At 72.8% G+C, this 54878-nt stretch carries 57 protein-coding genes and 1 tRNA gene; 25 read left to right on the top strand and 33 right to left on the bottom strand.

Annotated features, from left to right (window positions below; genetic code table 11):
• Nucleotides 1–123: 123 nt before the first annotated feature.
• Nucleotides 124–702: a dCTP deaminase gene (dcd, locus tag LPA42_RS13250; RefSeq protein ID WP_077935426.1), complete on the bottom strand. Its 579-nt coding sequence runs from the start codon at nucleotides 700–702 to the stop codon at nucleotides 124–126.
• Between the two features lie 126 nt (nucleotides 703–828).
• Here dcd and LPA42_RS13245 point away from each other — a divergent pair, with 126 nt between their 5' ends.
• Nucleotides 829–1437: a pyridoxamine 5'-phosphate oxidase family protein gene (locus LPA42_RS13245; RefSeq protein WP_077935427.1), complete on the top strand. Its 609-nt coding sequence runs from the start codon at nucleotides 829–831 to the stop codon at nucleotides 1435–1437.
• 71 nt (nucleotides 1438–1508) lie between these two features.
• On the opposite strand, the gene LPA42_RS13240 is transcribed toward LPA42_RS13245, so the two are convergent.
• Nucleotides 1509–2492: a zinc metalloprotease gene (locus LPA42_RS13240; RefSeq protein WP_077935428.1), complete on the bottom strand. Its 984-nt coding sequence runs from the start codon at nucleotides 2490–2492 to the stop codon at nucleotides 1509–1511.
• A gap of 242 nt (nucleotides 2493–2734) precedes the next feature.
• Between LPA42_RS13240 and LPA42_RS13235 the strand changes: the two genes are divergently transcribed.
• Together LPA42_RS13235 and LPA42_RS13230 are read left to right on the top strand one after the other, a co-directional pair.
• A tRNA-Gly gene (locus tag LPA42_RS13235) sits at nucleotides 2735–2808 on the top strand.
• Nucleotides 2809–2923: 115 nt separating this feature from the next.
• Complete coding sequence (locus LPA42_RS13230; RefSeq protein WP_077935448.1) at nucleotides 2924–3172, top strand: e9imm peptide; 249 nt, start codon at nucleotides 2924–2926, stop codon at nucleotides 3170–3172.
• Between the two features lie 2 nt (nucleotides 3173–3174).
• Here the strand turns inward: LPA42_RS13230 and LPA42_RS13225 are convergent, their stop codons facing one another.
• The 8 genes from LPA42_RS13225 to LPA42_RS13190 form a co-directional block, all read right to left on the bottom strand.
• The gene (locus tag LPA42_RS13225; protein WP_077935429.1) at nucleotides 3175–4362 is read right to left on the bottom strand and encodes a tyrosine-type recombinase/integrase; all 1188 of its coding nucleotides are present in this window, start codon (nucleotides 4360–4362) and stop codon (nucleotides 3175–3177) included.
• Nucleotides 4362–4532: an excisionase family DNA-binding protein gene (locus LPA42_RS13220; protein WP_228986585.1), complete on the bottom strand. Its 171-nt coding sequence runs from the start codon at nucleotides 4530–4532 to the stop codon at nucleotides 4362–4364. The genes LPA42_RS13225 and LPA42_RS13220 overlap by 1 nt, the downstream gene beginning before the upstream one ends.
• Nucleotides 4525–6387, bottom strand: a complete 1863-nt coding sequence (locus LPA42_RS13215) for a replication initiator (protein WP_228986584.1) — start codon at nucleotides 6385–6387, stop codon at nucleotides 4525–4527. Before LPA42_RS13215 ends, LPA42_RS13220 begins: the two co-directional genes overlap by 8 nt.
• The gene (locus LPA42_RS13210; RefSeq protein WP_077935431.1) at nucleotides 6384–6956 is read right to left on the bottom strand and encodes a DUF2637 domain-containing protein; all 573 of its coding nucleotides are present in this window, start codon (nucleotides 6954–6956) and stop codon (nucleotides 6384–6386) included. Before LPA42_RS13210 ends, LPA42_RS13215 begins: the two co-directional genes overlap by 4 nt.
• Nucleotides 6953–7144, bottom strand: coding sequence for a hypothetical protein (locus LPA42_RS13205; RefSeq protein WP_074474741.1), 192 nt, complete (start codon nucleotides 7142–7144; stop codon nucleotides 6953–6955). Before LPA42_RS13205 ends, LPA42_RS13210 begins: the two co-directional genes overlap by 4 nt.
• Nucleotides 7145–7149: 5 nt before the next feature.
• Nucleotides 7150–7404, bottom strand: coding sequence for a hypothetical protein (locus tag LPA42_RS13200; protein ID WP_077935432.1), 255 nt, complete (start codon nucleotides 7402–7404; stop codon nucleotides 7150–7152).
• Complete coding sequence (locus tag LPA42_RS13195) at nucleotides 7401–9020, bottom strand: FtsK/SpoIIIE domain-containing protein (RefSeq protein ID WP_198956400.1); 1620 nt, start codon at nucleotides 9018–9020, stop codon at nucleotides 7401–7403. The genes LPA42_RS13200 and LPA42_RS13195 overlap by 4 nt, the downstream gene beginning before the upstream one ends.
• Before the next feature lie 276 nt (nucleotides 9021–9296).
• A complete protein-coding gene (locus tag LPA42_RS13190) occupies nucleotides 9297–9698 on the bottom strand; it encodes a transcriptional regulator (protein WP_077935433.1) in 402 nt (133 codons plus the stop codon).
• Nucleotides 9699–10131: 433 nt separating this feature from the next.
• Here LPA42_RS13190 and LPA42_RS13185 point away from each other — a divergent pair, with 433 nt between their 5' ends.
• Together LPA42_RS13185 and LPA42_RS13180 are read left to right on the top strand one after the other, a co-directional pair.
• Complete coding sequence (locus tag LPA42_RS13185; RefSeq protein ID WP_158229357.1) at nucleotides 10132–10281, top strand: transposase; 150 nt, start codon at nucleotides 10132–10134, stop codon at nucleotides 10279–10281.
• A 924-nt stretch (nucleotides 10282–11205) separates the two neighbouring features.
• Nucleotides 11206–11649, top strand: a complete 444-nt coding sequence (locus LPA42_RS13180; protein ID WP_077935435.1) for a hypothetical protein — start codon at nucleotides 11206–11208, stop codon at nucleotides 11647–11649.
• Here the strand turns inward: LPA42_RS13180 and LPA42_RS13175 are convergent.
• From LPA42_RS13175 to LPA42_RS13160, 4 genes are all read right to left on the bottom strand, one after another.
• A complete protein-coding gene (locus tag LPA42_RS13175) occupies nucleotides 11639–12421 on the bottom strand; it encodes a glycosyltransferase (RefSeq protein ID WP_228986583.1) in 783 nt (260 codons plus the stop codon). The two genes, LPA42_RS13180 and LPA42_RS13175, sit on opposite strands and share 11 nt — an antisense overlap.
• Nucleotides 12409–13221, bottom strand: coding sequence for a GntR family transcriptional regulator (locus LPA42_RS13170; RefSeq protein ID WP_228986582.1), 813 nt, complete (start codon nucleotides 13219–13221; stop codon nucleotides 12409–12411). The genes LPA42_RS13175 and LPA42_RS13170 overlap by 13 nt, the downstream gene beginning before the upstream one ends.
• A gap of 158 nt (nucleotides 13222–13379) precedes the next feature.
• Nucleotides 13380–13577 carry a precorrin-4 C11-methyltransferase gene (locus LPA42_RS13165; protein ID WP_228986581.1) on the bottom strand — a complete coding sequence of 66 codons (198 nt, stop codon included), beginning with the start codon at nucleotides 13575–13577 and terminating at the stop codon, nucleotides 13380–13382.
• A gap of 139 nt (nucleotides 13578–13716) precedes the next feature.
• Nucleotides 13717–14334: a hypothetical protein gene (locus LPA42_RS13160; protein WP_228986580.1), complete on the bottom strand. Its 618-nt coding sequence runs from the start codon at nucleotides 14332–14334 to the stop codon at nucleotides 13717–13719.
• 260 nt (nucleotides 14335–14594) lie between these two features.
• Between LPA42_RS13160 and LPA42_RS34425 the strand changes: the two genes are divergently transcribed.
• Nucleotides 14595–14996 carry a GntR family transcriptional regulator gene (locus LPA42_RS34425; protein ID WP_158229358.1) on the top strand — a complete coding sequence of 134 codons (402 nt, stop codon included), beginning with the start codon at nucleotides 14595–14597 and terminating at the stop codon, nucleotides 14994–14996.
• 129 nt (nucleotides 14997–15125) lie between these two features.
• Here LPA42_RS34425 and LPA42_RS13150 read toward each other — a convergent pair whose 3' ends face one another.
• Nucleotides 15126–16208 carry an ImmA/IrrE family metallo-endopeptidase gene (locus LPA42_RS13150; protein WP_255378710.1) on the bottom strand — a complete coding sequence of 361 codons (1083 nt, stop codon included), beginning with the start codon at nucleotides 16206–16208 and terminating at the stop codon, nucleotides 15126–15128.
• 48 nt (nucleotides 16209–16256) lie between these two features.
• On the bottom strand, nucleotides 16257–16949 hold the full coding sequence (locus LPA42_RS13145) for a hypothetical protein (RefSeq protein WP_144082501.1): 693 nt from the start codon (nucleotides 16947–16949) through the stop codon (nucleotides 16257–16259).
• Between the two features lie 513 nt (nucleotides 16950–17462).
• On the opposite strand from LPA42_RS13145, the gene LPA42_RS13140 reads away from it, so the two are divergent.
• Both LPA42_RS13140 and LPA42_RS13135 read left to right on the top strand, forming a co-directional pair.
• Entirely contained in the window at nucleotides 17463–17783 is a 321-nt protein-coding gene (locus LPA42_RS13140) for a hypothetical protein (protein WP_077935442.1), read from the top strand.
• Between the two features lie 255 nt (nucleotides 17784–18038).
• Nucleotides 18039–18290, top strand: a complete 252-nt coding sequence (locus LPA42_RS13135) for an e9imm peptide (RefSeq protein WP_077935451.1) — start codon at nucleotides 18039–18041, stop codon at nucleotides 18288–18290.
• Nucleotides 18291–18393: 103 nt separating this feature from the next.
• On the opposite strand, the gene LPA42_RS13130 is transcribed toward LPA42_RS13135, so the two are convergent.
• Together LPA42_RS13130 and LPA42_RS13125 are read right to left on the bottom strand one after the other, a co-directional pair.
• Nucleotides 18394–19038, bottom strand: coding sequence for an SAM-dependent methyltransferase (locus LPA42_RS13130; RefSeq protein WP_077935443.1), 645 nt, complete (start codon nucleotides 19036–19038; stop codon nucleotides 18394–18396).
• A 76-nt stretch (nucleotides 19039–19114) separates the two neighbouring features.
• Nucleotides 19115–19474: a DoxX family protein gene (locus LPA42_RS13125; protein ID WP_077935444.1), complete on the bottom strand. Its 360-nt coding sequence runs from the start codon at nucleotides 19472–19474 to the stop codon at nucleotides 19115–19117.
• 140 nt (nucleotides 19475–19614) lie between these two features.
• On the opposite strand from LPA42_RS13125, the gene LPA42_RS13120 reads away from it, so the two are divergent.
• The gene (locus tag LPA42_RS13120; protein WP_077935445.1) at nucleotides 19615–20526 is read left to right on the top strand and encodes an LLM class flavin-dependent oxidoreductase; all 912 of its coding nucleotides are present in this window, start codon (nucleotides 19615–19617) and stop codon (nucleotides 20524–20526) included.
• A gap of 65 nt (nucleotides 20527–20591) precedes the next feature.
• Here the strand turns inward: LPA42_RS13120 and LPA42_RS13115 are convergent, their stop codons facing one another.
• A complete protein-coding gene (locus tag LPA42_RS13115; RefSeq protein WP_077935446.1) occupies nucleotides 20592–20993 on the bottom strand; it encodes an ASCH domain-containing protein in 402 nt (133 codons plus the stop codon).
• Nucleotides 20994–21195: 202 nt separating this feature from the next.
• Between LPA42_RS13115 and LPA42_RS13110 the strand changes: the two genes are divergently transcribed.
• Entirely contained in the window at nucleotides 21196–21729 is a 534-nt protein-coding gene (locus tag LPA42_RS13110; protein ID WP_077935447.1) for an alpha/beta fold hydrolase, read from the top strand.
• 71 nt (nucleotides 21730–21800) lie between these two features.
• On the opposite strand, the gene LPA42_RS13105 is transcribed toward LPA42_RS13110, so the two are convergent.
• Together LPA42_RS13105 and LPA42_RS13100 are read right to left on the bottom strand one after the other, a co-directional pair.
• On the bottom strand, nucleotides 21801–22871 hold the full coding sequence (locus LPA42_RS13105) for a questin oxidase family protein (protein ID WP_228986579.1): 1071 nt from the start codon (nucleotides 22869–22871) through the stop codon (nucleotides 21801–21803).
• A 34-nt stretch (nucleotides 22872–22905) separates the two neighbouring features.
• Nucleotides 22906–23466, bottom strand: coding sequence for a phosphoribosyltransferase family protein (locus tag LPA42_RS13100; RefSeq protein ID WP_077935457.1), 561 nt, complete (start codon nucleotides 23464–23466; stop codon nucleotides 22906–22908).
• 230 nt (nucleotides 23467–23696) lie between these two features.
• On the opposite strand from LPA42_RS13100, the gene LPA42_RS13095 reads away from it, so the two are divergent.
• From LPA42_RS13095 to LPA42_RS13080, 4 genes are all read left to right on the top strand, one after another.
• Nucleotides 23697–24341 carry a septal ring lytic transglycosylase RlpA family protein gene (locus LPA42_RS13095; protein ID WP_077935452.1) on the top strand — a complete coding sequence of 215 codons (645 nt, stop codon included), beginning with the start codon at nucleotides 23697–23699 and terminating at the stop codon, nucleotides 24339–24341.
• Between the two features lie 121 nt (nucleotides 24342–24462).
• On the top strand, nucleotides 24463–25590 hold the full coding sequence (locus tag LPA42_RS13090) for a PP2C family protein-serine/threonine phosphatase (protein ID WP_077935453.1): 1128 nt from the start codon (nucleotides 24463–24465) through the stop codon (nucleotides 25588–25590).
• Between the two features lie 192 nt (nucleotides 25591–25782).
• Nucleotides 25783–27639 (top strand): acyl-CoA dehydrogenase, encoded by a 1857-nt coding sequence (locus LPA42_RS13085; protein ID WP_077935454.1) that lies wholly within the window; start codon nucleotides 25783–25785, stop codon nucleotides 27637–27639.
• A 272-nt stretch (nucleotides 27640–27911) separates the two neighbouring features.
• Nucleotides 27912–28181: a DUF6458 family protein gene (locus LPA42_RS13080; RefSeq protein WP_043961115.1), complete on the top strand. Its 270-nt coding sequence runs from the start codon at nucleotides 27912–27914 to the stop codon at nucleotides 28179–28181.
• A 220-nt stretch (nucleotides 28182–28401) separates the two neighbouring features.
• Here the strand turns inward: LPA42_RS13080 and LPA42_RS13075 are convergent, their stop codons facing one another.
• Nucleotides 28402–28932 (bottom strand): histidine phosphatase family protein, encoded by a 531-nt coding sequence (locus LPA42_RS13075; RefSeq protein ID WP_077935455.1) that lies wholly within the window; start codon nucleotides 28930–28932, stop codon nucleotides 28402–28404.
• A 115-nt stretch (nucleotides 28933–29047) separates the two neighbouring features.
• Between LPA42_RS13075 and LPA42_RS13070 the strand changes: the two genes are divergently transcribed.
• A complete protein-coding gene (locus tag LPA42_RS13070) occupies nucleotides 29048–29335 on the top strand; it encodes a DUF6458 family protein (protein WP_077935456.1) in 288 nt (95 codons plus the stop codon).
• A gap of 115 nt (nucleotides 29336–29450) precedes the next feature.
• On the opposite strand, the gene LPA42_RS13065 is transcribed toward LPA42_RS13070, so the two are convergent.
• Nucleotides 29451–30128 carry a hemolysin III family protein gene (locus tag LPA42_RS13065; protein WP_043961118.1) on the bottom strand — a complete coding sequence of 226 codons (678 nt, stop codon included), beginning with the start codon at nucleotides 30126–30128 and terminating at the stop codon, nucleotides 29451–29453.
• Between the two features lie 106 nt (nucleotides 30129–30234).
• Here LPA42_RS13065 and LPA42_RS13060 point away from each other — a divergent pair, with 106 nt between their 5' ends.
• The 3 genes from LPA42_RS13060 to LPA42_RS13050 are packed head-to-tail and all read left to right on the top strand — an operon-like array spanning nucleotide 30235 to nucleotide 32595.
• Nucleotides 30235–30882, top strand: coding sequence for an allophanate hydrolase subunit 1 (locus LPA42_RS13060; protein WP_228986578.1), 648 nt, complete (start codon nucleotides 30235–30237; stop codon nucleotides 30880–30882).
• Nucleotides 30879–31862 (top strand): biotin-dependent carboxyltransferase family protein, encoded by a 984-nt coding sequence (locus LPA42_RS13055; RefSeq protein WP_228986577.1) that lies wholly within the window; start codon nucleotides 30879–30881, stop codon nucleotides 31860–31862. The genes LPA42_RS13060 and LPA42_RS13055 overlap by 4 nt, the downstream gene beginning before the upstream one ends.
• Complete coding sequence (locus tag LPA42_RS13050; protein WP_077935458.1) at nucleotides 31846–32595, top strand: LamB/YcsF family protein; 750 nt, start codon at nucleotides 31846–31848, stop codon at nucleotides 32593–32595. Before LPA42_RS13055 ends, LPA42_RS13050 begins: the two co-directional genes overlap by 17 nt.
• Before the next feature lie 148 nt (nucleotides 32596–32743).
• Here the strand turns inward: LPA42_RS13050 and LPA42_RS13045 are convergent, their stop codons facing one another.
• From LPA42_RS13045 to pdhA, 6 genes are all read right to left on the bottom strand, one after another.
• Nucleotides 32744–34576 (bottom strand): NHL domain-containing thioredoxin family protein, encoded by a 1833-nt coding sequence (locus LPA42_RS13045; RefSeq protein ID WP_077935461.1) that lies wholly within the window; start codon nucleotides 34574–34576, stop codon nucleotides 32744–32746.
• Between the two features lie 119 nt (nucleotides 34577–34695).
• Complete coding sequence (locus tag LPA42_RS13040) at nucleotides 34696–37782, bottom strand: hypothetical protein (RefSeq protein WP_198956404.1); 3087 nt, start codon at nucleotides 37780–37782, stop codon at nucleotides 34696–34698.
• A 344-nt stretch (nucleotides 37783–38126) separates the two neighbouring features.
• Nucleotides 38127–38264 carry a hypothetical protein gene (locus LPA42_RS13035; RefSeq protein WP_165823299.1) on the bottom strand — a complete coding sequence of 46 codons (138 nt, stop codon included), beginning with the start codon at nucleotides 38262–38264 and terminating at the stop codon, nucleotides 38127–38129.
• A 221-nt stretch (nucleotides 38265–38485) separates the two neighbouring features.
• A complete protein-coding gene (locus LPA42_RS13030) occupies nucleotides 38486–39991 on the bottom strand; it encodes a dihydrolipoamide acetyltransferase family protein (RefSeq protein WP_198956405.1) in 1506 nt (501 codons plus the stop codon).
• Nucleotides 39988–40977 carry an alpha-ketoacid dehydrogenase subunit beta gene (locus LPA42_RS13025; RefSeq protein ID WP_077935459.1) on the bottom strand — a complete coding sequence of 330 codons (990 nt, stop codon included), beginning with the start codon at nucleotides 40975–40977 and terminating at the stop codon, nucleotides 39988–39990. Before LPA42_RS13025 ends, LPA42_RS13030 begins: the two co-directional genes overlap by 4 nt.
• Entirely contained in the window at nucleotides 40977–42164 is a 1188-nt protein-coding gene (pdhA, locus tag LPA42_RS13020) for a pyruvate dehydrogenase (acetyl-transferring) E1 component subunit alpha (RefSeq protein WP_077935460.1), read from the bottom strand. The genes LPA42_RS13025 and pdhA overlap by 1 nt, the downstream gene beginning before the upstream one ends.
• Nucleotides 42165–42675: 511 nt before the next feature.
• Here pdhA and LPA42_RS13015 point away from each other — a divergent pair.
• Complete coding sequence (locus LPA42_RS13015; RefSeq protein ID WP_228986576.1) at nucleotides 42676–43587, top strand: hypothetical protein; 912 nt, start codon at nucleotides 42676–42678, stop codon at nucleotides 43585–43587.
• Between the two features lie 211 nt (nucleotides 43588–43798).
• Entirely contained in the window at nucleotides 43799–44386 is a 588-nt protein-coding gene (locus LPA42_RS13010; protein ID WP_144082507.1) for a phosphatase PAP2 family protein, read from the top strand.
• 84 nt (nucleotides 44387–44470) lie between these two features.
• Here the strand turns inward: LPA42_RS13010 and LPA42_RS13005 are convergent, their stop codons facing one another.
• The 3 genes from LPA42_RS13005 to LPA42_RS12995 are packed head-to-tail and all read right to left on the bottom strand — an operon-like array spanning nucleotide 44471 to nucleotide 49288.
• Entirely contained in the window at nucleotides 44471–45691 is a 1221-nt protein-coding gene (locus tag LPA42_RS13005; RefSeq protein WP_077935464.1) for a hypothetical protein, read from the bottom strand.
• 55 nt (nucleotides 45692–45746) lie between these two features.
• Nucleotides 45747–47444, bottom strand: coding sequence for a GTPase (locus LPA42_RS13000; protein ID WP_077935465.1), 1698 nt, complete (start codon nucleotides 47442–47444; stop codon nucleotides 45747–45749).
• Nucleotides 47441–49288, bottom strand: a complete 1848-nt coding sequence (locus LPA42_RS12995; RefSeq protein ID WP_077935466.1) for a GTPase domain-containing protein — start codon at nucleotides 49286–49288, stop codon at nucleotides 47441–47443. The genes LPA42_RS13000 and LPA42_RS12995 overlap by 4 nt, the downstream gene beginning before the upstream one ends.
• A 212-nt stretch (nucleotides 49289–49500) precedes the next feature.
• Here LPA42_RS12995 and dnaK point away from each other — a divergent pair, with 212 nt between their 5' ends.
• From dnaK to LPA42_RS12970, 5 genes are all read left to right on the top strand, one after another.
• Nucleotides 49501–51357, top strand: a complete 1857-nt coding sequence (gene dnaK / locus LPA42_RS12990) for a molecular chaperone DnaK (protein ID WP_077935467.1) — start codon at nucleotides 49501–49503, stop codon at nucleotides 51355–51357.
• Between the two features lie 47 nt (nucleotides 51358–51404).
• Complete coding sequence (grpE, locus tag LPA42_RS12985) at nucleotides 51405–52136, top strand: nucleotide exchange factor GrpE (RefSeq protein WP_077935468.1); 732 nt, start codon at nucleotides 51405–51407, stop codon at nucleotides 52134–52136.
• A gap of 79 nt (nucleotides 52137–52215) precedes the next feature.
• Nucleotides 52216–53403 carry a molecular chaperone DnaJ gene (dnaJ, locus tag LPA42_RS12980; protein WP_043961132.1) on the top strand — a complete coding sequence of 396 codons (1188 nt, stop codon included), beginning with the start codon at nucleotides 52216–52218 and terminating at the stop codon, nucleotides 53401–53403.
• A gap of 32 nt (nucleotides 53404–53435) precedes the next feature.
• Nucleotides 53436–53870, top strand: a complete 435-nt coding sequence (locus LPA42_RS12975; protein WP_043961133.1) for a heat shock protein transcriptional repressor HspR — start codon at nucleotides 53436–53438, stop codon at nucleotides 53868–53870.
• 137 nt (nucleotides 53871–54007) lie between these two features.
• Complete coding sequence (locus LPA42_RS12970; protein ID WP_077935469.1) at nucleotides 54008–54283, top strand: hypothetical protein; 276 nt, start codon at nucleotides 54008–54010, stop codon at nucleotides 54281–54283.
• Between the two features lie 13 nt (nucleotides 54284–54296).
• Here LPA42_RS12970 and LPA42_RS12965 read toward each other — a convergent pair whose 3' ends face one another.
• Nucleotides 54297–54728: a hypothetical protein gene (locus LPA42_RS12965; RefSeq protein WP_074475634.1), complete on the bottom strand. Its 432-nt coding sequence runs from the start codon at nucleotides 54726–54728 to the stop codon at nucleotides 54297–54299.
• Nucleotides 54729–54878: the final 150 nt, after the last annotated feature.

Raw genomic sequence — 54878 nt, 5'->3', positions numbered from 1 at the left:
CCTTCTTAACGCGTACGGTCGAGAAGGGGCCCCTTCTCACACCCCTCGGGCGGGAGGACCGCGGAGGGTGGCGCAGCGCGCCGCAGCGTGCCGCAGGAGGAGCGGTACGTCAGGGGGCAGGGGTCAGCGGGGCGGCCAGGTGCGCCAGTTCTGCCACGAGCGGCTCGGGGTCGGGCCGCGCTGACCCTGGTAGCGCGAGCCGTAGACCGCCGAGCCGTACGGGTGCTCGGCCGGCGACGACAGCCGGAAGATGCACAGCTGGCCGATCTTCATGCCCGGCCACAGCGTGATCGGCAGGTTCGCCACGTTGGACAGCTCCAGCGTGACGTGGCCGGTGAAGCCCGGGTCGATGAAGCCGGCCGTGGAGTGGGTGAGCAACCCGAGCCGGCCCAGGCTCGACTTGCCCTCCAGCCGGCCGGCGAGCTGGTCGCCGAGCGAGATCACTTCCAGCGTGGAGGCGAGCACGAACTCGCCGGGGTGCAGCACGAACGGCTCGCCGTCGGGCACCTCGATCATGGAGGTCAGGTCGTCCTGCTGCGCCGACGGGTCGATGTGCGTGTAGAGGTGGTTGTTGAAGACCCGGAAGAGCTTGTCGAGGCGTACGTCGATGCTCGACGGCTGCACCAGGGTCGGCTCGAACGGCTCCAGCGCGAGCGTGCCGGCCTTCAGCTCGGCGACGAGGTCGCGGTCGGAGAGCAGCATCGCAACACCATAGCGAGGTGGGTCGGCGGGACCGGTCAGCGGGGCTGCTCAGCGGGCCTGCGAATCGGGTGCCCGACCCGCGCGTCGCGCTTCGCGTGTCGTACAGGTGTTCGATAGAATGCCGGCATGGCTTCCTGGTCCGAATTCGCCGCTGACGAGCCACGACTCGCCGACGGGATCCGTCATCTCATGCAGCAGTACGGGCCGGGCTTCGGCTACCTGGCCACCGTCCGCGCCGACGGCGGCCCCCGGGTGCACCCGGTGTCCCCGGTGATCACCGACGAGGGGCTCTTCTGCTTCGTCGTCGACTCGCCGAAGCGGCGCGACCTCGAACGCGACGGCCGCTACGCGCTGCACTCCTTCCCGCCGGAGGACAGCGACGACGAGGCGTACGTGGCCGGGCACGCCAGGCCGGTGACCGACCAGGCCCGGGTGGCCCGGCTCGCCGAGATCGGGCGAGCCGCGCCGCAGGTGGACTGGCGGCTCTTCGAGTTCACCGTCGACGTGGCGATGCTGGCCCGGCGCGGCGACGCCGGCACCGTGCGCCCGGGTGAGGCGACCGGTCGGCCGGCCGTGCAGGTCTGGCTCGACCCCGGTGCCGCTGGCGCTGCGGCCACCACCACCACCACTGCCACCACCGACGCCGCGAGCACCGCCCCGGGCGGGGGCGCGGTGGGCGTACCGGATCGGCGGTCGGTCCTCGACGGGCGCGGCGCCCATCGCGCGGCGGCCTGACCCCCACAGACGCCGGTGCCGGCCCGTCGGGAGACGGAGCCGGCACCGGAACGATCAGCGGCAGTGGTGCGTCAGGCCGCGCGGTACGCGTTCCACGCGGTCAGCATCCGGGCCGCCTGGCCGGCGGTGAACTGGTACATGCAGGAGTCGTAGGTGTAGTCCATGAAGTTGGTGATCGGGTCCAGGCCGGTCGCGGTGCAGGTGTCCCGCCCGGTCGGGCACTGGTATGCCGGCGACGCCTCGGCCGGGGTGTCGCTCACGCCGTCGCCCGAGCCGGAGCAGCCGCCCTGGAAGGTGTGGTAGAGGTTCAGCCAGTGGCCGACCTCGTGGGTGCCGGTGTCACCCTGGTTGTAGTTGGTGGCGGTGCCGCCCGGCAGCGACTCGGTCAGCACGACGACGCCGTCCATGCTGTCGAGCCGGCGCTTCGGGAAGGTGGCCCAGCCGAGCAGGTCGTCGCTCAGCTCGCCGAGGTAGATGTTCAGCGTGTTCTTGCCGCCCTCGCGCAGCGAGGACTTCATCGAGCGCTCGGCCGAGGAGCCCTGCACGATCGGGAACCACGCCGGGTTGGTGACCCGGTTGATCTTCTGGAGCTGGAAGCTGAAGGCGGTGGCCGCGCCGCCGGTGGCGCCGGCGTAGGCCTGGTTCAACACGCTGATCTGCGAGTTGATCATCGAGTCCGGGATGTTGCCGCCGGCGCGGGTGCTGTCCTCCTGGATGACGTGCACGACGACCGGGATGGTCACGGTGGCGAGCGCGGCGGCGCCGGCACCGGCCCGGTAGTTGGCCCGCTCGCGCAGGGCGGCGGCGAGGTCGGCCTCCCGCTCGCGGGTCTCCTTGGCGGTCAGTTCGTTCGGCTCGTGCTTGGCGTGCGCGCCGGCCTTCACCCGGGCGTCCGAGTGGACGTCGGCCGGCTCGGCGCACGCCTCGGTCGGGGCGGCGGAGAAGGCCGAAGCGGCCGGGACGACACCCACGGCGGCGGTGCTGAGCAGGAGCGCGAGGGTCGTCGACGCGACGCCGGCGGTGCGCCGGGTCAGCAGGTTGGGACGGAGTCCCATGGGCCCACCTCTTTCTGGCGGCGCGACAGGGGGTGTGTCGCGCCGTGGCTTGAACGTGCGGGAGACGTTACAACCCATCGAGGCATTTGAGAATGGGCATATGTTGCGGCGATGAAAATCCCGCGTACCGACGATGGCCTGCGGATCTTGGTCGGCCGGGTGTCGGCGCGATCGGGACGATGGGGCGCGCGAGGGGTGCCTGGGTGCACGCGTCAGCGGTGTCGGGTACAGTGGGTCCGCCTGCGGGTGTAGTTCAATGGCAGAACATCAGCTTCCCAAGCTGACAGTGCGGGTTCGATTCCCGTCACCCGCTCCACGCACGAAGGCCCTGGTCAGGACGCAAGTCCCGAGCCAGGGCCTTCGAGGTTACAAGGTCAACGATCACGCGGCGTGCCATTGGCGTGCCATTAGCCCCGGTCGGGGAGGGCGTCTTGCCTGCGAAGCTGACCCGGGACGAGGCGATCCACCTCGTCGAGCGGATCATGCGGCTCGACTATGCCGACGACGCCGAGCTGAACGACTGGCTGGACAGACTTGAACGAGATCTCGTCTACCCCGACGTCTCTGAGCTGATCTTCAACGTCATGCCGGAGCTGACGGCTGCCGAGGTCGTTGACCGTGCTCTGGCTTACCAGCCGGTCGAGATGCGGGCCATCCCATGGACGCGGCCGGGCGGTTAGCCTCACCTGTCGCCGCCCTTCTTGCCCTTCTTGTCCTTGCGCTTGCCTTTGGTGTCGGACTTCTTGCCCTTCTTTCGGTCCGCACGCACCGCCTCGTGCAGCGCTTGGGCGATGGCCCGGTCAGCTTCGGCCGTCGCGTGCTGGTAGATCAGCGCGGCCTGCGGCGAGTCGTGACCCATCCGAGCCATCAGGTCGCGGGTGCTCGCCCCGGTCCGGGCGGCGAGGGTGTTCCCGGTGTGCCGCAGATCGTGGAAGTGCAGGTTCGGCTGTCCGATCCGGGTCACGCTCGCCTTCCAAGCGATGATCTTGTTCAGGTTGCCCCGCCAGATCGGACGCCCGCTCTCGGTGGTGAAGACGAACGCATCCGGGGTGTCGTCGACCTCCGCCGCCAAGTGGTCACGGACGACCTCGACGACCGCCGGGGGCAGGGTCACCGTGCGCCGGCCGGCCCGGGACTTCGGCGGCCCGAGCACCAGGCCGACCCCGCGCTGTTCGGTGTACGCCTGCCTGATTCTGATCGTGCCAGCCGTCGTGTCGATGTCCTGCCGTTGCAGTGCGGACACCTCGCCCCAGCGCAGGCACCCGAAGGCCGTCACCAGGACCAGGGCGCGGTACCGAGGCGGCACGATGTCGGCCAGCTTGAAGACCTGGGCGAGCGTGAGCACCGGCCGTTCCGCGGCCTTCTCCTGGTCGGCACCGGGAATCTGACACGGGTTCCGGGTCAGGATCTGGTCTTCCTTGACCGCCGTCATCAGCACCGCGCGCAGCAGCCGGTACGCCTTGGCCGCCATGCTCACCGACACGCCGTTGCCGAGCAGTTTCGCCCGCCAGTCGCGGACCATCGGCGTGTCCAGCCGGCCCAGCTCCGTTCCGCCGAGGTACGGGACGATGTGCTTTTCCAGGAGCCAGCCGTACAGGTGGACGGTCCGGGGCCGCAGGTTCGGCCGCTGTTCGATCCACCGCCGTGCGTAGTCGTCGAGCCTCACCTTGGCCAAGTCCGGATCGACCCACTCCCGCCGCACCATCTGCGCCTCGACGAGCGTCAGGTACCGGTCGGCGTCCGACTTCCGGGTGAACGTCTCCGGCGCGTTCCGCATCCGACCGTCCGGCCCCGGGTACCGCGCCTGGTATCGCCCGGACGGCAGCTTGCGAAGGTTGCCGAACCGCCGGTGCCCGTCCTTGTTCGCCATCAGGCCACCCGCTGAAGGTCACGCCACACCCCGGAGGCGGTCAGCGGTTCCACCCGCCCGGACTCGACGTGCGCGGCGAGGTCAGCGGCCTTGATTCGGACGCTGCGCCCGAGCTTGTGGAACGGGATACGCCGTTCGGCGACCAGGCGGCGCACGTAGCGCTCACTCATGTTGATCCGGGCCGCTGCCTGCTCGATCGTAAGGACCTCGTCCAACTTGATCTTCCTCCCCGTCGTGCTGTCGTGCGATGTGCTGAGTTGCCGAAAGGTCAGCCGGTCCCTGCTCGGCCCGGTCCTTCGCGGCGAGTAGTTCGGTGCGCCAGCGGGCGCGTTCGCTGATCGAGCGCATGAGCCGGTAGGACAGCGGGCCGACGTCGGCATCGTCGGGTCGGGCGAGTTCCCAGGCGTGCCGGACCCGTTCGGCGGTGGCGCCCTGGTCGTCGACGAGCTGCCCGGGGTCGCCGGCCGTGCCGCTGTCGGTGGTGCTTGCGGCGGTGGTGCTGTCGGTGGTTACGCCGAGCAGGGCGCGTACCCATGCGCGTACGTCGTGTTTGTGGTCGGCGAGGGTCTTGCCGGACCAGTCGCGGGAGATGAGGATGCGTCGGCCGCCGATGCCGAGGGTGTCGCGTTGGTGGACCTTGCCCTTGCAGCGGCCCGGCTTGAGCTTGGCGTTGGCATTGCGGGGTTGGACGCCGTAGAGCAGCCAGTTGGCGCACCGGTCGGTGCAGGGGGTGACCCGGAGCGCGCGCCAGAGCCGGTCGAGGTGGGCGCGTTGCCGGTCGGTGGTCGCTTTGTGGCAGTCGCCGGTGTGCTTGGTGATGTACTTCGTGACGTACCGGATGGTCCGTTCGGCGTCTTCGGTGCCGGGCATGACGCCGCGTGCGTCGACCTGGGTGCCGAAGCGGGCGACGTGCACGGGTTCGGCGTCGGGGTCGTCGTCGATGGCGTCGAGGGCTTCGTTCCAGGTGGTCAGCGGGTGGCGGGTGTCCGGGTCGGCCCACGCCGCCGCTTGTTCGTCCCAGACCGGGGGTCGGTCGGCGGTGTACCGCTGGACGTCGACGGGCGGCCACCAGACTTGGTGGTAGGTGGCGGCGGCGACGGTGCGCAGGGTGTCGCGGGCGATGGTGCCCCGGATGGCGAAGTGTGCGTGTGGGGCGAGTCGGCGTTGGGGTTCGACGCAGCCGGCGTACTGGACGTTCCAGCCCTCGCAGCGGCGTAGGTTCTGCCAGAACCGGTCGAGCAGGCGGGGGAAGTGGACGGCGTCCCAGGCTGCGCGGCGGTAGTCGTAGCGGTCGGGGTTGACGGGGGTGCCGTCGGGGCGGACCGGCCCGTACGAGTCGAGGGTGAGGGTCAGCCACATCGACGGCCGGTAGGTGGAGCCGTCGGGTGCGGTGTAGGTGCGGCCGACGGTGCGCGCTTCGACCTTGCGCCGGGGCAGTTCGGGTGCGTCCTGGCGGCGCTTCGTGGAGCGCTTGCGGCGGCGGCCGGTGTCGTCGTCGCCCTGGTCGTCGTCGGTGCCCGCGTGGGGTGGGCCGACGCGCCCGCGCAGGCCCTCTGCGGCGATGGCTTCCTCTACCTCGCGGATGGCCTCGTCGAGGTCGGCGACCTGATCCCACTGGGCGGCGCGTGATGCCTCGTCGCGGGAGAACTCCAGGTGCGCGCGGAACAGGATCAGGGACTTCTGCGCTTCGGTGGCGGGTTGCGGGCCGGGTAGGGGTTCATCGTCGCGGTGCCAGCCCTCGCGGATCTGGGCCTGTCGCAGCCGGCGGTTCTTCTTCGCGCACGGCGGGCACTTGTCCTCGCGGGTCGCACCGCAGGGCAGGTCGATGACCTCGGTCAGGCCGGTGTCGAGGTCGGTGCGGCGCATGGCGAGGGGGCGGACGCAGACGCCGTACTCGATGGCGATCTGCTTGAGCACGTCGACGGAGCGGGGTAGCGCCATGCGGGCCGCCCGAGACCCCGGCCGGGGAGCGGCAGCCGGGGTCGGGGCGACCGGTTCGAGGCCAGGCAGGGTCGCAGCGGTCATCGGATGATCCCGACGACGTGCGGCCGGTTCGACTGGACGACGCCGCGCGGGGGCAGGATCACCGCCGGGGCGGAGACGGCGGCCGGGGCCGGGACAGCCGGCGGCACGGGCTCGGCCGGACGATCCGGGTCGGGGGCGACGGTGGCGGGTGCCTCGTCCCAGTCGACCGGGGGTTGGTCCGGTTCCGCAGCCGGTGGCGCAGCGGGGGCGTTGGACAGGACGACCTTGACCAGGGCGAGGAATGCCAGGGAGGGCACGGCGGCTACGGTCCAGCCCCAGATGGAGGGTTCGGCTTCGGCGACCTGGGCGGCGAGAGACAGCAGCGCGAACGCGACGAGCAGTGAGGCGACCAGGCCGACCGGGCGGCGGGCACGGCGGCGGGCGCGTAGTTCGAGGCCGAGGTAGATCGCCATCAGCTCGACGGCTACGGCGTTGGCCCAGCCGATCCAGTCGGGTTGGCCGTGGGCGACGGACAGGTCGTGGACGTGGGTGAAGGCGGCAGCGCCGGCCATGGTGCCGATGGCGAGCAGGATCACCAGGCGTACGGCGGTTTCGGTGCGTGCGGTCATCGCCACTCCTGCAAGGGCTTCTCGCGGATGGTCAGGTCGATGCGAATGCGCCGGTCGGCCATGTCGGGGCGGCGGCTGACCATGTGCGCCAGGCCGTGCAGGGCGGCGGCGGTCTGGTCGGCGGGGCCGACGAGGCGGATGCGCAGCGGACGCCGGAGCCGGTTGACGATGCGGGCGAGAGTGGTCACGGCGGTTACCTCCGGGCCGGTCGGATGGTGGTGCGGATGTAGTCGGGTGGGGTGCCGAGGGTGGCAACGGCTTCGGAAAGGCAGCGCCACAGCGCCCACGCCTCGTCCGGGGTGAGGGACATTCGTCGCTGGCCCGCGCCGACGGCCAGGTGAACCGGGTACGGGTCGGGCCGTTGCGGGTCGACGCGGACGGACACAGCGGTGATCGGTTCGGGGGTGCGCAGCCGGTAGAACCGGCGTCCGTTCGGAGCGGCGGTCACCGCGGTTCACCCCCGCCGTCGGAGTCGAGGAGGTTGCGCAGGGCGTCGGGCAGCAGCGGCCCGGACGGCTTGCGGGGCAGCGGCGGGCGCACCGGTTCCGGGGTCGACTCGCGGGCGACCTGGGCGAGGATGTCCGCCGCGTCAGCCGGGGCCGGATACCGGCGGGCAAGGTCGCGAATGTCGTCGTCGCTGACGTAGGAGAAGCGGACCCGCAGGGGTTCGGGGGTGCCGTCGAGGATCACGTACCCGACGCCCTTGGCCCATCGCGGCATCTGATCCGCCAGGGCGCCCCGGTTGCGGGCACCGTCACCGAGGACCATGTCCACCTGCGCCGCTTCGGTCAGGCCGAGCGCGATGCGGGTGGGGAACAGGTCCCGGAACGGCAGCACCTCTTTACGCGGGTCCTGCAACGCGGCCACCACCAGGACGCCGACCCCGGCACCCTGCGACAGCAGCAGCCCCAGCGACGACGCGATCCGCCGACGCAGGTCAACATCTTGCAGGTACGCGGTGAGGGCGGCCATTTCGTCGATGACGACCACGACCAGGGGGTCGGCTTCGGTCGGGGTGTGGACCCGGACGGTTCCGGCGAGCCGGGTCTGACGTTCCCGCATCACCGCCACGGCCTCGTCGAGGAGATCGGCCATGGCCTCGAACGAGGTGCCGGCGAACCGGGCGAACAGCGGCCGGCCCATGGCGAACTCCATCCCGCCCTTGGGGTCGATCACCCACAGCCGGACCAGGCCGGAGGTGATGCCGCCGGCCAGCGCCCGCACCAGCGACCACAGCACCGAGCCCTTACCGGAGCGGGTGGCCCCGCCGATGAGCACGTGCGTGGCGAGCAGGCGCAGCGACCAGGTGCCCAGGTCCTCCCGCCGAGCCAGCGGCAGCGCGGTCAGGTCCGGGACGGGCGGGGCGTCGAACGGCGGAACGACCGGCCGCAGCGCGTCGGTGCGGACGAGCACCAGGTACACCACGCTCGGGCGGTCCCGGAACCGCACCCGGTCCACCCAGCCCAGCACCAACGCCCAGTAGCCGGTACGGGTCGGCGGGGCGTCGGGCCGCTCGGAGTAGACCCGGGCGTGCCGCCGGCCGAAGGCGTACGCGAGGTTCGCCGTCACCCTCTGGAAGTCGGCCGGAGTCTGCCCCCGCACCATGCGCACGGTCAGCACATCAAGGGCTTGATCTGAGCGCACCCGCAGCAGCTCGGGCAGGACCGGCCGATGGTCGTAGGTCTCGGCGAGGCCGCACAGGGTCATGGCCTCATGCCACGCCCGCCGGTACACGAACACCTGCCGGAAGCGGCCGAGCAGCGGGCCCGCGCACCACCGCCACCAGGACGCCTCATCACGCCACCGCCACAGCGCCGACACCGCCGACGCCAGCACCAGCGGGACCACCACGCCCGGCACGCCGTGCTCGGCGTAGAGGACGACGGCGGCCACGGCCAGGCCCACGGTGACCGGGTGACGCAGGCACCACCAGCAGAACCGGGCCAGCCAGCGCAGCACCAGGCCGAGCACGACCAACCACATCGGCAGGACGAACCGCTTCGGCCGGATCACCAGCAGATCCCCGGCCGACGTCAGGATCACCTCACCACGCGGCCGGCGCATCACCGCGCACCCCGCAGGGACACGAACCGGCCCGCCGCATCCCGGACCGGAGGAAACGGAAGAACGAGCTGCCCGACGCAGCCGGCACACCGACCGTCGGCACCCGTGGCCGGGGCGAACCGGGACTGACACACGCCGCACCACGCCTGAACGGGGGCAGCCGAACGCCTACGCTTGGACACGTCACTACCTCTCTCGACAGAGCAGGGGAAAGAGACACAGGGGGCGGGGCTGCCGTCCGCCAAGACCTGACAGCCCCGCCCCCACCCGATACGGCTACGCCGCCGCCTTCTGCTTGCCGGCCACGCCCGCCGGGGCACGCATCCCGGTCGCCCGCAGCGAGTACGCCATCCGACCGTTGTTCGACACGTACGGCGTCACCGTCATGCCCTCGAACTCCACCGCCTCGAACGGCGCACCCGTCGGCGGAACCGGCTGGTGATCCGCCGAAATCTTCACCGTCGTCTCCCGCGAGCGCTTGCCAAGCTCCGGGTCCAGGTCCATCACCCGCACCTGCCACACCCGCTGGCCGGTCAGCTTGTCCTTCGCCGGGCTACGCCGACCCGTCTTCTCGTCGTAGTCCTCGACCTCACCCAGGGACTCGGGGACCAGGGCGCACCCCGCCGGGAACACGTCCTCACAACGCACGGCGAACCTCGCACCGCCACGCAGAGCCATCGCTCAACCTCCATGTTGTTGACATGTCTGCCAAGTGGAGACTCCAAGGTAGACGGCACTTGGCAGACAAGTCAACAACTTTGCGTGGATGGCGGGGAGTGGCCCGTTTGAGTCGCCACGGGGCGGTCTTGGGAGGGGCCGACCAGAAGCCGCACCTGGCCGCCTGTGATCAGGGTGGAAGCTGTTGTCGCTCGTGCTGACCGCCGGGCGGCGCGGTGACAGCCCGCACTGGCACTGGCCGGCATTCGGACGCCCAGACCCAACGGTGGCAGGCCGCGTAGCTATCCGGATGGGTCTTGGCGGGCACGGCTCACAGGGCGCGGTTCGGCTGTGAGCACCTGCACCGTCGGGGCATCACGACGACCAAGGTCGACCGGGCAGCCAACCGGCGGAAGAAGGGTTCCAGGGAGCTGTTGCCCTGGTGTGCGACCCGGTGACTTGCCAGCAGAGGGCCGCCGTGGAATGCGGCGTCAACAGCCTGAAGCGCTACCGAAGGGTAGTCACCCGGTACGACAAGCTCGCCGTGCGCTACGAGGTCGTCATGCACATCGCAGCGATCAACGAGTGGCTACCCGGCCTCTGAAACGCGGCCTAGACCGCCCACTGTGGGGGCGCCGGGCACACCCACCCCACACAAGCGAAGGCCCCTCCGATGCGAGCGGAGAGGCCTTCGATCATCGGTCTGCCCAGTGCGCCGAACAAACCACAAGGCGGCTTCGTCGCAGGTCACGGGTAACGTGCCAGGTCGGAAGCGCCGCCAGGAGTATGCCATACGAGCATCGCATACGCCATTCTGATGCGAAATTAGACGGAGAATTAGCGCAAGATTCCGAAGCGAAAGAGCCGGCGATGAAGCCCTCGAACCGCTTCGGTTCCTCGTTTCTATTGACTTCAGATTAAGCGCATGCATGGGATCGGCAACCAGCCGTCCATAACTCCATCTATTGCGAACCGACATTATCGAGTGGCTCTGTGGCCGGAATGAGTCAACGCTGTGACCTGCACGTTGTTCGGTAGATACGAACAACACTCGCGTCTCGGATGACTCTAGCTTGTCATCGAGTGATCCAGCCCGGGTCGACAAGGGTGCGAGCCGTCTCGGTGCCCCCGCGAACCGCCCCGGCCGGGCTTGAGAAGTAGGCAACCACCGGGGGGCGAATTGGCGCCGGGGGGCGGTGCATGTAATGATCTGCGATGACCGAAGAGGTAATCCCCGAGAGGGCGGAATGCGAGCCCGCCCACGCATCGTTGGGGGACTATCTGCGCAGGTCATGACCCAGTGCGCCAGCAAGCCCAGGGAGGTGAAAGTTGACTGAGTTGAAGTTCTCGCTGCGTGCACCGCAGGCGATGGTGATCCAGGTATTGATCGTGATCATCGTCGTGCTGGGGGCTGCGCCTGCCATCCTCTAGCTTGACCGGCGCGGGGAGGTTGGGTAGCAGCCTCCCCGCGCCCACCCTGGCGCAAGTACGCCTGGTAAGGCCGAGAAGGTGTGGGTATGTCTAGGACATGCCAGATCAATCCCAAGCGGGCTCTCCGGACGAAGCGCTCGCCCGTCCGACCGACCTAGATGACACCACCGTTGTAGCGCTGGGCGAGCTGAGCAAGGCACTGGAGACGATCCACCGCGTGCGTGGTCACCTGTACTCGGCGCACCAGCTCGTCGGCGGTGCGGATCTCACCCTTGACCGGGTCGTGAAGTTGCTTCGCGAGGCCGGGCACGACGAAGTTGCCGACCGGGTTGAGCACGAGCTGTTAGGCCGCAACGTGCTACCCGGCCGGTGGACGTTCCAGATCGTGGAGGAGTTCGACGACGGCTACTATGCCGCGTTCCAGGAGATCGAGCGGGACGCGCGGGAGAAGTTGGCCGGTGGTCGGCGGCACATCTTCGAGGCGGAGATGAAGGAGCGTCGGCGTACCCACGGGATGCCGGGGCACGAGGCTACGCCGTAGCGCCGCCGCCGAAGTCGAAGCCGTTCGGGACCATCGAGGCCAGGGCGTGGGCTCTGGCCTCGATGATCCTCATACGTGCCTGATACTCAGCGGGTTCCCGGTGCGCGGCCTGGCTGGTGACCTGGCCGGGCCACTTGCGGTAGAGCAAGCCGTACTCCCGGGTAAAGTAACCCTCGCTGACCGCGTTGGCGGCCAGGAGAAGACCGGTGTCCTCGGAGGCGGGCAGGGCCATCCAGCCGCCGAGGGCGAAGACGAGTTCCCGGCGCAGGCACAGCGTCGCCGGATGCACAGAGGCTCGGTAGTCGTTGGCCTGCCAGAAGGCCAGGACCGCACCGCGGTCGATGACCCCGCCGGCCGGGTCCTTGTCCCATCCGGCGGTTGACCCGTCGGGGAGCAGGTCGAGCACCCGCGAGGTGGTCCAGCCGATCTGCGGGTGCGCGTCGAACGCCGCGATATCCCGAGCCAGCGCCCCCGGGGTCAACTGGTCGTCAGCGTCCAAGACCTTGATGAGCTGCCCGGAAACCCGGGAAAGCGCGAGGGTGCGGGCAACACCCGGGCCGCCGGCGCGGCCAGTGCCGAGACTGATCCGGGGGTCATCGGGCAGCACGTCGACGAGGGCGCCGGTCTGCCCGTCTTCCTGGACGAGCCATTGCCAGTCCCACCCCGGGGGCATGTCCTGCTTGGCCAGCGACTCGTACGCGCCCGGCAGGTGCTCGATGCTGGGCGCGTGGACCGGGGTGATGACCGAGACGAGCTGCGTCACGTTTTCCACCGCTGGAGTTTGTGGGAGTAGACAAGCTCAGTCCGGTCGCCCGGCATCACCACGTCCGCGACTTCGACGACGCGGCCGGTGGTGTCGACGGAGGTCTTGCGCACGGTGAGCACGGAGACGCCCGGGTCGATGTCCAGCAACTCCGCCTCGTCCGGCGACGGCGGACGCGCGCGGATCTCGTCGTCGATGCGGTCCAGCTCGATGCCGAGGGTGTAGAGCTGGTGTTGCGTCCCGCCCGGCCACGGTTCCTTGCTCTCGTCGAGCAAGTCGGGGTTTCCGGCAACCAGGTCGTACGGCAGATAGGAGTACGACACGGTCAGCGGCGCGTTCTCGTGCCGCGAGGACGTCCAGTACACCCGGCGCAGCAGCGGCGTGCCCGCCTCGACCTGGAGGGCCGCCGCCATGTCCGTGTCGGCGTCCACGCGGGTGTACTCGGCGTGGAACTTGAGGTCGTCGACGGTCAGGCCGGTGTCGTGCTCGGTCGCGCCGGTCTTCAACCGCTCGGCCTCGTCGAGCAGGACCCGATCCTTCTCCCACTGGTACCGCTCGGTGTTGCGGCGGCGTACCCGTTGGCGGGGTGCCCGCACGTAGGTGCCGCGCCCCTGCTCGGCCCGCACCAGGCCCCATTCCCGAAGCTGCCGGATGGCGTTGCGCACGCTCGTGCGGGACAGCCCGGAGGTGTCGGCCAACTCGGTCTCGCTGGGCATCAGCGTGCCGGGGGCCAGTTCACCGCTCACGATCTTCGCCCGCAACTCTTCGGCGAGTTGCAGGTAGCGAGGGCGCCAGTCCCGACCATGCACACCGGTCACCGTACCCCCTAGACGTTCCAACGTCTGCCAGGCGGTCCCCCCAGCCGGCCGCTCCGGCACCGGAGGTACCGCCACCGCCGTCCGCGACGACAGCGTCCGACGCGGACCCGGAGTCCGAGGAACAGGTACGCCCCGACGGCCGCTGGCGTTCACCGCGTCTCCCCTGCCTGCCCGCGCGGGTCGGCCGCCGCCCGCATCACCTGCCGGGCGTGCGTCAGTTCCTCGATGAGCCGGTCCACCTGGGCGGCCGTCAGCAGTACGGCCTGAGTCGCGCCGTAGCGGGTCGCGTCGAGCTTGACGGCCAGGTCCCGACGCGCGAACCGGTCGACGAGCAGTTGCACGCTCACCCAGCCGGTCCGCTCCCGCCCGATGGTCGCGAGAAGCCCTCGATGCATCGGGTCGTTCGGCCCGCATCCCCGACACCACACCGGGCACACCACTGGCGCAGCCGAGGGCGACGGCAGGGCGTCCGCCACAGGTACGGCCTCACTCATCTTCGGCCCCCTGGTCGCCGGCGGCCTGCTCCAGCAACCCGCTCAGGTGTTCGACCAGCTCGGCCGCCTGCGGCAACGTCAACTCCGCCCAGGTGTTGCCCGCCCGGCACGTCGCGTGAACCCCCACCATCGGCCCGAGCCCGTCGGCAGCGATGAGGTAGGTGGCGACGAAGCCGGACGCGCGGGAGTCGCCGACGCGGTGCATCGGGCCGCGATGGCGGCGGGCCATGTGCGCCATCACCGGCGGCACCAGGTAGCCACAGCGGTCAGGGGCACACCAGTCCGGGTGGCCCGTGACCCCGACGGGCCTGATCGGATGCCTCATCGCGGACACCGCCCGCCGTTGCCCCGCGCCGCCTGCGCCAGGGTCATCAACGGCGCGTACGGCAGTACAGGTACCTCCCGCGTCGGACCCACCGACCACCACGGCAACGGCGGAACCGAAGCCGGGCGCGGACGGGACGGGGCGTTGCTGCTGGCGGGCCGGATCGGCGTTCGCGTTCGTGACCACCAGGACGAGAACCAGCCGCGCCGACGGTGAGAGCCGGACATCGCACCTCCAGAGGTAGGAGGGGCCGGTGGCCAGCCAGGGAAGGAGCTGGCCAGCCACCGGCCCGGATGAAGGCACGGCGCACCGTCCGACACCGACGGGTCGGGTATCGCCGAGCCAACTTGTGCGCGGCTACCGCAACCGGTCCGACAGGACGCCGCGCTTCAAGTGCGACCAGGGCCGACCCGACCACCCCTGACACGAGCCGTCACCCTGGCCGCACAGATGGAAACGTACCTACAACTGGACGAGTTGTCTACACGGCGAAACGGGTCTCTTGGTTGACACTTGGTAAGACAAGTGCCGGGTACGGTGAGCAGGTGCCCACCCCGCACTACGGACAGCCCCGGTACCGCACCATCGCCGACGAGCTGAGACAACGCATTGAGGGCGGCATCATCCCGCCGGGCTCCCTATTGCCGGCCGAGAGCGCGCTCACCGCCGAGTTCCGGGCAAGTCGCGGCACAATTCGCCAAGCGATTGCTGCCCTCCGCGAGGCCGGCTTGGCTGCTACCGAACATGGCCGAGGAACCTATGCCGTCGCAGCCTCGCTGGGCGACGGCAGTCACGTAGAAGTGAGGCGGCAACAAGTCCCTGCCGACGGTCGCCTCTCGTTGCTCTTTGGTCTTGAAGAGGGGGCCATGCTGGTTGAGCATGAAGAGGTGAAACGAAGGGGCGACTACGTCGAGTCGGTAGTGCGCACATACCGTCGTAGTACATAAAAGACCATGTCTCTTCGAGGTGAGCACTCGACGCCGGTCACCCCTAGCGGGCTGATGCTGAGCGAATTCGCCGCACTGCCGCTTGGTCGCTTCTTGGGACCTGGAAACCGTCACAGATTCTCGAAAAGTTCATCTGCGGCGTCCGCCAACAAGTTGAAGAACGGGCCTCGCTGGGGTTGCCTGCCCTCCTCCCTCAAGCGCGATCGGGACTAGGCCAAATACATGCCTATTCAGTTCCGTGGTGTGCAAATAGACTTCATCGGCTAGTGAGACACGCCCTTTATTGTTTTGCAGGTTCTCCTGGCGCAGCGCGGCGAATACTTTAGCGAGGAGTTGCGATGTCTCGCGCGAAATTCCACCGGTCTCATTCTTTCGGTACCCCAGTTGCGACAACCTTTGGGCTGCGACCTTGTACTTCCAGTCACTCAATAAGCCTAGTTCATGTAGACGGTATGCAAGGGCGAAGGCTGAAACCCTCCATCGCCTTTTGGCGACCAAAATCTGATCTGGCGTAGCGCCGAGGGGAAGTTGAGAAAGGATGCTCGAACGGGGCATGAGAAGGGCGGAAGCAAACCTGTTCGCCTCATCCTCAGCATCGGGGCCATAAGCGATCCTGTCACCACCGTGAAGCAACAGGTGTCCCAGCTCGTGCGCAGCATCAAAGCGGCCACGTTCGCCGGATTTCGTAGTGTTCAGGAAGACGAAAGGTGTACCTCTGCAGAAAAGAGAAAAAGCGTCTACGCTGATGCAGTCGGATGCAAGCGAGAAGACTCGCACGCCGTTCGCCTCAAGAAGGTGTACCATGTTAGCTATTGGCTGTTCGCCGAGGCCCCACAGCCCGCGGACTCTGTTGGCCGCGTGTTCGGGATCTACACCAGCAAGGCTTGGCACCCGCATCTCAGGAAGCCTAAAGTTAGCTTCGATCCAAGCGTTGATTATCATCGAGATCTGACCGGCCGCTAACGCTGCATCTCGGTCAAGCGCCGTCATTTTCGAAAGTGCGCGAAAACTGACAGCGGGAAGTGGAATCTCGTCAATAGCCGGCTGAGAGAAGAAGTCAACGGGGAAGTCTAAGGCTTCCGAAAGTGATCCAAGGGTATCGGGGCTAGGCTGCTTGTGGCCATTCTCAAACGCCGTAATGCTTCGCGCTGATACGCCTGATACGGCAGCAAGGTTTGCCAGTGTCATGCGACGCCTTCTTCGAGCAACCACAAGTCGCGACGGCGTCAACACTGGCAAACCCTCCTGCGTGGCTAGAATTCAGCTAGCGATTCTTTCGACGAACACATCGACGTCGTCGTCCGGCCCGTCGGGCATGTCGAGGTCAACCTCGATGCCGCCGCCGCCGGGCGGAGTGACCGGACCGAGGAGGATGTGCTCCTTCCAGCGGTTCACAGTCTTTCCAAGCATATCCGTTGGCAAGGAAAGCTCGGAAACGATCCCGAGAACAGTCCACTTATACAGCAATATCCACGTGGGGATCATCCCAGGCTCGAACGCATCACTGGCATCATCCCATAACGGGATGGGTTTTGCGTTGCGAGGGCCGCCGAGGACTGATCGGTTGAAGCGAACCAATTGAGCAATGGAGCTGCCTTTAGGGTTCTTTGTTTGCACCCCACGGCCTCGTGCCACGCCAACCTGCCCCGAACCACTAAGCGCCGTGATCGCAAAAGAGCCGTCGGGATGGATTGCGCGTAGCACCGCGTCGCGGTTAGTCCATGACCAGCCGCGGGGTAGGACCTCTTCGCGTAGATACCGATTAGCCCTACTCCAGAAGATGAACCCCTTGGCGCCCGCGGCGTCAAGGTCAGTGCAGAGAAGAGCATCTGCGCTCGCCCCGTACAACGCTCGGTCGATGTCTTGGCGCGTGAGCCCAAGGTCGGCAAGTCGGGCATCCGCCGCCTCGCCCTCGTGCCAGACCTCGTCGTCAACCAACTCGTGATCTTCCATGCGTCCCTCCCTCGGGTTCCAAAAATCCTACCGCCAAGGAGGTTGAATTTTTGGAACCCATGCGGCGGGCGTGTCGGATTGCAAGATCCTAGAACGCTCGTTCGACCAGGCGCAAGTCGGCCCGACTTGATCCTTGCGCGGGGTGTACATGGGGTTTGCCAAGGAGCCTGCCTGCTCAGCGCACGTTTGAGGCTGCCGAATCCCTCTCTTTGTGATCAAGGCACCGCGCTGCGCGCGGTGCGGGCGCGGTGGCCCCGTCCGGCGGCAAGCCGCCCCGGTCGTCTGCGACGCCGGGGCGGGAAGCCGCCGACAGCCGACGGGCTGCCGCGCCCCCACCGTCCCGAATCCGGATGACGACCACGACCAGGCCGTGACGATCGCCAGCGTGGTTGGCCGCCGTCGAGCTTCTGGCGATCGGCTGCCGCGCCGGCTTCGCCGGCTTGCCCTCGGCCCTCCCAGGTCACCCCGCGTCGCGCCGGAGTCGACCAGACCGGGTCCGCCTACGCTGTCGCGGTGGACGCGGGCAGGGTGTGGCGGCTGTACCACCGGGGCGAACTGGTCGGCGAGATCGACGAGCAGAGTCACGACTTCCCGTGGACGTACGGCCGGTTCCGCCCGCTGCCGGGGTTTGAGCCACTACGCCCGCTCTTCGTCGCCCGGAGCGCCGCCCTCGACGCGGACGACGACGAGACCATGATCCGGATCGGCGACGAGATCCGGGCCGCCGTCACGATGACCCACCCGGACGGTCGCCCGGTGGCGGAGTTCCTGCTGAGCATTGAGGATGACGAGGCCGGGTTCCGCTGGCATGACGAGCCGTTCGAGGACGGGTAGCCCGTGCCATTAGCGTGCCATTAGAGCAGGACAACCGGGGTCAACCCAGGCCACCAGGGACCGCCGTGACCAGGCGGCCGGCTCTACGACCTGCCGCCCATCGGCAATTCCCAAGCTGACAGTGCGGGTTCGATTCCCGTCACCCGCTCCACGCACGAAGGCCCTGGTCAGGACGCAAGTCCCGAGCCAGGGCCTTCGGCGTTGCAAGGTCAATGGTCATGCGGCGTGTCGTCAGCCCGCTCGGAGGTGGTCGCCATGCCCGCGAAGCTGACCCGCAACGAGGCCGTCGCCCTCGTTGAGCGGATCGTGCGGCTCGACTATGCCGACGACGCCGAGTTGAACGACTGGCTGGACAGGCTCGAACGAGATCTCGTCTATCCGGATGTCTCTGAGCTGATCTTCAGCATCATGCCGGAGATGACGGCTGCCGAGGTCGTTGACCGCGCCCTGGCCTACCGGCCGTTCGAGATGCGCGCGGCCCCGTGGACGGAGCCACCGGCAGGCTAGCTCGCTTCTCGTCCCGGTCCCGGTCCCGGTCCTTGGCAGCATGTCGGCGACATGGCGGTATCACGGTGGGTCGGATGCCGCCATGTCGCCGACCTGGAGTCGATCATGGTTGACGGACGAACGTGAACAGCGCTCCAGAGGTGTCCAGCGGTCGGGGCGTGCCCGTGAACCGGTGCACGCCGACCGAGAAGAGCACGCCGTCCGGCGCGTGAAAGGCCTGCTCGGCGAAACCGGCGTCCCGCAGCCAGCCGCGCAGCGCCGGCGTCAGGTCGGGGGCGCGCCGGGTCCGCGTCCAGATCACCGTGGCACCGGCCGCGCACAGCTGCGGCAGGGCGGCCACGGTTCGGCGTACGTCATGGTCGTCGACGTTGCCGAAGACGCCCGCCAGCAGCACGAGGTCGGCCGGCACCGCCTGCGCGTACGACGAGAGCCGGCCCGCGTCCGCCCGCCGGATGTCGACGATCGCGAGGCCGGCCCCGGCGGCGGCTGCCCGGGCGGCGGCGACGTTGCCCGGGTCGTACTCCAGCAGCGTGGCGCGGACGCGGGCCGCATCGGACCGGCCAGCCAGCGCACCGACCAGGTCGTGTCCCTGGCCCGCACAGGCGCTGACGACCGCCAGCGGCTCGCCGGGGCGCTCGTCCAGCCACGCGGTGATCGCCCCGCGCACCAGCCGCAGCCGGCGGGACAGCGGGGAGTCTTCGTCGGCGTAGGGCTGGTGCCACGCCTGCCAGTCGGTCCCGGTCGTCATGGCGTCGAGCCTGCCAGCCCCGGCCCTGTCGGCCCCGGCCCTGTCGGCCCACAGGCGCTCGCCGGACCCGGAGGCGTCAGAGCCGGCCGACGGCGACGAACACGCAGGTGGCGAGGATCGTCAGGTTGACCGGCACGGCGACGGGCTCGCGCAGCCGCAGGTGGATGCCCGCCGCGCCGACCATGACGACGCCGAGGCCGGCGGCGGCGAGCGGCGTGAGCCACGTCGCGATGCCGGTCAACCCGGGCAGGAGCAGCCCGACGGCCGCGAGGAGCTCCAGCGCGGCCACGGTCCGCAGCAGTGGCATGGGTACGATCCGCGCGCTCGTCTGCCCGCCCGCGAGTAGCCTCTCCCGGGACCAGGTGCCCTTGGTCAGCCCGGAGAAGGCGAAGATCAGTGCGAGGACCGCCTGCGCGGCCCAGAGTGCGACGTTCACGGCGACTCCCGATGGTCGTGGGTGATGAACGAACCGGACACTTCGCACGACGGGATGCGCCGACGGTTGGTGACCGAGCGTGCGGCGGGGCGCTGCCTCGGCGGGATGCCGCCGGCCGGTCAGGACGTACGCTGGCGCTCATGCGGATTGGCATCGTGATCCTTCCGGACCAGCGCTGGTCGCAGTCGCAGCGCCGCTGGCGGCAGGCGGAGGAGTGGGGCTTCGACCACGCCTGGACGTACGACCACCTGGGCTGGCGGGACCTGGTTGACGGGCCCTGGTTCGACTCGATGACCACGCTGACCGCCGCCGCCACGGTGACCTCCCGGATCCGGCTGGGCACCCTCGTCGCCTCGCCCAACTTCCGGCACCCGGCGGCCTTCGCCCGGCAGATCACCGCCCTCGACGACGTCTCCGGCGGCCGGTTCCTGCTCGGCGTCGGCGCGGGCGGCATCGGCTTCGACTCGGCCGTGCTGGGCGGGGAGACGCTGCCGCCCCGCCAGCGCGTCGACCGGCTCGCCGAGTTCGTCGAGCTGCTCGACCTGATTCTGCGCGAGGACGGCACCACCTGGCGCGGCGACTGGTTCGCCGCCGTGGACGCCCGCAACAACCCGGGCTGCGTGCAGACGCCCCGGGTGCCGTTCGTGATGGCCGCCAACGGCCCCCGCTCGATGCGGCTGGTGGCCCGGTTCGGGCAGGGCTGGGTCACCACCGGCACGGGCGGCGACGACGTGGAGCAGTGGTGGGGGACGGTCGCCGACCTCGCCACCCGGATGGACCGGGCGCTGGCCGAGGCCGGCCGCGACCCGGCCACTCTGGACCGCTACCTGTCGCTCGACTCCGCCCCGGCGTTCTCGCTGCGCAGCGCGGACTTCTTCGCCGAGCAGGTCGGGCGGGCCGCCGCCCTCGGCTTCACCGACGTGGTGACGCACTGGCCCCGGGCCAGCAGCTGGTACGCCGGGGACGAGGCCGTCCTGGTGGACGCGGCCACCCGCCTCCTGCCGGAGCTGCGCCGCCTGACGCCGGCTCCCCGCCCACCCGCCGCCGGGTGAGGGTGGTGGTGGGGGTGTGAGAAGGGGACCCTTCTCGACCGTATGCGTTAACAGGGGGCCCTTCCTTACCCCCGCGTCGAGACGAGCCGAAACCGCACGCAGACGATCCGGCTGTCGTCGGTGACGGGGGTGCCGACCCGCGCCCAGTAGGCGGCGTGCCCCGCCCGCCACTCCTCGATCGACCGGTCGCCCTCCCCTTCGGAGCGGGCGAAGTCCCACGGCACGTCGGCGAAGCGCACCACGTCGACGCCGGTCACCTCGACGACTCCGACGGGCGCGTCGTGGTCGTCCACGAGGGCGAGCCGCTCGCCGACGTGCTCCAGCTCCTCGCCCTCCTCGGCGTACTCGTCGGTCAGGCCGGCGGTCGCCGTCTTGGCCCCGGCCAGCACCAGGGAGTTGAGTCTCTCCCGCAGCTCGCCGGGGGTGCCGAGGGCGAGGCTGCGCAGTCCGTCGATCCGGGGCCACATCCCGCCGAGGCTACGCGGCCCGGCCGCGCTCCGCCGCCGGATTCGGGCGCGGCGCGCGGCGACCTGCCCCCGGCCCGACCTGGTCCTCGCTGCGCTTACCCGCGCCGCGCCACCCGCGCCCCGTGTCGGAGCGGCGCTGCTTCGCGCAGTGTGCCCGGGGCGTTACGGTGGCGGGCAGGTGGGCTGGCGGAGGGAGCGGGTGATGGCGGACCGGCGTGCGGTGCTGATTCCGGGGCGGGGCTACGACACCCGGGCGCCCCTGTTCGCGTACGTCGGCGAGGCCCTGCGCCGGATCGGCTTCGACACCCACGAGATCACCTGGCAGGTGCCGTCTGACCTGGGCGCGGACCGGGCCGGGCCCTGGGTGGCCGAGCAGGTCGCCCCGGCGTTGGCGGAGCCGGCGCACCTGCTGGTCGGCAAGTCGCTGGGCAGTTTCGCCGCCCCGTTCGCCGCCGACCGGGGGCTGCCGGCGGTGTGGCTCACCCCGTTGCTGCGCCGTGCCGACGTCACCGAGGCGCTGGCCCGCGCGACCGCCCCGTTCCTGCTGGTGGGCGGCACCGCCGACGCCCTGTGGGACGGCACCCAGGCCCGCCGGCTCAGCCCGCACGTGCTGGAGGTCGACGGTGCCGACCACTCGCTGCTGGTGCCCGGTCCGCTGGCCCGCTCGGCGGAGGTGCTGGGCATGGTCTGCACCGCCGTGGAGGAGTTCCTCGGCGGAGCGGGCTCGGGCGGCTGAGCCGCGCTGCTCGCGGCCGCGCCGCCCCGCTCAGACGGGCCGTCCTGCTCAGATCAGCTACGCCGCCCCGCTCAGATCAGCTGCGCCGCGTAGCCGGCCGCGGCGAGCACCTGCTCGTCCCCCGTCGCCGCGTGGGCGTCGAGCACCGCGTCGGCGAGCTTCACCACGTGCTCGTCGCCGTGCCGGGCCGCGCGGGCGAAGACCTCCGCCGGCGTGCCGGGGGCGACGGCCGGCGGCGCGACACCGGCCGGGGAGGCGTACACGGCGGTGACGGCCGCCGTCGCGGACCAGGCCGCGGCGAGGCTCGGGGCCCAGAGCCCGGGGTCCAGCTCCGGCAGCGTACGCAACACCGCCGTCGGCGCGGTCACCGCGTGCACCAGCATGACGGGTTCCGCGTGCCCGTACCGGAGGTAGTCGAGGCTCGCCCGGTGCACCAGTTCGGCGAGCCCCCGCTCCGCCTCGGCCGGGGTCCGCGCGGGCCGCAGCGCCGCGAGCGACGACTCCCATTCGGGTACGTCCGGCAGCCGGCCCAGCCGCTCGCGGATGCCGCCGGTGCGGTCGGCGATGCGGGGCAGCCCGGCCAGCGCGGCCGCCACCCCGGTCTCCCCGCCCTCCCCAGCCACCCCGCCGTCCCCGCCCTCCCCGGTGGGAGGTGCCGCCGGCAGCAGGGGTGCGCCCGGTACCGGCTGCCAGCGCGCGGCCCAGTAGGCGAGGGCCTGGCCGAGTTCGGTGCGCCGGTCCGGGCTGGTCTCGGCGGCCCGCAGCGCCCGCACGGCGTGCCCGACCCGGATGACGCCGTGGGTGGCCCCGGCGGCGATGCCCGGCAGCAGCCGGGGCCACCAGGTGCCGAGGATGTCCCGCCAGGGCCGTTCGCGCAGCTCCCGGTCGAAGTGGGCGAGCCAGTCGCCGGCGCGTTTCGGGTCCCCGAGGGCGGCCCGCCAGTCGTCGATCGGCCGGAGGCCGCGCGGCAGCTCGTCGAGCCGCCGCAGGTAGTCGTCCAGCCAGCGGTGCACCTCGGCGTCGTGCCCGTGCTGGACCAACGCCTCGACCGCCATCGGGCCGTGGTTGGAGAGCCAGCCCTCGAACTCCGGGCCGGTGCGGTGCAACCGCTGGTACGCCTCATCCAGGATTCCGTCGTCCATGCCCCCGATCGTGCGACTTGAAGCTTGCTTGAGGTCAACCCTCGGATGGCGTCAGCCGGTCGCCCTCGACCAGGCCGCGTATCCGCAGCTCGGCGGCGAGCGCGGGCGGGCAGTCGAGCACCACGGCGGAGGTGCCGAGGACCTCGGCGCCCCGGGTGGCGCAGATCGCGTACAGGGCGTGCAGCTGGGCGCCGGTGGCCACCCAGTCGTCGACCACCAGCACCCGGTCGCCGGGGCCGAGGTGCCGGTCCCGGACGCCCAGGTCGACCCGGCGGCCCCGGAAGTCCGGGGGGCTCTGCGCCCAGGTCGTCGCACCGGCGGGCAGCCGCCCGTCCCCCGCCTTGTGCGCCGGCGCGAAGCCGACCCCGAGGGCGGTCGCGGCGAGCGGGCCGAGCAGCAACCCGGTCACGGCGGGGGCGAGCACCACGGTCGGTCGGGCGTCCCGGAACGGCGCGGCCAGGGCCGGCCCGAGCCCCGCCAGCACCGCCGGGTCCCGCCACCACCCGGAGACGTCGCTGACCAGGTGGGTGCTCTGCGGGCCGGGGTCGATCCACCGGAACAGCTCGACGAGACGTTCGCTCAGCTCAGCGGGCATGCCGCCCATCCTGCGCCAGATCGACGCCCCGGTGGGGTCCGGCCCGCCCGGGGCCGAGCGGGCCACGCCGCCTCGGATGATCGGCCACACGTATGCGAGCAAATACGAACATAGCGCCATGATCACGTTGACTTCGGAAGTGCTTCTCTCGTTACGGTCCGGGCCGGTTTGTTCTCCAGGACTTCGTCCTGAACAACGACTTCGTTATCCACGACGAAAGGACCGGGCCCGTGGTTGGTAGGCACTCCCGTACCCGATTGTTCTCCTCGCCGGCCGGGATCGCGGCCACCGCGGCGGTCGGCGTCGCGCTCGCCGTCGGCGGCACCGTCGGCGCGGTGAGCCTGACCTCCGGCGAGGCGGCCCCGCAGCCGACCGTCGCCGACGTCCCGGTGAGCCCCCCCACCACCGCGGCCGCGCCCTCGCCCAGCGCGAGCGTCCCGCCCAGCGCCAGCCCGTCGCCGACCGTCACGGCCAGCCCGAAGGCCACCCGGAGCCAGGCCGCCTCGCGGAGCAGGCCGCGCACCGCCGCGCCGAAGCCGGCCGCCACGAAGGCGGCCGCCACCAAGAAGCCCACCCCGACCAGCAACGTCGTCGACAGCGGCTCGTGCGGGGCGTCCTTCTACGACGAGGGGCAGCTCACCGCCAACGGGGAGAACTTCGACCCGAGCGCCATGACCGCCGCCCACAAGACCCTGCCGTTCGACACCATGGTCCGGGTGACGAACCCGGCCAACGGGAAGTCGGTCACCGTCCGGATCAACGACCGGGGCCCCTTCATCGACGGCCGCTGCCTCGACCTGTCGCGGGCCGCGTTCGCGGCCATCGCCTCCGTCGACGTCGGCGCACTGACCGTGAAGTACGAGGTCCTGGGCTGACCCGATGACCTCGGGCGGGGCGGTGCGACCGGGGCCGGACCGGCCGCCGCCGGAGACCCGGCCGGGCAGAACATCCTCGGCCGACGGGCCAGGCTCATTCACCGGTTCACGTCCATCAGGCATGCTGTCCCTCGTACGCATGCATGCCTTCCAGTCGGGCCGTGGCCCGCTGAGCCCCGGATCCCGCGCCGGCCTCGGCGCGGCCCTCGTCCTGCTCGCGATCATCTCCGGCGTGGAGCTGGCGGACGGCCGCTGGGCGCACTACGTGGCGCTGATGGTCGCCGCCCCGTTCCTCGCCGCGGCACTGGCCTCCTGGCGGGTGGTGCTCGGGGTGGGGGCCGCCGCGACCGCGATCGGTTCCGCCTTCGCCCTCGCCGAGCCGCGGACGTCGCTGGTCACCGCCGTCAACGTGGCCGGCATCGCGCTCGCCACCGGCATCGCGGCGGCGGTGGCCGCCGTGCGGCAGCGGCAGGCGGAGCAGATCGCCGAGCTGTCCAAGCTGGCGGCGGTGGCCCAGCAGGCGGTGCTGCGTCCGCTGGGCCCGCAGGTGGGGACCCTGGCCGTGGCGGGGCGCTACATCTCCTCGACCGCCACCGCCGAGATCGGCGGCGACCTGTACGAGGCGATCGACACCCCGTACGGCGTCCGCATGATCATCGGTGACGTGCGCGGCAAGGGGCTGGACGCCGTGCGGCTGGCCAGCATCGTGCTGGGCTCGTACCGGCACGTCGCGTACGAGCGGGCCGACCTGCGGGCGGTGGTCGCCGACCTGGACCGGGCGGTGGCCCGCAACGTCGGCGACGAGGACTTCGTCACCGCGGCCCTGGTCGAGGAGCGGGGCGGCACCCTCACCATCGTCAACTGCGGCCACCCGTCGCCGCTGCTGCTGCGCCGGGGCGCGGTGATCCCCCTCGAACCGCCCGCGCCCGCGCCGCCGCTGGGCTTCATGCCGGTCGTCCGGCCCCGGGTCGAGCGCCTGGAGCCGGGGGACCGGCTGCTGCTGTTCACCGACGGCCTGGGCGAGGCGCGCCGGGACGGCGAGTTCTTCCCGACGGCCGACCGCGCCTGGCGGCTGCTCGGTCACGGCACGGTCGGCGACGGGCTGGCCTCGCTGGAGACCGCCCTGGTCGAGTGGGTGCACGGCCGGCTCGACGACGACATCGCCCTGGTCCTGATGGAGTACGCCGGCCACAGCAGCGCGGTGACCGCCCCCGTGCCGAGCTGGGAGGTCGGCGCGGCCGAGGGCTGAGCCAGCTTCTTCGCCGTCCGGTCCGGCTCCGCCTCGCTGCTCCCGGCCCGCCCGGTCCCCGCCCCTCGACGGCCGAAGCGCGGGTGTGTAATCGCCGTCACTTCCACGTTGAGCTTGTCGCTGCCTACCCGCGAGTAATACAGTCGGGGTTACTGATCGGTAACACCTGTCCGGGAAGCGGGGCCAGCGAGCATGACCCACTACAAGAGCAACCTCCGGGACCTTGAGTTCAACCTGTTCGAGGTCTTCGGGGCGGACCGGGCGTTCGGCCAGGAGCCGTACTCGGATCTCGACGTCGACACCGCGCGCAGCTTCCTCGCCGAAGTGGACCGCCTCGCCCGCGAGGACCTCGCGGCAAGCTACTCGGACAGCGACCGCAACCCCCCGGTCTTCGACCCGGCCACGCACACCGCGCCGCTGCCGGAGCCGTTCAAGAAGTCTTACCGGGCGTTCATGGAGTCCGAGTTCTGGCGGCTCGACCTCCCGCCGGCGCTCGACGGCACCAACGCCCCGCGTGCCCTCTGGTGGTCCCTCGCCGAGCTGGTGCTCGGCGCGAACGCCCCCGTCTGGATGTACGCCTCCGGCCCGTCCTTCGCGCACGTGCTGCACGTCGAGGGCACCGAGCAGCAGAAGAAGTGGGCCAAGCTCTTCATCGACAAGCAGTGGGGCTCCACGATGGTGCTCACCGAGCCCGACGCGGGCTCGGACGTGGGCGCCGGCCGCACCCGGGCGATCCCGCAGCCGGACGGCTCGTGGCACATCGAGGGCGTGAAGCGCTTCATCACCTCCGGCGAGCACGACCTGAGCGACAACATCGTGCACTACGTGCTGGCCCGCCCGGTCGGCGTCGAGGGCGTCGGCGGCCCCGGCACCAAGGGCCTGTCGCTCTTCGTCGTGCCGAAGTTCCACTTCGACCCGGAGACCGGCGAGCTGGGCGAGCGCAACGGCGTCTACGCCACCAACGTCGAGCACAAGATGGGGATCAAGGTCTCCAACACCTGCGAGATGACCTTCGGCGAGCACGGCGTGCCGGCGAAGGGCTGGCTGCTCGGCGAGAAGCACGACGGCATCCGGCAGATGTTCATGATCATCGAGTACGCCCGGATGATGGTCGGCACCAAGGCCATCGCCACGCTCTCCACCGGCTACCTCAACGCCCTCGAGTACGCCAAGAACCGCGTGCAGGGCGCCGACCTGATCCAGCAGGCCGACAAGACCGCGCCCCGGGTCACCATCACCCACCACCCGGACGTGCGCCGCTCGCTGATGCTCCAGAAGTCGTACGCCGAGGGCCTGCGCGCCCTGGTCTGCTACACGGCCTCCTGGCAGGACCAGGTCGCCATCGCCGAGGCGGCCGGCGACGAGCAGGCGACGAAGATCGCCAAGCGGGTCAACGACCTGCTGCTGCCGCTGGTCAAGGGCGTCGGCTCCGAGCGGGCGTACGAGATGCTGGGTCACGAGGCGCTGCAGACCTTCGGCGGCTCCGGCTTTCTCCAGGACTACCCGCTGGAGCAGTACGTCCGGGACGCCAAGATCGACACGCTGTACGAGGGCACCACCGCGATCCAGAGCCTCGACCTGATCTTCCGCAAGATCGTTCGGGACAACGGCAAGGCCCTCATGACGGTCGCCGGCGAGATCCAGGAGTTCATCACCTCCGAGGGCGGCAACGGCCAGCTCAAGCAGGAGCGGCAGGCGCTCGGCAAGGCGCTCGCCGAGGTGCAGACCATCCTCGGCGTGCTGACCGGCTGGCTCGGCGAGGCGCAGGGCGGCGACGCCCGGGCGCTCTACAAGGTGGGCCTCAGCAGCCGCCGGTTCCTGCTGGCTATCGGCGACCTCGTCGTCGGCTGGCTGCTCCAGCGGCAGGCCGACGTCGCCCTGCGCGCCCTGGCCGGTGAGGTCTCCACCGCCGACAAGGCGTTCTACACCGGCAAGGTGGCCGCCGCGAAGTTCTTCGCCCGCGAGGTGCTGCCCCGGCTCGGCGCCGACCGGCGGATCATCGAGAGCACCGACCTGGAGCTGATGGACCTCCCGGAGGAGGCGTTCTGAGCCGCTGACGCACCACAGCGGCCCCCGGACGGCCGGCGAGTCCCCCAACTCGCCGGCCGTCGCCGTTTCGCCCCGTCCCGCCGGCCGTCGCCGTCCCGCCCCGTCTCGTCGGCCGGCGCTGTCCCGCCCCGCTTCGGCGACCCGTGCCGAACAGTCCGGCGTGTCCCCTATCGCCGGTCGCATCCCGGGTACTTGCCCGGCCGGGCGGGTAACCGAGGCCCGGACGTCGTCAGTGAACGCCCAGAGCCACCGCACGTGGGGGTGCAGCGCACATGGGCATTGGTAGTGGAATCTTCCTCATCGCCATCGGCGCGATCCTGACCTTCGCCATCCGGGCCAACGTCTGGTGGGTGGACCTGCGCGCGGTCGGCTGGGTGTTCATCCTGGCCGGGTTGGCCGTGCTGCTCACCACGCTCTGGTTCTGGCAGGACCGGCGCAAGCGGGCGCGCACCCTGATCGTGGAGGAGAACAGGCTGTCGCATCCGACCGCCATGATGCCGCCTCCGCCCGATCCACCGCCGCCCACGGCACCGCCCTCCTGAGGCCCACCGGCACACCGGCCGCACACCGGCCCGCCCGGGCCCACCCGCCCGGGCCCACCCGCCCGGGCCCGCGCCGCCCGGGCCCACCCGCCCGGGCCCGCGCCGCCCGGGCCGGCCCGCCGGCCGCCCGCCCGGCGCGGTCGCACCTCGGCCGTTCGCAGGTGTTAACAGGGGTCCCCTGTACAACGGAATGCGTTAACAGGGGGCCCTTCCTTGCGCCTCAGGCGCGGGCGGTGTGGCGGGCGACGATGTCGGCGCGGTGCAGCTCGGCCCAGGGGAGCCGGGTGCGGTGCACCACCAGGTCGGTGGTGCGCAGGCCCTCCTGGTCGGCGCGTTCCGGGTCGAGCAGCGCCGAGAGCAGCGAGATGCCCGGGTTGTGGGCGACCAGCAGCACCGTCGTCGCCTCCGCCGGGGTCGACCGCACCAGCGCCAGCAGGTCCGCCGGGCGTGCCTCGTACGCGCCCGGCTCGTAGCGCACCTGCGGGGCGGGACCGGCCGGCCCCGCCTCGTCCGCCGCGCCGGTCATGCCCAGCTGCACCCCGTGCCAGGTCTGGCGGGTGCGCCGGGCGGCCGAGCAGAGCACCACGTCAGGGAGCAGGCCGTGCCGGGCCAGCCAGGCACCGGCGGCGGCCGAGTCGGCGTGCCCCCGCGCGGTGAGCGGCCGCTGGACGTCCGGGCCGCTACCCGGTGCCTCCGCCTTGGCGTGCCGCAGCAGCACCAACGTCCGTTCCGTCCCTCCGACGTCCGTCATGGGCCCAGCTTGCCCGATTGACGATCGGAGCGCCTGGGTATGTCGATGGATGCCGCAACCTCATCCATGGCCGCGGCGGGTAGCAGCGCCAGCTGACAGCCAAGGAGCGACGAAAATGGGCATTGGTGCCAGCATCTTCCTCATCGCGCTGGGTGCGATCTTCGCGTTCGCCGTGCAGGCCGACCTGGGGTGGCTGAATCTCGGCGTCGTCGGCTGGGTGCTGATGCTCGCCGGCGTCGTCAGCCTGCTCACCACGCTCTACTTCTGGAACCGGGGCCGCCGCACGGTGGTCGCCGCGCCGGTGCACCAGAACCGCGTGGTCGCCGACCGGGTCGTGCCGGTGCAGGGCGAGCCCGTGGTCCAGGAGTACCGCGAGGTGCGCCGCCCGGGTCGTACGGTCTGACCGGTCCGGCCCGATGGCCGACGACTGCCCAGGACTCCGGGGGCCCCGCAACGGCGCGGGGCCCCCGGCGCGTGCCCGGGGCGGGGGATCAGGGTGGGGGAACCGGGGTGCGGACTCAGGCGAACAGGGCGAAGTAGATCGCGATGTGGTGGCAGATCGCCGCCACCAGCGTGCAGGCGTGGAAGAACTCGTGGTGGCCGAAGACGGTGGGCCACGGATTGGGCCTGCGCAGCGCGTAGAAGACGGCGCCGACGCTGTAGATCGCGCCGCCGACGGCGAGCAGCACCAGCGCGGTCACGCCGCCGGAGTGCAGGATCTGCGGCAGCATCGCTACCGACACCCAGCCGAGGGCCAGGTAGAGCGGTGCGGAGACCCAGCGCGGCGCGTGCGGCCAGACCAGTTTCAGCGCCACGCCGCCCAGCGCGCCGCCCCAGACCAGGGCGAGCATGGTGGTCGCCTGCCGGGCGTCCAGCAGCAGGACGCAGAACGGTGTGTACGTGCCGGCGATGAACACGAAGATCATCGAGTGGTCCATCCGGCGCATGATCTGGTAGCCGCGCTCGGACCACACCCGACGGTGGTAGAGCGCGCTGGTGCCGAAGAGGCCGCAGACGGTCAGGCTGTAGACGAGGCAGCTGACCAGCGGGGACCAGCCGGGGCGGCTGGCGGCGATGGCGCAGAGCACGATGCCGCAGACGAGCGCGACGAAGAACGCGTAGGTGTGCAGCCAGCCGCGCATCCGCGGCTTCCCGATGTCGACCGGCTTGAGTCGAAGCGGTGCGGAGGTCGTCACGCACCTAGGTTACGGCACCGTAGGTTACCGTCAAGTAGTGCCTATCGTCACGGGACCACAGGGTCCGGCGGCCCTGTCGGGCCCGCCGATCGGGGATCATGGCGGGATGCGGATCCGGCCCGTCGGCGCCCACGCCCTGCTGCTCGACTGCGACGACCCCGACCAGGTGGAGGCGTGGCGGGCCGAGTTGACGCGCCGCCGCGCCGCCGGCGAGCTGACCGCCGTCGAGATCGTCCCGGCGGCCCGTACGGTGCTGCTCGACGGGGTGCCCGACCCCGACCGGGCCGCCGCGCTCGTCGCCCACTGGACCCCACGACCCGCCGACGGCACGACGCCCGCCACCGCCACCAGCCCCGCCGACGGCACGACGCCCGCCGAGGTCGAGGTGCCCGTCACGTACGACGGGGTCGACCTGCCCGTCGTCGCCGGCCACTGGGGCGTGGACGTGCCCGAGGTGGTCGCCCGCCTCACCGGCACCCCGTTCCGCGTCGCCTTCTGCGGGTTCGCGCCCGGGTTCGCGTACCTGACCGGGCTGCCGCCGCAGTGGGCGGTGCCCCGGCTCGCCACCCCCCGCCCCCGGGTCCCCGCCGGCTCGGTCGCGCTCGCCGGCCCGTACGCCGGAATCTATCCCGGCGCGTCGCCCGGCGGCTGGCTGCTCGTCGGACGGACCGCGCTGACGCTGTTCGACGTGGCCGCCGACCCGCCGGCCCGGCTCGCCCCCGGCACCCCGGTACGCCTGGCGGCGACCACGTGACCCGCCCACCCGCCGGCGGCCCGGCGCGCCGGCTGGAGGTGCTCCGGGCAGGGGCGCTCACCACCGTGCAGGACCAGGGCCGGCCCGGCTGGGCACACCTCGGCGTGCCCCGGTCGGGGGCGCTCGACCCGGCGGCCCTGCGGCTGGCCAACCGCCTCGTCGGCAACCCGGAGGACGCCGCCGGCCTGGAGATCACCCTCACCGGCTGCGCGCTGCGCCTCACCCGGGCCGGCACGGTCGCGCTCACCGGCGCGGACGCCGACGTGTGGATCGGCGACGGGCGGCTGGGCGACGGGCGGCTGGGCGACGTGCCGACCGGCGACCCGAACACCGGCGACGCACGGCGGACCGGCCCGCGCCCCGACGTGCACCTCGGCGACCGGCCCGGAGACGTCGGCCGGCCCCTGGCCGTGCCCGCCGGGGCGGTCGTGCGGATCGGCCCGGCCCGCTCCGGGCTGCGCACCTGGCTCGCCGTCGCCGGCGGGATCGCCGTGCCGCCGGTGCTCGGCAGCCGGTCCACCGACACCCTCTCCGGCCTCGGCCCGCCCCCGCTGCGCGACGGCGACACCCTGCCCCTCGGCGACCCGGGCGACGACCCCGCCCCCGTCGACGTCACCGTCGGGCCGCCCACCCCGGCCGCGCTGCGGCTCCGGCTGCGCCTCGGGCCCCGCGACGACTGGTTCACCCCCGCCGCGCTCGACCGGCTGCTCGGCACGGCGTACACGGTGAGCCCGGTCAGCAACCGGGTCGGCGCGCGGCTGACCGGCGCGCCGCTGCCCCGCGCGGTCGCCGGGGAACTGCCCAGCGAGGGCCTCGTGCTCGGCGCGGTGCAGGTGCCCGCCGACGGCCAGCCGCTGATCTTCCTCGCCGACCATCCCACCACCGGCGGCTACCCCGTCGTCGGGGTGGTGGACGACGTGACGCCGCTCGCGCAGGCCCGCCCGGGGACTACGGTGACGTTCCATGGACCTCAACGCTGACCTCGGCGAGGGATTCGGCATCTGGCGGCTCGGCGACGACGAGGCGCTGCTCGACCTGATCACCTCGGCCAACGTCGCCTGCGGCTTCCACGGCGGCGACCCGTCCACCATGCGCCGGGTCTGCGCCGCCGCCGCCCAACGCGGGGTCGCCGTCGGGGCCCAGGTCGGCTACCGCGACCTCGCCGGCTTCGGCCGCCGGCACATCGCGTACGCGTTCGCGGACCTGCGCGACGAGACCACCTACCAGCTCGGCGCGCTCGACGCGTTCTGCCGGGCGTACCGCACCCGGGTCCGCTACCTCAAGCCGCACGGAGCGCTCTACCACGCCGCCTCGGTCGACGAGTCGCAGGCCGCCGCCCTGATCGCCGCCATCGACGAGTACGACCGCGACCTGCCGGTGCTCTGCGCCCCCGGCTCGGTGCTCGCCCAGCTCGCCACCGGCGCCGGCCTGCGGGTGGTCGCCGAGGGATTCGCCGACCGGGGCTACCTGCCCAACGGCACGCTGGTGCCCCGCACCGCCCTCGGCGCGCTGGTCACCGACCCCGAGCAGGTGGCCGCCCGCGCCGTCCGGATGGCCACCGAGCAGACCGTGGTGGCCGTCGACGGCACCGTCGTGCCCTGCCCCGTCGAGTCCATCTGCCTGCACGGCGACACACCGGGCGCGGTGGCGTCCGCCGAGCTGGTGCGGGCCGCGCTCCTCGAAGCGGGGGTGACGCTCACCCCGTTCGCGTGAAAGGAGGGGGCACCTTGTTAACGCATTCTGTATAGGAAGGGCCCCTTCCTAACGCACCCAGCGCCGGCGCGCGGGCGGCCGCGCGGGGGGCAATCGGCGGGGCGCGGGCGGCCGCGCGGGGCGCTGGCGGCCGGCGGGGTGCAGGCTGTCAGGCGTCCAGGCCGCGCAGGACCAGCGGGAGCCGCGCCGGGCCGCCCTCGACCACCCGCACCGGCACCCCCCAGTCCTGCCGGGTCAGGTGACAGGCCGCGTGCTCCACGTCGGCGTCGCACGTCGCCGCCTGCGCGGTCACCTGGAGCACCCCGCCGGCCACCGACCCGTCGACCACCAACCGGCGGGACAGCTCCGTGCCGGTGCCCGCCCCCTCCGCCAGCAGCTCCGGCGGCGACGCCGAGACGACCAGCCGCGTCGACGGCCCGTACGTCTCGTCCAGCTTCTGCCCCGGCGCCGGGGCGAAGACGACGTCCAGCGTCACCTCGCCCGCCGCCACCTCCATCGGCTTCCGCTCGGTGCGGTGCCGCGGGCCGTCGACCGTGCTCGCCCCCACGGCGGACAACGCGCCCGGGGCCAGCCGGGTCAGCCGGTGCGCGGCCGACTCGACCACCAGCACCCCGCCGTCGGCGGTCAGCACCACGTCGCTCGGCTCGGCGAGCCCGTCGGCGACCGTCGACACCTGACCGGTGGCCGGGTCGAAGCGGCGGACCGCCCCGTTGTACGTGTCGGCGACCAGCACCGAGCCGTCCGGCAGCGCGCACACCCCCAGCGGGTGCTGGAGCAGCGCCCGGTCGGCCGGGCCGTCGACGTGGCCGAAGTCGAACAGGCCCTGCCCGACGGCGGTGCCCAGGACGCCGTTCTCGACGTACCGGATGGCGCTGGTCTCGCTGTCGGCGACCCAGAGCCGGGTGCCGTCGGCCGAGACCGAGAGGCCGGACGGCTGGGCCAGCCACGCCTCGGCCAGCGGCCCGTCGCGCAGCGCCTCGACGGTGGTGCCGGCGTACATGCCCGCCGTGCGGCGGATCGGGTCGAACCACCAGAGCTGGTGGATGCCCGCCATCGCGACGATCACCCGGTCGTCGTACCAGGCCACGTCCCACGGGGAGGAGAGGTCGACCGAGAGCGAGTCGTGGGCGTGGTCGTCCACCGTCGAGCGCCACTGCCGGCCCGTGCCGGCCACGGTCACCACCTCGCCGGTGGCCAGCCGCACCCCGCGCAGCAGGTGGTTGACGGTGTCGGCGACGACCACGTCGTAACCGGCCACCTCGGCCACGTGCTCCGGCAGCCGGCACAGCCCCTGCGGCTCCGAGAACGCGGCGGCGCCGGGCGGCCCGTCCGCGCGCCCCCGGACGCCCGCGCCGATCCGGCGCACCAGCGTCTCGCCGTCGGGGGCCAGCTCCACCAGGGAGTGCCGGGCCGAGTCCGACACGAGCAGGTGCCCGCCGTCGAGCGCGAGGGCCTTGCCGGGGAAGCGCAGGGCCGTCTCCGGCTCGGCGGGCGGCACGTACGGACCGTCGCCCCGGTGCAGGGTGCCCTTCGCCTCGTGGGTGGCGACCAACTCGTCGACCAGCCGGGCCAGCCCCTCGGCGTGACCCTCACCGGCCATGGTGGCCACCACGTACCCCTCGGGGTCGATCACGGCGAGGGTCGGCCAGGCGCGGGCCGCGTACTGCTGCCACATGTCCAGCTCGGGGTCGTCGAGGACGGGGTGGTGCACGCCGTACCGCTCGACGGCGGCGGCGACGGCGGCCGGGTCCTTCTCGTGCTCGAACTTCGGCGAGTGGATGCCGATGACGACCAGCACGTCAGCGTACTTCTCCTCCAGGGGGCGCAACTCGTCGAGCACGTGCAGGCAGTTGATGCAGCAGAAGGTCCAGAAGTCGGCAATTGTGATCTTGCCGCGCAGGTCGGCCAGCTTCAGGTCCCGCCCGCCGGTGTTCAGCCAGCCCCGTCCGCGCAGCTCGGGAGCCCGTACTCGTGCGCTCATGCCCCCAGTCTGCCCGACCGGGAGGCCCCGACCGGCCGGCACCCCGCGCGGCTTGGTCACACCCCGGGCGTACGACGAGGGCGGGGCCACGGTGGTCCGTGGCCCCGCCCCCGGGTTCGCTACTTGGTGGCCGACTTGAGGCAGAGCACCTTCTTCGGCACGTCACCACGGAGGACGACGTGCGGCTGGCCCGGGTCGGCGCACTTCTCCTTGGTCTCGACCTTGGACACGATCGTGAACGATCCCGCCTCGCCGCAGGTGGCCGAAGTCGCGGATTCGCCTGACTGCTTCACGCAGGAGCCGACGGCCGGGTCGAACGGCTTCGCGTTGTCGCCGCCCACCTTGCCGAGCAGCATGAGCAGCCCCAGCGGCACCGCGAGGATCAGCACGGCGGCCACCAGCACGGCGGCCAGCACCCGGCCGTTGCGGACCTTCGGTGGCGGAGCCTCGGCCTTCTGCGCGTCCGCCTCCGGCTTGAACGCGTCGAACCGGCCCTGCTCCTCCGGCTCCGCGCCCCAGGCAGGGCCGGACTGCGGCCCCTGCGGCGGGAAGCCGACCTGGGTCGGCTCGCCGTACGGCGCGGGAGGGTGGCCCGGCACCGCGCCCTGCACGGCGGTGGCCCCGCCCATCGGGCCGCCGAACTGGTCACCCGGGCGGTCGCCCTCGTGCGGGCGGACGCCGTTGACGGGCCGGTTGCTGGCCGGCGGGTCCACGAAGGACGGCACCCCGGGCGGGAAGGCCGGCGGAGCGGGCGCGCCGGCCGCCCCGATCGCCGGGCTGTCGCCGAAGCCGTGCTGCTGGCCGGCCTGCCGGTCCGGGGCGTCGAAGCGCTGCGGTCCGCCCTGCGGCCCGCGGTCGTCGAAGCGCTGCTGCGGCCCGACGTCGTCGAACCCGCGGTGCTGGTCGCGCCCCTCGAACCCGCGCTGCTGGTCGTGCCCGTCGAACCCGCGCTGCTGGTCGTGCCCGTCGAATCCGCGGTGCTGGTCGGGTCCGTCGAACCCGCGCTGCTGGTCGGGTTCGGCGGGGCGGCCCTGGGGGCCCGGCTCGTCGAAGCGGCCCGGCTCGTCGAACCGCCCCTGCGGGCCCGGCTCGTCGAACCGGGACGGTGGCGGGTTGTGCTCGGGGCGGAACGGGCTCTCGTCCGCCGCCTCCGGCTCGTCGGCCGGCTCCGGGCGGGCCGGCCGGCCGTACACCCGGGGCTGCGGCGCGGGCGCGCCGCCGGGGTGCAGCGCCTGGTCGGTGGGGGGCACCACGCGGCTGGCCATGGGCACGGACGCGCTCGCCGAGACGCTGCCCACCGCGCCGTCCGCGGCCTCTCCGGCCTCCGCCGGGGGTACGGCGGCCCGGGCGGCCGCCCCGGACTCCGGCGAGACCCGGGGGGCGGGCACGAACGGGGTGCCCTGTGGGTGCGGCTCCTCGGCGCGGCCCCAGCCGGCGCCCGACTCGGGCGCGTACGGCGACGGGGCGCCCTCACGACCTGACGGTTCGCCGGCCGGCGAGGGCTCGACCGCCGGGGGGAACTGGGCCGGCGGGGCGTAGTCGGCCGGCGGGAGGGCGGCCAGGCTGGCACCGGGCACGCGCTGCTCCTGCGGCGGCAGCGGCACGGCGTTGGCCGGCGAGATCCCCGGCCCGGGGGCGGGCTGGTAAAGCGGACGGTCCTCGGGCCGCTCGGGCTCCCAGGCGTTGCCAGCCTGCTGCGGCGCGGCGGTCTCCGGCTCGGTACGCCCCCACGCCTCGCCCGGTGCCCACGGCTCGACGTCCGGCATGACCGGGCGGTCCGAGCGGTCGCCGCCGGGCCGCTGCTGCGGGCTCTCGCCGGGCGTCCCCCAGGCGGGCGGCCCGTCCGTGCCGACGGTGGCGGTGGCCCGCGCCGGTGGTACGGAGGTCGGCTCGGCCGCCGCCCAGTCGGGGACCTCCGGCCGGTCGTCCTGCCGCTGCGGCACCGCTGCCGCGCCCCACGTGCCGGGCTGCCCCGACTCGTCGGCGGCGGGCCAGGCGTTCGGCTGCGGCTGGTCGTCGGAGCGGACCGCCGTGGCGGCCCACCCGCCGGAGCGGGCGGGGTCGTCGTGGGCGGAGGCGGGGGAGCCGGTCGCCCAGCCGCCGGAGCGGGAGGCGTCGTCCTGTGTGGTGGCCCAGTCCTGGGGCGGGGTCGCCTGGCCGGGCACGCGGGCGGCACCCCGGGCGGCGGCTTCGGCCTGGCCCCACGCGGCCGGCGGCTGCTCGGCCGGGCCGCCGAATCCGGGCTGCCCGGGCGCACCGTCGAACGTGGGTTGTGCGGCGGGTCCGCCGAATTCGGACGGGGCGGCCGAGGCGGCCTGACCTGCCTGGCCAGGGGTGTCGGGTTGCTCGGTCCGCGGCCAGCCACCGGAGCCGGCGGGGCCGTCGCCCTGCTGGCCGGAGTTCCAGCCGCCGGAGCGGGAGGCGTCGTCCTGTGTGGTGGCCCAGTCCTGGGGCGGGGTCGCCTGGCCGGGCACGCGGGCGGCACCCCGGGCGCCGGACTCGGCCTGGCCCCACGGCGCCGGCGGCTGCTGGTCGGCCGCGCCGGCCCAGGCCGGGGCCGGCTGCTCGGGCTGCGTCGCCCAGGCCGGCTGGGCCGGCTCTCCGTTCGGTGCGTTCGCGGCGGCCGGGGCGGCGGCCCAGCCGGGGCCGGCCTGCTCGTTCTGCTGCCAGCCCGGTGCCGGCTCGTTCTGTTGCCAGCCCGGCCCGGCCTGCTCGTTCTGCTCCCAGGCGGGCTGCGCCGCGCCAGCCGGCGGGCCCCAGGCGGCTGGGCGGTTCGGCTCCGGCTGCTGCGCCGGCACCTGGGCGGCACCCCAGGCGGCGGTCGGCGGCTGGTCACTCTGCGGAGGCTGGCCCCAGGCGGCGGTCGGCGGCTGGTCACCCGGTGCCGCGCCCCAGTTGGGGGTCGCCGGCTGGTCGCCCTGCGGCCCGGTGCCCCAGGCGGCGGTCGGCGGCTGGTCGCCGTGGGGCGGCGCTCCCCAGGCGGCGGTCGGGGGCTGGTCGTTCTGCGGGGGCTGGCCCCAGGCGGGGGCCGGCGGCTGGTCGTTCTGGGTCGCCCAGGCGGGAGCGGGCGGGTTCGGCCGGGCCGCGGGGGGCGGGGGTGCCCAGCCCAGGTCCGGGTTGGCGACGCCGTACGGCGCCGGTGCGCCGGCGCCCGGCGACACCTCGTCCGGCTCCTGGCCGGGGTGGTGCGGGCCCTCGGACGTCATCGGTGCGCCTCCTCCATCACATGTCGGCCGCCGATGCCGACGGTGCGTCGGCGTGGGTACCGGTGTGGCCGGCGGTGCCGACCGTGGGGACTCCCCGCACCGTATCCGGTGGCCGCCCGCGGCATCCGGGGAGCACCGGCCGTCACTCCGCGTCGCCGGACGGTGTCGAGCAGCTTCTATCGGCACGACGGGGTCCGGGCGGGCGGTTGACGACCGAGCCCCACCGTACCGGGCGGTGCGGCGAGGCGGAATCCCGGTGTCAATAGGCCCGAAACGCCGACGACCCGCCCGGGGCGAACCGGGCGGGTCGTCGAACTGGAGGAGGGTGAGAAAAGTGTGGGGCGTCAGCTCATGTGACGCTGGGCGATGGCGAGAAGCTCCTCGCGGACCGCGGGCGAGTTGGCGGAGCGCAGGGCGTGCTCGATGGCACGGGCCCGGCGGTTGGCGTCGCGGCGGTTGCGGATTCGCTCGATCATGCTCATCTGGGTTCTCCTCCTGGCTATTCGGTTGTCGGCCCCTTGATGACTCAATTGAACCGCATCCAGCCCCGAAGTTCCAACGATTAGTAGGTGAGCTGAGACACCTGCCTAAGGATCGTAGGTCAACGGGGTCTGGTGGCGGTGCTTTCTTCTTCCAACGGCAACGGCCGGTGTGCCGGGCGTTCACCCGTGGCACACCGGCCGTGGCTGGTGTCGGTTACCCGTCAGGTCCAGGCGAGCAGCGCCGCCTCCGGATCGGCCAGGAAGTCCCCGATGTCGCGGAGGAACTTCGAGCCGAGTTCGCCGTCGATGATCCGGTGATCGAAGGAGAGACCCAGCGTGGTCACCTGACGTGGGCGGACCTTGCCCTTGTGCACCCACGGCATCTCGCGGACCGCGCCGAACGCCAGGATCGCCGACTCGCCCGGGGGCAGGATCGGCGTGCCGGTGTCCACCCCGAACACCCCGACGTTGGTGATCGTCAGCGTGCCGCCGGACATGTCCGCCGGCGAGGTCCGGCCGGCCTTCGCCGTCTGCACCAGGTCGGTCAGCGCGTCCGCCAGCTCACGCAGCGTGAGTCGGCCGGCGTCCTTGATGTTCGGCACGATCAGGCCGCGCTCCGTGGCCGCCGCGATGCCCAGGTTGACGTACTCCTTGACGACGATCTCGTCGCCGGCCCACGTCGAGTTGACCATCGGGTGCCGGCGTACCGCCAGCAGCACCGCCTTGGCGACCAGCAGCAGCGGCGAGACCCGCACGTCGCGCCACTCCCGCCGGCCCCGCAGCCGGTCCAGGGCCTTCATCGTCCGGGTCACGTCGACGGTCAGGAACTCCGTCACATGCGGCGCGGTGAAGGCCGAGCGGGACATGTTCTCGGCGGTGAGCCTGCGTACCCCCTTGACCGGGATGCGCTGCTCGCGGTCGGCGCCGAAGGCCGCGGCCGACGTGGCCGGTGCCGCGACCGTCGGCGGCTCGGCCGCCGTCGCGGTCCCGCTCGCCGCCCGCTGTACGTCCTCCCGGGTGATCGAGCCGAGCGGCCCCGACCCGCGCAGCGAGCCGAGGTCCACGCCGAGGTCCTTGGCGAGCTTGCGCACCGGCGGCTTGGCCAGCACCAGCCCGCCGGGCCGCCCGTTGCCGTTCACGGTCGTCGCCGCCGCGACTGCTGCCGCTGCCGTGACCGGTGCCGCCGCGGGGACGGGCGCCGGGGCCGGCGCGGGCGGAACGGAGGCCGCCGGGGTGGCGGCCGGCCGCTCCGGGGACGCGCCCTTGCGCGGGCGGCGCTTGGCCGGCGCGTTGCGCGGGCCGTAGCCGACCAGCACGGCGGTGCGCCCGCCCGGCGCCACGCCGCCGATCAGCCCCGGCTCGACCATGCCCTCCTCGGGCGCGATCTCGACGGCGGCCAGGGACGCCGCCGACGGGGTCGGCAGGTCGGCGGCCGGCGCGCCCGTCGTCGACGCCTCGACCGGGCCCGCGCCCGGGTCGGTGTCGATCGCGATGATCGGCGTGCCGACCTCGACCGTGCTCCCCTCCGGGTGGAAGATCGACCGCACCTGGCCGGCCCACTTCGCGGGAATCTCGACGGCCGCCTTCGCCGTCTCCACCTCCACGATCGGCTGGTTCAGCTCGATCGTGTCGCCCTCTTTGACCAGCCAGGCGAGGATCTCGCCCTCGGTCAGCCCCTCGCCCAGGTCGGGCAGGTTGAACTCCTTGATCCGCGACACCCCGCTCACCACCCGAAGGCGCGGTCGACGGCGTCGAGCACCCGGTCGAGGTCCGGCAGGTATTCCTCCTCCACCCGGGACGCCGGGTAGGGGGTGTCGAAGCCGGTCACCCGCAGCACCGGGGCCTCCAGCGAGTAGAAGCACTCCTCGGTGACCCGGGCGGCGATCTCCGCGCCCAGACCCAGGTTGCCCGGGGCCTCGTGCACCACCACGCACCGGCCGGTGCGCCGCACCGACTCGTACACGGCGGTGAGGTCCAGCGGGGAGAGCGTGCGCAGGTCGACGACCTCCAGCTCCCGGCCGTCCTCGGCCGCGGCGGCCGCCGCGTCCAGGCAGGTCCGCACCATCGGCCCGTACGCCAGGACGGTGGCGTCCGTGCCGGCCCGCACTACCCGGGCCGAGTGCAGCGGGTACGCCGCCGACAGCGGGGCCTCCAGGTCGACCGGGCCCTTCTCCCAGTAGCGCCGCTTCGGCTCCAGGAAGACGATCGGGTCGTCCGAGGCGACCGCCTGCTGGATCATCCAGTACGCGTCCTGCGGGTTGGCGCAGGTCACGACCTTCAGGCCGGCGGTGTGCGCGAAGTACGCCTCCGGCGACTCCGAGTGGTGCTCGACCGCGCCGATGCCGCCCCCGTACGGAATGCGGATCACCATCGGGATGCGCACCTTGCCCTGCGAGCGGTAGTGCATCTTCGCCACCTGCGACACGATCTGGTCGTACGCGGGGTAGACGAAGCCGTCGAACTGGATCTCGCAGACCGGGCGGAAGCCGCGGATGGCCAGGCCGACCGCGGTGCCGATGATGCCGGACTCGGCCAGCGGGGTGTCGATCACCCGCTGGTCGCCGAAGTCCTTCTGGAGGCCGTCGGTGATCCGGAACACGCCGCCGAGCTTGCCGACGTCCTCGCCCATGATGACGACCTTCTGGTCGTGCTCCAGGGCCCGGCGCAGGCCGGCGTTGAGGGCCTTGCCGAGGGTGAGCGTCTCCGTGGCCATCAGTGGGCGCTCCCTTCGAACGACTCCAGGTAGCGGCTGAACTGCGCCCGCTGCTCGTCGAGCTCCGGGGACCCGTGCGGGTAGACGTGGTCGAACATCGTCACCGGCTCGGGGTTGGGCATGGCGAGCACCCGCTCGCGCAGGTGCACCGACTCGGCTCGGGCCTGCTCGTCGACCTCGGCGAAGAACGACCCGTCGGCGATCTTCTGCTTCTCCAGGAACGCCTTCATCCGGGCGATCGGGTCCTTGGCCTGCCAGGCCTCGACCTCGCTGGCGATCCGGTAGCGGGTCGGGTCGTCGGAGGTGGTGTGCGCCCCCATCCGGTAGGTGTACGCCTCGATCAGGCTCGGGCCCTGGCCGTGCCGCGCGTTGTCCAGCGCGTGCCGGGTCACCGCGTACGAGGCGAGCACGTCGTTGCCGTCCACCCGTACGCCGGGGAAGCCGAAGCCGCGCGCCCGCTGGTAGAGCGGGACGCGGGTCTGCCGCTCCAGGGGCTCGGAGATGGCGTACTGGTTGTTCTGGCAGAAGAACACCAGCGGGGCGTTGAAGACGCTGGCCCAGACGAACGCCTCGTTCACGTCGCCCTGGCTGGTCGCACCGTCGCCGAAGTAGGCGATCACCGCCTCGCCGTCGTCGCCGCCGGTCTTGCCGTCCATGTGGACGCCCATCGCGTACCCGGTCGCGTGCAGGGTCTGCGCCCCGATGACGATCGTGTACATGTTGAACTTGAACTCGTTCGGGTCCCAGCCGCCCTGGTCGACGCCCCGGAACAGGCCGAGCGGCATGATCGGGTCGATGCCACGGCAATAGAGCACGCCGTGCTCGCGGTAGGTCGGGAAGGCCATGTCCTGGCTGCGCAGCGCCCGCCCGGAGCCGACCTGTGCCGCCTCCTGGCCGAGCAGGCTGGCCCACAGCCCCAGCTCGCCCTGCCGCTGCAACGCGGTGGCCTCGGCGTCGAGCTTGCGGACCAGCACGAGGTCGCGGTAGAGCCCTCGGTACTCCTCGTCGGTGAAGTCGACGCGGTACTCCGTGCCGTCCGGCCCGAACGCGCTCTCGACACGCTCTCCGGTGGGCGTGAGCAGCTGCACGAGTTCCGGGTCGCCGCCAGCCGTCGCGGCCGTTCGCTTGGCACGGGGTGCGGCTCGCCGGCCGCGGGTGGTGGTGACCCCGGGGTCGCCCTTTGCCATCCGTCTCTCCCTGTCGTGGTCTGCGCCGGCACCGGGGGTGACCCGCTCCGCGCAGTGTGTGCACCCGCCCGGCTGGTGCCGGACTGGTTCCTGGCGGCCGCGCCTAGCCCCGGTGAGGGTTGCCGCGCGGCGTGAGCCGGATTCCGTGCGAACCCGGTTCGGGAGCGCCGGCGTCGTACCGCGCCTGCCGCAGGGTGCGCGGAGGTCGCGGCTGCGTTGCCGTCGTGCCCCAAATGATGGCAGAGGAGGTGAGCGCGCCCACAGTACGCCCGCCCCGGATTCCGGGCGCTGTCGGGTTTGTGGCTGGTGGGGCCCGCTGTCCCCGGAGGATCGTGAGTGACCGGGGCGGGCCGGACAATTTGTGTGTCGACACGCGGTGGCTCCTGGTGAACTGGCCGTCACTGAGTCAAGCTGATGATGCCGGTCGGGCGTTTCATGGGTTTATGCCCGTTTTGGTCCCTGGGGGATCGCCCGTCCCGCATCGATGATCGACGACGGACGAGGAGTGCGCGTGTCCCAGCCAGGTGAGGGTCCCACCGTGCCGCTGCTCGGCCGGCACCGTGCGGCCGGGGGCAGCTTTCGTCGGGTCGTCGGGGCGCACCGCGCCCCCGGCTCCGGTGCCCCCGGGCGCGGATACCTCTTCACGGTCGCCCTGCTCGCCGGCACCGCCTCCATGCCGATCCTCGCCGCCATCAGCACCGGGTCGGCCACCGTGGGCAGCACCGCACTCCCCGACAGCAGCACCCCGTTCATCCCCACGCGTTCCGTCGGGCCGGTGATCGTGCCGGCGACCGGCCAGCCCGCGACCGCCCCCTCGACCCCGCCGGGCACGGCCGCGGTGCCGCAGCCCGAGCTGCCCGGTCCGGGCCTTCCGCCGCCCGCGCCCGCGCCGATCGTGCCGGCCGCCTCCGACCGGTCGGATCCCGAGGCGGTCCACCGCCCGCCGCCCCGGGTGCCTACCCTGCCCCCGCCGCCCACCGTGACCCCGACCCCCACCCCGACGCCGCACCCCTCCCCGGCCCCGGCGCCGACCGGGGAACCCATGCCTCCGACCACGCCGCCGACCGAGCCGACGGCGACCCTCTCCGCCTCGGCCCAGGTGCCGAGCCCGTCGTCGGGCACCGAGCCGACCGCGAGCGCGGAGCCCACCGCCGGCCCCGACCCGACGACGACCGGTGGACCAGTCCCCGAGACCGCTCTCACCGCGCCCCAGGTCGCTCCCCCGGCGTTCCCGACCACTCCTGCGGTGTCCCCGGTCGTGCCCACGGCGGTGCCCAGGCCGCCCACACACCGCCGCCCGGCGTCCACCCCGTCCAGCCACCCCAGCCCGACGCCGCAGACTCCGGCTGTGCCGCCGCAGCCCACCACCGGCTCGCCCGTCGGCCCCGCCGTGGGCGACGACCGCCCACCCGCCACCCGGTGAGGCCGGTTACCGCCGGCCGGCCCGGCCCGCGTGACGATGGCCCGGGCACCCGGCCGAGATCGCAGACCGGCGAGCGACGACCGGGGCCGCAGGTCGGCGAGCGGCGACCGGGGCCGCACGGCGGTAAGCGACGACCGGGGCCGCACGGCGGGGAGCGACAGGGCTGAGCAGACCGGATCGTCCCCCAGCGGAAGAAGAGCGCCTCCACGTCATGCCCGGCCCCGGGCTGCGCGCCGCCCGCCTGATCACCGAGCTGACCGCGCCCGCCGTCCTGGTGACCGTGCTGACCATGCTGGTCGGCTGGTTCGGCGGGAACGGCGGCGCGCACGGGCTGGCCTGGGGGCTGCTTGCCACCGTCTTCGCCAGCGGGATTCCGTTCGCGTACATCGTCGGCGGGGTACGCCGCGGGCGACTCACCGACCACCACGTCGGTGTGCGGGAACAGCGCCGGACGCCGCTGCTCTTCGGGCTCGCCTCGGCGGCGGTCGGCTGGGCACTGCTCGCCGCGTTCGGTGCCCCCCGCCCGCTGCTGGCGCTGGTGGCGGCCGGCGTGGTGGGGCTCGTGGTGGCGGTGACCGTGAGCCACTGGTGGAAGATGTCGATCCACACGGCCGTGGCCGCCGGCGCGGTGGTGGTGCTGGTGCTCACCTTCGGCCCCCCGCTGTTGGCCGCCGTGCCGGTGCCGGTGCTTGCCGGCTGGTCCCGGGTGCGGTTGCGGGCCCACACCCTGCCCCAGGTGCTGATCGGCGGGACGGTCGGCGGGCTGGTGGCCGGAGCCGTCTACGGCGCGCTGACCTGAGCGGACCGCCTGCCGGCCCGGCCAGGCCCTTCGACCAGGGCCGGGCCGAGCCGGGTCAGGCGCCGCGGTGGGGGTCGTGCCGGGTCAGGCCCCGTCGTCGGCGAGCCGGTGCCGGTTCGCCTCGATCCAGGCGTCGAGGGCGGCCGGGTCGTCCGGGTCCACCCCGTCGGCCATCAGCTGGGCCACCGCCGCCGTGGCGGGGCTGCGGCGCTCGCCGGTGGAGTAGAGGCGGGCGAACTCGGGGATCATCTCCTCGACGGCCGTGTCGGTGCGCTCCGCCGCCGCCTGCGGCAGCCCCTTGCGCCGGGCCGCGTAGGCCGCCCAGCCGCGCAGCACCCGGGGCAGCATCGCGGCGTCGTCCATGTCGAGCACGGCCCGCCGGTGCACCCAGTCGAGCAGGAACAGCTCGGCGACCGTGGGACTCCAGCGCAGCGCGTCGGCGTCGGGGAAGCTCGCCGCGTGGTCGAGCAGCAGGCTGAGGCAGAAGTGCAGCGAGGCCAGCCCCGCGTCGTCGGACGGGTCGAGGTCGTAGCGGGCGGCCTCGGGCGAGGCGAGGAACGCCCGGACCAGTTCCGTGCGCTGGTCGCCGGAGAGGGGCTCGGCGTCCCGGGTGGCCCCGGCGGTCGGCGGGGGCAGCAGCGCCAGCCGGGCACCGGCCAGCGCCCGGTCGGTGGCGAGGGACCCTTCGGCGGGCAGCTCGCCCAGGTCGTCGGTGACGGCCAGGTGCCGGCCGACCTCGCCGTGCATCCGGGCCGGGTCCTCCTCCCGGAACCACGTCAGCTCGTCGCCGTCGACCATCTCCCGGACCTGCTCGACGATGCGTCCCGCCGGGCCGCCCACGAAGACGTCCTTGGTGATGCCGATGTTGTGGTCGACCAGGGCCACCAGCGCGTGCTCGGGGCCGCCGGCCGCGTCGTCGTAGGCGAACGTGGCGAGGTAGGAGGTCTGGTCGCCGTACACGTCGCCGTAGCTCCAGGTGCCGGTGAGGTGCACCCGCCCGAGGTGCGCGGACCAGGCCGGGGCCTGGGTGCCGGGGTTGACCTTCGCCGCGCCCTCGGCGTCGGGCACCAGGGCGGCGAAGACGGAGCGGATGGTCCTCGCCGCCGCCGTGCGGCGGCGGGAGGTGGCGGCGAGGAAGCCCGTGACGAACTCCCGGACGGCCGCCTCCCGGTCGGTCTCCGCGACCGAGTAGACGCTGCCGAGCAGCGCCGCGCCGAGCATCTCGGCATCGAGAGCGGTGTCGAGCCTGGTCACGTCGCGTGCGGCGTGCAGCACCGCGTCGTAGGGGGTCTGAGGCGTGGCCATGCGTCGACCCTACGCCCGCCGACGGTCCCCGAACAGCGAAGAAAGACGCCGGTCGTCAGCGGCGGGCGGCGTCCCGCAGCGCCTGCCATGCCTGCCCGTGGCGGGCCAGCACCGCCCGCACCGGCTCCACCACGTGCTCCTGCCCGACCGCGCCGACGGCGAGGGTGAGCCGCTTCTCGGCCCGGCCGCGCGCCCGGCGGGCCGCCCACCGCACCACGGGCCTGGTCGACGCGGCCACCAACAGCCCGGCGAGCAGGCCGCCGAGCAGCAGCACGGTGGGCAGCGGTGCCTCACCGACGCGCGGATAGTCCAGGGCGGGCAGGCCGAGCGCGCGCAGCGCGTAGCCGAGCGCGAGCCAGCCGAGGCCGGCCACGGCCGCGAGGGTGACCAGCCACTGCATCCCGCCGACGATCCGCCACCAGGCGGGCCGGTGGTCCAGCCCGAGGTCGGTCTGCGCCACCGCGCGGTCCAGGGCGTCCGGGAGGTCACCGAGCCGGGACCGGGCGGCCGTGGTCACGGCGGTCGCCCACGGGTCGGGCAGGTCGGTGCCGGCTCGGTCGGCCACCGCCCGCACGGCCAGCCCCAGCGCCGAGCGCTGCGCGGCGCTCGGTTCGGGTACGGAGGTCGCGGCGACCGGGCTCTCCGCCGGGTCGACGACGTCGCCGCCGCCGGTGGGCGGGCCGGGCAGGTGCAGCCGGCGCAGCGGGTCGGGGCGCAGCCGCCGCCAGCCGCGCACCAGCGGCCAGCCGGTGCTCGCGGCGGCCCGGTGCCGGTAGGCCCCCTCGACCGCCTCCGCCACCGCCGGCACCCCGGCCGCGCCGGCCAGCGCCCGGGTCAGCCCCGAGGAGGGGCCGGTGTCCGGCACGTCGGTCGGGGGCTCGGCGGCGACCAGTTCCGCCAGCCCGGCGACGACCGTGTCGACGTCGCCGGCGAGGCGGCGCAGGGCGGCCTGCCGCTCGGCGACGGTGCGCTCCAGCGTGGCCCGCAGCTCGGTGATCCCGTTCGGGTCGACGGCGGTGGTGGTCAGCAGCGGCACCCCGCCCAGCTCGTCGGCGTCGAGGAGCCGGCGCAGGTCGGCCAGGACGCGGGGCAGCTCGGCCGGGGGCAGCCGGTCGGCCTGGTTGAGCACGACCAGCGTCACGTCCCGGTGCCGGTGGAACTCGCGCAGGTAGCTGGTGTGGACCACCCGGTCGGCGTACTTCTGCGGGTCGACGACCCAGATCACCAGGTCGACCAGGCCGAGCAGCCGGTCGACCTCCAGCCGGTGCGACCGCTGCACCGAGTCGAAGTCGGGCAGGTCGAGCAGGACGAGCCCGTGCAGGGCCGACTCGTCGTCGCCGTCGAGCGCGCTCTCCCGGACGAACCGGTGCCGGGGCAGCACGCCGGTCCAGTCGAGCAGCCGGGTCGCGCCGTCGAGCGGGCCCCAGACGCAGGCGTGCGCCACGCCGGTGGTGGGGCGGCGCACCCCGACCGGGGACAACTCGAACCGGGCGAGCGCGTTGAACAGGCTCGACTTGCCGCTGCCGGTGGCACCGGCGAGGGCGACGACGGTGTGGTCGCGGGAGAGCGCGAGCCGCGTGCCGGCCCGTTCGACGAGGGTGTGCGCGGGCACGAGCTGGGTGTCCGGGAGCTGGCCGTCGGCCGCTTCGAGGAACCGCCGGACGGCCGCCAGGCGGGCGATCAGCGCGTCCGGGTCGACCCGCTGGTCGCCGCGCAGCGCCTCGCGCACCCGGCCGACGAGGTTCGGGGTCACCGCGCTCCGCCTTCCGGGGCCAGGGCCGGGGGCAGGGCCGCCGCGCCGGCCGCCACGAGGCCGCTGCGGTGCCGGGCCTGCTCGACCTGCTCGGCGGCCGTCCGCAGGGCGTCTCCGGCGTCCGCCGCCGGCCGGGCGGTCGCCGTGCGGGACAGGAACCGGGTGGCTTCGGCGTCGAGCAGCTCGCGGACCCGCGCGAGCAGGTCGCCCCGGGCCTTCGCGGCCAGCGTACGCACGGCCTGGTCGCCGAAGATCGCCTGGAGTACGGCCTGCCCGGCGACCGTGGTGCCGGCCCCCGTGGCGACCTCCAGCCCGGTCGGGATGAACGCGGTCGAGGCGAACACGGCGATCATCACGGCCAGCCCGGTGGCGTTGACCGCGTACGCGGCGGTGCGGGCGACGAACCGCCGGTCGGCGCCCTCGGACCGGACCAGCTCCAGCACCCCGCGCTGCCAGTCGCGGACCAGGCGTTCGGCGCGGTCGGGGAAGTCGGTGCCCGGGTGGGCGAGCGGCGGGTCGAGCAGGGCCGCCCCGGCGGGGTGTGCCCGCCACCCGGTGTAGGCGTTCTCGGCCGCCTCGGCGGCGACCCCGCGCAGCAGCGTGACGAGCTGCGACTCGATGGCGTCGCGCAGCTCGGTGGCGGGGGCGGGCCGGCCGGTCACCGCCGCCAGGAGCCGGTCCCGCAGCCGGCCGATCCGCGCCTCCAGGGTGCGGAAGAACTCACCGGTGCCGACGAACTCCTGCCAGCGGGCGAGCACCTCGCCGCGCAGCAGCCGGCCGTCGCGCAGCCCCTGCTCCACGACGCGTTCGGCCCCCTGGTAGGCGGCGACGACCCGGTCGTCGAGGGCGTCGGCGGCGGCCCCCTGCTCGTCGGCGGCGTCGGCCAGGCCCGCGACGGCCGGGACCAGCGCGGCCAGCGCGCCGTCGAGGGTCTGCCGGACGACGGCGGCGCGCGCCCCGGCGTCGGCGGCGAGCCGGGAGAACCAGCTCCCCAACGGGTCGGTGACCTTGTCGGGCAGCAGGCCCTGGCCGTCGACCCAGGTCTCCGGGAGGACGAACAGGGGTGCCGCGCCGAGGCCCTGCTCGGCGAGCATCTCGGCCAGGTGGGCGGCGACCTCGTCGGTGGCCTCCGCCGGCACCCGGTCGAGCACCATGGCGATCACCACCCCCCGGGCCCGGGCGGTGTGCAGCAGCTCCCAGGGGACCGCGTCGGCGTAGCGGGCGGCGGTGGTGACGAAGAGCCAGAGGTCGGCGGCGGCGAGGAGCTGGCCGGCGAGCGCGCGGTTGGCGTCGACCACGGAGTCGATGTCGGGGGCGTCGAGGAAGGCCAGCCCGGCGGGGAGCGCCGGGGCGGTGACGAGCTGGAGGGTGCCCGGATCCTCGCTCGGCTCGTTGGTGCGGGTGAGGCCGGGCAGCAGCTCGCCCTGGCGGAACCAGCCGGAGTCGGCGGGGTTGCAGACGAGCACCGGGGAGCGGGTGGTCGGCCGGAGCACCCCGGCGGCGCTGACCCGGGCCTGGACGAGGCTGTTGACCAGCGTCGACTTGCCGGCCCCGGTGGAGCCGCCGACGACCACGAGCAGCGGCGCGTCGAGCCGGGCGAGCCGGGGCAGGAGATAGTCGTCGAGCTGCGCGGTGAGGCTCGCGCCGATCTGTCGGGCTGCCTCGGCCGAGGGCAGGGCGAGCGGAAAGCGGGCCGCGCCGATCGCGGCCCGCAGGGCGGTGAGCGCGGCGGGCAGGTCGTCCCCGGAAGGGCCGGACGGGTCCTCCCCGGCATCCCCCGTGCCGGTACGGGCGGCGACGGCGGGCGAACCGGTTCCGATGGCGGGATCGCCGTGCGTCGTCACCGCTAAAGCGTGCCCGACCAACGCAAGGTAAGACAACCGGGCTCCCCCGAACGCGAGGTTGCGTCGGGTCGGCTCAACTCGACTTGACGATCGCCGTACGCGTGGCACTATTGAGTCAAGTTCACTCAACTTGTGGCGAGCGAGCGGCGGGACAACCCCCGCCACCTGCTCCGACGCGAGAAGCCTCCAACGTAAGAAGCGAGGAAGCGAAGATGGCACGTGCGGTCGGTATCGACCTCGGCACGACGAACTCCTGCGTCAGCGTTCTCGAGGGCGGTGAGCCCACCGTCATCGCGAACGCTGAGGGCTCGCGGACGACCCCGTCGATCGTCGCGTTCGCCCGCAACGGGGAGGTCCTCGTCGGCGAGGTCGCCAAGCGCCAGGCGGTGACGAACCCGGACCGGACCATCCGGTCGGTCAAGCGGGAGATCGGCACCAACTGGACCGTCGACATCGACGGCAAGAAGTACACCCCGCAGGAGATCTCGGCCCGGACGCTGATGAAGCTCAAGCGGGACGCCGAGGCGTACCTGGGCGAGCAGATCACCGACGCGGTGATCACCGTCCCGGCCTACTTCAACGACGGCCAGCGTCAGGCCACCAAGGAGGCCGGCGAGATCGCCGGCTTCAACGTGCTGCGGATCGTGAACGAGCCGACCGCGGCGGCCCTGGCGTACGGGCTGGACAAGGGCTCCAAGGAGCAGACCGTCCTGGTCTTCGACCTCGGCGGCGGCACCTTCGACGTGTCGCTGCTGGAGCTGGCCGAGGGCGTCGTCGAGGTCAAGTCGACCAGCGGCGACAACCAGCTCGGCGGCGACGACTGGGACCAGCGGATCATCGACCACCTGGTGAAGACCTTCCGGGGCGAGCACGGCATCGACCTGGCCCAGGACAAGATGGCCCTCCAGCGGCTGCGCGAGGCGGCCGAGAAGGCCAAGATCGAGCTGTCGGCGGCCACCACCACCAACATCAACCTGCCGTACATCACGGCCGGCTCCGCCGGCCCGCTGCACCTGGACGTGACGCTCAGCCGCGCCGAGTTCCAGCGGATGACGCAGGACCTGCTGGACCGCTGCAAGGGCCCGTTCGAGCAGGCCGTCAAGGACGCCGGGATCAAGGTCGCCGACGTCGACCACGTCATCCTCGTCGGCGGCTCCACCCGGATGCCGGCCGTCACCGACCTGGTCAAGCAGCTCACCGGCCGTGACCCGAACAAGGGCGTCAACCCCGACGAGGTCGTCGCCGTCGGCGCGGCCCTGCAGGCCGGCGTGCTCAAGGGCGAGGTCAAGGACGTCCTGCTGCTCGACGTGACCCCGCTGAGCCTGGGCATCGAGACCAAGGGCGGCATCTTCACCAAGCTCATCGAGCGCAACACCACCATCCCGACCAAGCGCTCCGAGGTCTTCACCACGGCCGACGACAACCAGCCGTCGGTGCTGATCCAGGTGTTCCAGGGCGAGCGGGAGATCGCGGCCTACAACAAGAAGCTCGGCACCTTCGAGCTGACCGGCCTCCCGCCCGCGCCGCGCGGCGTGCCGCAGATCGAGGTCACGTTCGACATCGACGCCAACGGCATCGTGAACGTGCACGCGAAGGACCTGGGCACCGGCAAGGAACAGAAGATGACGATCACCGGCGGCTCCTCGCTGCCGAAGGACGACATCGAGCGGATGCGCCGCGACGCCGAGGAGCACGCCGACGACGACAAGCGCCGCCGCGAGGAGGCGGAGACCCGCAACGTCGCCGAGGCGCTCCAGTGGCAGACCGAGAAGTTCCTCGCCGAGAGCGGCGACAAGCTGCCGGGCGAGAACCGGGAGCAGCTCAACGAGGCGCTCGGCGAGCTGCGCGGCGCGCTCGGCGGCCAGGACATCGACAAGATCAAGGCGGCCCACGAGAAGCTCGCGCAGGTCTCCCAGCAGGCCGGCTCGCTGCTCTACGCGTCCCAGCAGGCCGAGCAGGGCGAGCAGCCGGGGGCGGCCGGCCCGGGTGCCGGCGCGACCGGTGGCGCCAAGGCCGGCGGCGCCGACGACGTGGTCGACGCGGAGATCGTGGACGAGGACAAGAAGTGACGATCCGCCTCGGACACGTATCGACGGCCAAGGGATGAGGTAACCGCATGACGGAGAAGCCACGAGCCGCCGACCCGGTGGAGTCCGGGTCGACGCCGGGTGGCTCCGCGACCGCCGAAGAGCAGCCGCGGGTCGTCATCCGTGACAACCGCAAGATCAGTAAGTCCGAGGTGCCCGCCGCGGCCGACGCCGGGGCCGACACCCCGGCGGAGGGCCTGGTCGAGGACGCCGAGATCGTGGTCGACGAGATCGAGGTCGAGGCCGCGTCGGTGGACGGGCCGCCCGTCGTCGACGCCCCGGCCCAGCCGGTCGAGGGCGCTGCGCCGCCCGCCGGCCCGCCGCTCGGCGCGGAGCTGGAGGCGCTGCGGGCCGAGCTGGACGAGCGGACCCGAGACCTGCAACGGGTGACGGCGGAGTACGCCAACTACCGCAAGCGGGTGGACCGGGACCGCAGCCTCGTCCAGGAGCAGGCGACCGGTTCGGTGCTCGCCGCACTGCTGCCGATCCTCGACGACCTGGACCGCGCCCGCGAGCACGGCGACCTGGTGGGCCCGTTCGGCACGGTTGCCGAGCAGCTCACCACCGCGCTGGGCAAGTTCGGCCTGTCGGCGTTCGGCGAGCAGGGCGACCCGTTCGACCCGACCCGGCACGAGGCGGTGGCCCACCAGAGGTCCGCCGACGTGACCGAGCCGACCTGCGTGCAGGTCATGCGCCGGGGCTACCAGCTCGGCGAGCGGCTGCTGCGGCCGGCCATGGTCGCGGTCGCCGACCCGGAGTAGTGCCGACCCGTGTCGTCCCGTCCGTCCGCACCGGGCGGACGGGACGTCCGGGGTACGTCCCGTGGAAGGGGGTGGACCGGTGAGTACCAAGGACTGGATCGAGAAGGACTACTACGCCACGCTGGGCGTGCAGAAGTCCGCCTCCTCGGACGAGATCAAGAAGTCGTACCGGAAACTGGCCCGGGAGTCGCACCCGGACCACAACCCGGGCGACTCCGGTGCCGAGGAGCGGTTCAAGGCCGTCTCCGAGGCGTACGCGGTGCTCGGCGACGAGGCCAAGCGCCGCGAGTACGACGAGATGCGCTCGCTGTTCGGCTCGGGTCAGTTCCGGCGCAACGCCCGGGGTCCGGGCGGCCCCGGCGGGCAGCCGTTCGACGTGTCCGACCTGTTCGGCGGCGCGGCGGGCGGCGGTGACCGGCGCTTCGGCGGGGCCGGCTTCCAGGACCTGTTCAGCTCGATCTTCTCCGGTGGCGGCGGTGCCGGCGGCCCGGCCCGCGCGCGCGGCCCGGCGAAGGGCCGGGACATCGAGACCGAGGTGGCGCTCGACTTCGGCGACGCGGTACGCGGGGTCACCCTCCCGCTGACCCTGCGCGCGCCGGGGATCTGCGACACGTGCGCCGGCAGCGGGGCGAAGCCGGGCACCTCGCCGGTGACCTGCCAGGTCTGCCACGGTGCCGGGGTGACCAACCGCAACCAGGGGTCGTTCAGCTTCTCCGAGCCGTGCCGCAACTGCCAGGGCGTGGGGACGGTCGTCGAGGAGAAGTGCCCGGAGTGCCACGGCACCGGCGGGGTCACCAAGACCCGCACGCTGAACGTCCGCTTCCCCGCCGGGGTGGCCGACGGCCAGCGGATCCGGCTGAACGGGCGCGGCGAGCCGGGCGAGCGCGGCGGCCCGGCCGGCGACCTGTACGTGCACGTGAAGGTGCGGCCGGACGAGTTGTTCGGGCGTACCGGGGACGACCTGACCCTGACCGTGCCGATCACCTTCCCGGAGGCCGTGCTCGGCACGGACCTTCGGGTGCCCACGCTCGACGGCACGGTGACCCTGCGGGTCCCGCCGGGCACGCCCAGCGGCCGGGTGCTGCGCGCCCGGGGCAAGGGCGTCGTGCGCCGCGACGGAAAGGCCGGTGACCTCCTGGTCACCCTCGACGTGGTGGTCCCGGCCGGGGTGTCCGACGAGGCGCGGGCGGCGCTGGAGGCGTTCGCCGAGCAGACCCCGCCGGCCGCCCGGGAACATCTCGACGCCCGGGTGCGTCGGTTCAGTTGAGCCTGCTGGAGTGTGTGCGGAGGTGAGCGGGGATGGCGGGAGAGCACGTCGGCTCGGGTGACCCTGCCTACGAGGCCAAGGTGCTGATGATCTCGGTCGCGGCGCGGATGGCGGGGATGCACCCCCAGACCCTGCGCCAGTACGACCGGCTCGGCCTGGTGCAGGCCGGCCGGGCGGCCGGCGGCGGGCGCCGCTACAGCGTCCGGGACGTGGTGCTGCTGCGCGAGGTGCAGCGGCTCAGCCAGGACGAGGGGGTCAACCTCGCCGGGGTCAAGCGGATCATCGGCCTGGAACGCCTGCTGGAGCAGGCCCAGCAGCGGATCGCGCGGCTGGAGGCCGAGCTGGACGCCGCGTACCGGCGGGTGGCGGAGCTGGAGTCCCTCGCCCGGTTCCCGGGCAGCGACCTGGTGCCGACCAACCGCACCTCCACCGCCCTGGTGGTCTGGCGTCCCCGGCGCGACCGCTGACCCGCCGCTCACCCCGCCGGAGCATCGTCGGCCCGGTCCGCTTCCCGGAACCCCGGCGCGGGCCGGGCCGGCTCCACTAACCTGCGAATCAGGCCGGCCCGCACGATCCGGGCCCACCGCGCTGGCGAGGGGGAGCCATGTCGGAACAGGCCAAGAAGGTGGCGCAGCAGGCGGAGGAGCGGCTCGACCGGGTCGCCAAGTCCGCCCGGCAGCGGTTCGACAAGATCACCGAGGGCCGGTTCACGGACAAGGTCCGGGAGGGCCGGTTCGCCGACCGGGGCGACCACGGCACCGACCGGGGCCGGGCCGACCAGGGCTCCGGGCAGGCCGACCGGCGCTCCGGGCAGGATGCGCGGGACGCGCGCGGCGGGCGGGACCAGCGCGGCGAGGGGCGCGGCGGGACGGCCGCCTGAGGCGGCCCCGGCGTCAGCCGATGCGGCGGTTCTCGCGGACCAGGCCGCCCTCGCACCAGTCCCGGTAGACGAACAGGTGGGGGCGCGCCAGCAGCACGCGGCTGTTGTGCGCCCACGTCCGCATCATCTCGTCGCCGGTCCGCTCCGACTGCTCGACCAGCTTGCGGAAGCGGCGCTTCGGGTGGGCGCGGAAGTTCGTCCGGATGCCGTCGGCGGCATAGATGTAGAGGCAGTGCAGCGCGAACCGGCGGGCCGGGCAGGCCGGGTCCATCGCCAACTCGAAGAGCGTCTGCACCAGGTGGTCCCCGGAGACCAGCAGGTCCCAGTCCGGCGGCATCGACGTCAACGGCACCGAATCGGGGTGGTACGCCCACGCCCGCAACTCCGCCGGGGACGGGTCGACGGGGTTGGCGAAGCCGTGGAACGTCGAGTCCTGCACGCTCACCGGCCAACCTTCCGCTCGCGCCCGAGGGCGACCGACCGGCCTCCCACGGACCCTTGCTGCTGGGGCGAAACGGTAACCCGGTCCGCCGACCAGGGGGAAGGGGCTCCCAGCACAATTCGGCATCCGATGGACGCGGGGCGGGGCCGGCCG

Origin of the sequence: Micromonospora sp. DH13 (assembly GCF_020873825.1) — a bacterium.
Lineage (GTDB): Bacteria > Actinomycetota > Actinomycetes > Mycobacteriales > Micromonosporaceae > Micromonospora > Micromonospora haikouensis.
The sequence above is the reverse complement of the archived record's forward strand: the minus strand, read 5'-3'. Positions and strand labels throughout refer to the sequence as shown.

What these genes read in the sequence shown, in the direction of transcription:
- LPA42_RS13215 (WP_228986584.1), bottom strand. Translation starts at nt 6,387, where the DNA reads ATGACCGCTGCGACCCTGCCTGGCCTCGAACCGGTCGCCCCGACCCCG.
- LPA42_RS13225 (WP_077935429.1), bottom strand. Translation starts at nt 4,362, where the DNA reads ATGGCGAACAAGGACGGGCACCGGCGGTTCGGCAACCTTCGCAAGCTG.
- LPA42_RS13115 (WP_077935446.1), bottom strand. Translation starts at nt 20,993, where the DNA reads ATGTGGCCCCGGATCGACGGACTGCGCAGCCTCGCCCTCGGCACCCCC.
- LPA42_RS13045 (WP_077935461.1), bottom strand. Translation starts at nt 34,576, where the DNA reads ATGAGCGCACGAGTACGGGCTCCCGAGCTGCGCGGACGGGGCTGGCTG.
- LPA42_RS13025 (WP_077935459.1), bottom strand. Translation starts at nt 40,977, where the DNA reads ATGGCCACGGAGACGCTCACCCTCGGCAAGGCCCTCAACGCCGGCCTG.
- LPA42_RS13145 (WP_144082501.1), bottom strand. Translation starts at nt 16,949, where the DNA reads ATGGAAGATCACGAGTTGGTTGACGACGAGGTCTGGCACGAGGGCGAG.
- LPA42_RS13080 (WP_043961115.1), top strand. Translation starts at nt 27,912, where the DNA reads ATGGGCATTGGTAGTGGAATCTTCCTCATCGCCATCGGCGCGATCCTG.
- pdhA (WP_077935460.1), bottom strand. Translation starts at nt 42,164, where the DNA reads ATGGCAAAGGGCGACCCCGGGGTCACCACCACCCGCGGCCGGCGAGCC.
- LPA42_RS12975 (WP_043961133.1), top strand. Translation starts at nt 53,436, where the DNA reads ATGGCGGGAGAGCACGTCGGCTCGGGTGACCCTGCCTACGAGGCCAAG.
- LPA42_RS13090 (WP_077935453.1), top strand. Translation starts at nt 24,463, where the DNA reads ATGCTGTCCCTCGTACGCATGCATGCCTTCCAGTCGGGCCGTGGCCCG.
- dnaK (WP_077935467.1), top strand. Translation starts at nt 49,501, where the DNA reads ATGGCACGTGCGGTCGGTATCGACCTCGGCACGACGAACTCCTGCGTC.
- LPA42_RS13005 (WP_077935464.1), bottom strand. Translation starts at nt 45,691, where the DNA reads ATGGCCACGCCTCAGACCCCCTACGACGCGGTGCTGCACGCCGCACGC.
- LPA42_RS13135 (WP_077935451.1), top strand. Translation starts at nt 18,039, where the DNA reads ATGCCCGCGAAGCTGACCCGCAACGAGGCCGTCGCCCTCGTTGAGCGG.
- dcd (WP_077935426.1), bottom strand. Translation starts at nt 702, where the DNA reads ATGCTGCTCTCCGACCGCGACCTCGTCGCCGAGCTGAAGGCCGGCACG.
- LPA42_RS13105 (WP_228986579.1), bottom strand. Translation starts at nt 22,871, where the DNA reads ATGGACGACGGAATCCTGGATGAGGCGTACCAGCGGTTGCACCGCACC.
- LPA42_RS13010 (WP_144082507.1), top strand. Translation starts at nt 43,799, where the DNA reads ATGCCCGGCCCCGGGCTGCGCGCCGCCCGCCTGATCACCGAGCTGACC.
- LPA42_RS13245 (WP_077935427.1), top strand. Translation starts at nt 829, where the DNA reads ATGGCTTCCTGGTCCGAATTCGCCGCTGACGAGCCACGACTCGCCGAC.
- LPA42_RS12970 (WP_077935469.1), top strand. Translation starts at nt 54,008, where the DNA reads ATGTCGGAACAGGCCAAGAAGGTGGCGCAGCAGGCGGAGGAGCGGCTC.
- LPA42_RS13130 (WP_077935443.1), bottom strand. Translation starts at nt 19,038, where the DNA reads ATGACGACCGGGACCGACTGGCAGGCGTGGCACCAGCCCTACGCCGAC.
- LPA42_RS13210 (WP_077935431.1), bottom strand. Translation starts at nt 6,956, where the DNA reads ATGACCGCACGCACCGAAACCGCCGTACGCCTGGTGATCCTGCTCGCC.
- LPA42_RS13070 (WP_077935456.1), top strand. Translation starts at nt 29,048, where the DNA reads ATGGGCATTGGTGCCAGCATCTTCCTCATCGCGCTGGGTGCGATCTTC.
- LPA42_RS13050 (WP_077935458.1), top strand. Translation starts at nt 31,846, where the DNA reads ATGGACCTCAACGCTGACCTCGGCGAGGGATTCGGCATCTGGCGGCTC.
- LPA42_RS13100 (WP_077935457.1), bottom strand. Translation starts at nt 23,466, where the DNA reads ATGCCCGCTGAGCTGAGCGAACGTCTCGTCGAGCTGTTCCGGTGGATC.
- LPA42_RS13180 (WP_077935435.1), top strand. Translation starts at nt 11,206, where the DNA reads ATGCCAGATCAATCCCAAGCGGGCTCTCCGGACGAAGCGCTCGCCCGT.
- LPA42_RS13240 (WP_077935428.1), bottom strand. Translation starts at nt 2,492, where the DNA reads ATGGGACTCCGTCCCAACCTGCTGACCCGGCGCACCGCCGGCGTCGCG.
- LPA42_RS13190 (WP_077935433.1), bottom strand. Translation starts at nt 9,698, where the DNA reads ATGGCTCTGCGTGGCGGTGCGAGGTTCGCCGTGCGTTGTGAGGACGTG.
- LPA42_RS13220 (WP_228986585.1), bottom strand. Translation starts at nt 4,532, where the DNA reads ATGAGTGAGCGCTACGTGCGCCGCCTGGTCGCCGAACGGCGTATCCCG.
- LPA42_RS13075 (WP_077935455.1), bottom strand. Translation starts at nt 28,932, where the DNA reads ATGACGGACGTCGGAGGGACGGAACGGACGTTGGTGCTGCTGCGGCAC.
- LPA42_RS13110 (WP_077935447.1), top strand. Translation starts at nt 21,196, where the DNA reads ATGGCGGACCGGCGTGCGGTGCTGATTCCGGGGCGGGGCTACGACACC.
- LPA42_RS13035 (WP_165823299.1), bottom strand. Translation starts at nt 38,264, where the DNA reads ATGAGCATGATCGAGCGAATCCGCAACCGCCGCGACGCCAACCGCCGG.
- LPA42_RS13120 (WP_077935445.1), top strand. Translation starts at nt 19,615, where the DNA reads ATGCGGATTGGCATCGTGATCCTTCCGGACCAGCGCTGGTCGCAGTCG.
- LPA42_RS13040 (WP_198956404.1), bottom strand. Translation starts at nt 37,782, where the DNA reads ATGACGTCCGAGGGCCCGCACCACCCCGGCCAGGAGCCGGACGAGGTG.
- LPA42_RS13085 (WP_077935454.1), top strand. Translation starts at nt 25,783, where the DNA reads ATGACCCACTACAAGAGCAACCTCCGGGACCTTGAGTTCAACCTGTTC.
- grpE (WP_077935468.1), top strand. Translation starts at nt 51,405, where the DNA reads ATGACGGAGAAGCCACGAGCCGCCGACCCGGTGGAGTCCGGGTCGACG.
- LPA42_RS13060 (WP_228986578.1), top strand. Translation starts at nt 30,235, where the DNA reads ATGCGGATCCGGCCCGTCGGCGCCCACGCCCTGCTGCTCGACTGCGAC.
- LPA42_RS13195 (WP_198956400.1), bottom strand. Translation starts at nt 9,020, where the DNA reads ATGCGCCGGCCGCGTGGTGAGGTGATCCTGACGTCGGCCGGGGATCTG.